This is a genomic window from Natranaerovirga pectinivora, assembly GCF_004342165.1.
Taxonomy (GTDB): Bacteria; Bacillota; Clostridia; order Lachnospirales; family DSM-24629; genus Natranaerovirga; species Natranaerovirga pectinivora.
Genome location: NZ_SMAL01000012.1, coordinates 1 through 57671 on the forward strand (window position 1 = coordinate 1; position 57671 = coordinate 57671).

Consider the following 57671-nt stretch of genomic DNA (forward strand, 5'->3'; position numbering starts at 1 on the left):
TTTGCCTTAGCAATCTAATTTGCTGGCTAAAAGTTTTTTCCGAAGAAAAAATCTTTTAATCTTTATAGTCTTTTGAAACAAGTTCAAGTAAGACTCTTTGGTGTCTAAGACCCAAATCTTTGAAATCGTTTTAAAATAAAATTTAAAGCCGACTTCATTTTTTGAAATCTTAGGGTTGCTTTACTATTTAATTATCAATGTTCTTTTTTTCGACAACAGTTGATATTCTATCACACCGTTATTAGCTTGTCAACACTTTTACAAAAAAAAATAAATCTAACGGAGAAGGAGGGATTTGAACCCTCGCGCCGCGTGAACGACCTATACCCTTAGCAGGGGCACCTCTTCAGCCACTTGAGTACTTCTCCAGATATTTAGTTTTTTTGTAGTGCAAGAGTTATTATACTAAAGCTTTTGTCATTTGTCAACGGTTTATACTATATTTTTTTAATTATTTATTTAGTGTTCATTTTAGGAGATTTATAATCTTATTTATATATACTTTTATATTAAATCTTATGTCTCTGACCACTTATAAGACACAAGTTTCATTAAAACCTTATTACAATAATGTTTACTCTTACATCTTATTGATGATTTCTTTTACAAGTTTAATAAATATAGGTTTGGTTTTTTCTGCCACTTTTACAATTTCATCATGGTTCGGTGAATGCATTATATCTGGATTAGCTGAATCTGTAATACAAGATATGCCTAATACGCGTATCCCTGTATGATTTGCTATTATTGTCTCTGGAACAGTAGACATTCCTATTGCATCTCCACCTATTTTTATTAACATCCTTAACTCAGCTTTAGAATAGTAGTAAGGGCCAGCTATACCTGTATATATTCCTTCCTTTAATTCTATACCAAGTGCCTTTGCCACTTTATTTGCTAATTCTATTAGTTCTTTATCATAGGCTGATGACATATCTGGAAATCTTGGTCCAAACTCATCAATATTTTTGCCTATTAAAGGATTATTTCCTGTCATATTGATATGATCTTTTATTAACATTAATTTTCCTGCTGTTAGGTCTTTTCTTAACCCTCCTGCTGCATTGGTTATTATTAATTTTTCCACACCTATTAATTTCATTACTCTAATGGGAAATGTAACTTCTTCTAATTCATACCCTTCATAATAATGAAATCTACCATCCATAGCAATAACCATTTTACCTTCTAATTGTCCAATTACCAATCTTCCTTTATGACCTTCTACTGTAGAAATAGGGAAGTTAGGAATATCTTTATACTCCATATATATTGGGTTTATAATTTCTTCTGTTAATGTACCTAAACCTGATCCTAGAATTAAACCTATAGTAGGTGTTTCATTCTTAATTTGACTTTCAATATATTCTTTAGTTTTTATATATTTATCTATCATTCTATAACACCTCTCCTATAAAACATATTATAATACATTTTACCATAAATAATTAATTCTATTGTATTTTTTTTTATAAAAATAACCTAGTTATTATTCTTATTAAAGTATTGTAATATCCATTAATATCTATACTTTTAAAATAAACAATAACTAGGTCAATCTAATGCAATATCATATCTAATAATTTTTTACTAGGTTGGAATTCAAAAAAAACAAGTTCATCATCTTCTTTGAAAATACAATAAAAATTGTTAGCTGTATCATTTGTATTATAAAGTATTCTTTTCTTTTTGTATTTTTTCTTTTTATCAATATTATAATTTTTACTTTGTACACTTTCTATTTTTTCTATTTGATGTTTGTTTAAATTTATTATAATCTTTTCTTTTCTTCCAATTAGTTCTTGTATTATAAACTCTTCACCTATTACCATATATTTATAAGCTAATATGTATTTCTTAAATATAATATATATAATAATAGATATCAGTGATATTATTATTATATCAATTGTAATGGATCCTATATCTAAATATCTACCAATAAAATTTGTTACATTTGTTATTAATATTATATTAATAAGGTATATTAAAAATTTTAGTATTGTCATGTTTTGTCTCTTAGAAATTTCTTTATACACGATGTACTCTCCTAGTTTTAAATATATCATTTTATATTTCACTTCTATTAATTTATCTTTTCTTATGCTTTTGTTTTGGAAAAACATAAACAAGTTTAAAAATAATACTTTAATTAAATACTTCGGTATTTGTCTTTCTCTAATTTATACAAATTATTGCCTTTATCATCTATTACGACTATGACAGGTAGTTTGTCTACTGTTAATTCCCTAATAGCTTCTGTACCTAAGTCATCATAGGCAATAACTTTAACATTTGTAATATGCTTAGATAATAATGCACCTGCACCACCAATTGCAGCAAAGTAAATTACATTATTCTTCTCCATTGATTCTATTACTTCAGGAGATCTTTCCCCTTTTCCTATCATACCCTTTAATCCTAAATCCATTAAAGTAGGTGCAAAAGAATCCATTCTATTACTCGTTGTTGGACCTGCTGACCCTATTACTTGATTTTCTTTTGCTGGGGTTGGACCCATATAATATATAATATTACCTTCTAGTGGTATTGGAATTGGCTTATTATTCTCTAAATCAGTAATCATTCTTTTATGAGCTGAATCTCTAGCTGTATATATTTTACCCGTTATATTAATAAAGTCTCCTGCTTTAAGATTCTTTATTATATCATATGTAAGTGGTGTTATAATTTCTCTAATCATATTTGTCTCCTTATAATTCTCTTGTAACATGTCTATTAACATGACAACATATATTTACTGCAACAGGTAATCCAGCAATATGAGTTGGAAAGGTTTCTATATTTAAACCTAGTGCTGTAACTATGCCACCTAACCCTTGTGGACCAACACCTAATTTGTTTATCTCATTTAATAATGTTTCTTCTAATTCTTTAATATGATCTATATTAGAGGATTCGTTTATTGGTCTTAACAATGCTTTTTTAGCTAGAAAGGCACATTTTTCAAAGGTTCCACCTAATCCTACTCCAATGACTAGAGGAGGACATGCATTAGCTCCTAATTCATCTACCGTATTAATAATTGCTTTTTTTACGCCATCAACACCATCAGAAGGTTTCAACATAAATATTCTACTCATGTTTTCACTACCAAACCCTTTAGGTGCTATAGTTATTTTAAATGTATCGCCCTTTACTATATTATAATGGATGATTGCAGGCGTATTGTCTTTTGTATTGTTTCTTAATAAAGGATCATCTACAACGGACTTTCTTAAAAATCCTTCTTTATAGCCTCTTCTAACACCTTCATTTATTGCATCTTCTAATAAATCACCTTCAATAGCAATTTCTTGTCCCATTTCAATAAAAACAACAGCCATACCTGTATCTTGACATATTGGTATATTCTTATCTTTTGCAATTAACATATTTTCATCAAGTAATTCTAGTACTTGTTTTCCGATAAGTGACTTTTCTATTTTAACACTTTCTTTAATTGCTTTTTCCATATCACTTGATAAGTATAGATTTGCCTCTATACACATTTCTTTGATATTTTCGATTATGTCATTGGTATTGATTATCCTCATTACTAAACCTCCATGGTAATATTAATAATAATAAGTATACTTTATTTTATTGTATTAATCCATAGTGTTAGTGCAGAAAAATCCACCTTTAAGATATAATTATTTAGTAGCTATTTAATATTTATTTTAATACAAATATCCTCTTATACATTAATGGCATAAAAATAACGCCAATCATATTGACGTTATTAATTTTTTTACTCTTGTCTTATTCTATATTATCTATAACTTCATTTATCTCTTCTAAATCTTCTCTAACTTTTGCGATACTTGCAACCTTTATATCTTCTGAAACATTTATTAATTTTACACCTGATGTTACTCTACCAAATCTAGAGATTTCTTTAACTCTTAATCTAATAACAATGCCACCAATGGTAATAATCATAATTTCTTGCTCTTCAGTAACGCATTTCACGCCAATAACATTCCCTGTCTTCTCTGTTATCTTATAACATTTAACACCTTTTCCGCCTCTTCTTTGTATAGCGAATTCATCTAAAGATGTTTTCTTTCCAATACCTTTTTCAGATACAATTAATAAATCTGTTCCTTGTGAAGCCAGTTGCATACCAACAACTTCATCATCATTATTAATATTCATACCACGAACCCCCATTGAGGTTCTTCCAATGGTCCTTACATCTTCTTCACTAAATCTAATACACTGACCAAACTTGGTTACAAGAAAAACTTCTTGTTTATTGTCTGTATATTTAACTTCTATTAATTCATCGTCTTCTTTTAATCCTATAGCTTGTAAACCACTGTTTCTTATGTTTACATATTCCATTAATCCAGTTTTCTTTATTATACCTTTTCTAGTAGCCATTATTAAATACTTATCATCTTCATATTCTCTAATTGGTATTACTGCAGTTATATATTCTCCTGCTTCAATCTGAAGTAAATTAATAATCGCAGTACCTCTTGCTGTTCTACTAGATTCTGGAATTTCATAGGCTTTTAACCTATAAACCTTACCTTTATTGGTAAAGAATAGTATATAATGATGTGTGGTAGTTACAAAAAGATGTTCAACAAAATCTTCTTCTCTTGTTTGCATTCCTTTTATACCTTTTCCACCTCTATTTTGGCTTTTATAAGTATTAACTGGAAGTCTTTTTATATAACCTAAATTAGTCATAGTAATGATTGTATTTTCTTCTTTTATCATATCTTCGATTCTAATTTCACTATCATCGTATGTAATTTCCGTTCTCCTTGGATCCCCATACTTTTCTTTTATAATCAGAATCTCTTCTTTTATAACTTGATACAATCTTTTTTCATCATCTAAAATAGCTTTCAACTCTTTTATAAGTTCTTGAAGTTCTCTGTATTCATTCTCTATTTTTTCTCGTTCTAAACCAGTTAAACTTCTAAGCCTCATATCAACAATTGCTTGGGCTTGTACTTCAGAAAATTGAAACCTTTCAATTAAATTTTCTTTCGCTTCAGCAGTACTATTAGAATTTCTAATGATATTAATAACTTCATCAATAAAATCAAGGGCTTTTATCAAACCTTCTAAAATATGTGCTCTATCTTCTGCTTTTTTTAGTTCGTACTTTGTTCTACGAGTAACAACATCTTTTTGATGTTCAATGTAAAGGGATAACATTTCCTTTAAGTTTAATAACTTTGGTTCATTATTAACTAAAGCCAACATATTAACACCAAAAGTATCTTGTAATTGGGTATGTTTGTATAATAAATTTATTATGACATTAGGGTTAGCATCTCTCTTTAACTCAATAACAACCCTCATACCAGTTCTATCAGATTCATCACGTAAATCAGAAATACCTTCTATTTTTTTATCTCTTACTAACTCGGCAATTTTTTCAATTAATCTTGCTTTATTAACTTGATAAGGTAATTCTGTAACAATAATTCTTTGTTTTCCATTAGGCATAGGTTCAATATCAACATTCGCTCTTACTTTAACTTTACCTCTACCTGTTCTATAGGCTTCATATATGCCACTTTTCCCTAATATTTTTGCCCCAGTAGGAAAATCAGGGCCTGTTATTATTTCAATTAATTCATCTATATCCGTATCTCTGTCTTCTAATAAATTATTATCTATTATTTTTACAACACCATCTATAACTTCATTCAGATTATGTGGTGGTATATTTGTTGCCATTCCTACAGCAATCCCTGAAGTACCATTTACAAGTAAATTTGGATATCTAGCTGGTAATGTAACAGGTTCTTTTAAAGATTCATCAAAATTTGCTCTAAAATCTACTGTATCCTTTTGAATATCTGCAAGTAATTCCATAGATATTTTACTAAGTTTTGCTTCAGTATACCTCATTGCCGCAGCACTATCACCATCAACAGAACCGTAATTACCATGACCTTGAACCAATAGATATCTTGTAGAAAAGTCTTGTGCCATACGAACCATTGCATCATAAATTGAACTATCACCATGAGGGTGATACTTACCCATTGTATCTCCAACGATACGTGCCGATTTTCTAAATGGTTTATCTGGAGAAAGGTTTAACTCGCTCATAGAATATAATATACGTCTTTGAACTGGCTTAAGACCATCTCTTACATCAGGTAATGCACGAGATGCTATAACACTCATTGCATAATCTATATAAGATTTTTTCATTTCTTCTTGTATATTTACCGATATTACCTTATCCGGCATATTTATTTCATCCATTTACTTTCCTCCACTCAAGCATATTGACTCAACTTATATATCTTACTGACGTAAGAGACACAAGTTTCGTTGAAAACGTAATTTCCAAATCCTTTCAAGCAAGTTTTCAGATTACATTTTTATTTTCACTCTGCCTATGACTCTTACTTCGTAAGAGTGACAAGCTTCGTTGAAAGTTTAAACATCTAAGTTTTTAACGTATTTAGCATGGGATTCTATAAATTCTCTTCTTGGTTCTACTTTATCACCCATTAATGTTGTAAATACTTCGTCTGCTGCTGCTGCATCTTCTAGTTCAACTCTTAGTAATGTTCTTGTTTCTGGATCCATTGTCGTGTCCCATAATTGTGTTGCATCCATTTCACCTAAACCTTTATAACGTTGTAATACAATACCTTCTCTACCAATTTCCTCTAACAATCTATCTAATTGTTTATCTGAGTAAACATAATGAGATTTTTTATTTTTAACAACTTTATATAGTGGTGGTTGAGCAATATAAATCTTCCCTTGTTCTACCAATTGAGGCATGTAACGATATAAAAATGTCAATAAAAGCGTTCGTATATGAGCCCCATCAACATCCGCATCTGTCATTATTATAATTTTATGGTATCTTAATTTTTCTATATCGAAATCATCTGATATACCAGTACCAAAAGCTGTTATCATTGCTTTTATTTCATTATTCCCTAGAATTTTATCTAATCTTGCTTTTTCAACATTTAGTATTTTACCTCTAAGTGGTAATATAGCTTGTGTTTGTCTAGATCTTGCAGATTTGGCAGATCCACCTGCTGAATCTCCCTCTACGATATATATTTCACATAATTTAGGATCTTTTTCTGAACAATCGGCTAATTTACCAGGTAAGCTTGTACTTTCAAGAGCACTTTTTCTTCTTGTTAAATCCCTTGCTTTTCTCGCAGCATCTCTTGCTCTTTGAGATAAAATAGCTTTTTCTAATATTATCTTAGCAACTTGAGGATTTTCCTCTAAGAAATAAGTTAATTGCTCTGATACAATACTATCTACAGCTCCTCTAGCTTCACTATTTCCAAGCTTTTGTTTTGTTTGACCTTCAAATTGAGGTTCTGGTACTTTAATACTTATTACAGCAGTTATACCTTCTCTTATATCTTCACCTGATAAATTTACTTCATTATCTTTTAATAATTTATTTTTTCGTGCATAATCATTAAATGTTTTTGTAAGGGCATTTTTATAACCACTAAGGTGAGTACCACCCTCAGGGGTTGTAATATTATTTACAAAACTAAAACTATTCTCTACGTAGGAGTCATTATGTTGGATCGCTACTTCTACATAAACATCATCTTTTTCACCTTCACAGTAAATAACTTTATCATACAATTTATCTTTATTACGATTCATATAGGTTACAAATTCTTTTATTCCACCTTCATAATGAAAGTCTTTTTCAATAATCTCTTCTTCTCTTGTATCTGTTATTTTTATTCTAAGACCTTTTGTTAAAAAGGCCATTTCTTGTAATCTTTGTCTTAAGGTATCAAAACTATATACAACTTCTTCAAAAATAGTCTCATCAGGCTTAAAGTGAACAAATGTACCATTTCTATCTGTTTCACCTACGATTTTTAAAGGATGTAGTACTTTTCCTCTTTCATAATTTTGTTCATGTATTTTTCCATCACGATGAATTTGAACTTTTAAGTTCTCAGAAAGGGCATTAACTACAGATGCACCTACACCATGTAATCCCCCTGAAACTTTGTATCCGCCTCCGCCAAATTTACCACCTGCATGTAAAATAGTGAAAACAACTTCAACTGCTGGTATTCCTTTTTTCTCGTGTATACCTACAGGTATTCCTCTACCATCATCTAATACTGAGATAGAATTATCCTTATGTATCGTTACCTCAATATTTTTACAAAATCCTGCTAATGCTTCATCAATAGCATTATCAACTATTTCATATACAAGATGATGTAATCCTCTACTTGAAGTACTACCTATATACATCCCCGGTCTTTTTCTAACAGCTTCTAAACCTTCTAATATTTGTATCTGACTTTCATTATATTCAGAACTCATACATAACCTCCACATAATTAAAACTAACAGTCTATATTAATGATATTTTTTATTTCAATACAAGTCACAATGAAAATAAAAATTACCATTCATTTTTTACTTTCATTGGCACTTATAGACCCATAAAATATAATTTGTCCATAACAGAATAATTATAACTTATTAATGCTATTTTTGCAAATTTACTGTTATTTTTAAGTTTTTATTGACTATAGGTTTGCTAATTCTTAACTTCTATTTTTCCATCTATTACCTTGTAAACTTTATTTAACTTTATATTTTTATTGATAAAATCTTCTATTCCTGTACATGTAATAATTGTTTGAATATCTTTAATGTTTTCTAATAAATACTTTTGCCTATTACTATCTAATTCTGATAATACATCATCTAATAATAATATAGGTTGATCATCTATTAACTCATTGACCAATTCTATTTCAGATATTTTTAAAGAAAGTGCTGCTGTTCTTTGCTGCCCTTGAGACCCATATTTTCGTATATCAATACCATCAATATCAAATATTATATCGTCCCTATGGGGTCCATAATTGGTATTTTTTGTTTTTATATCTTTATCATAACTTTTTTCTAATTTATCAAGAAAGTTATCTACAGAAATGTTCATATCATATTTAATATTAATAGATTCTTTTCCGCCTGTCAGATCTTTATGTACTTTATATATTATTTTATTTAATTTAGTAATAAATAAAGCTCTTTCTTCTATTATCTTAGATCCATAATAAACCAATTGCTCATTCCACACACTAACTGTTTCTTTTAAATCATTATTATAATTATGTCTTATACTTTTTAATAAATTATTTCTTTGTTTTAAGACTTTACTGTAATTCTGAAGATTATAATAATATATTGGATTAAGTTGACATAATTCCATGTCTATAAATTGTCTTCTTTGTTTTGGTCCATCTTTTATAAGCCTAAGGTCTTCAGGAGAAAAAATAATAACATTTAATATCCCTAATAGTTGGCTAACTTTATTGATGGGTAGCCCATTAACAGCTACCCCTTTCTTTTTGTTTTTCTTAAGATGTATATCTATTTTATATTCTTTACCATTTTTATCTATTAATATTCTTGCATGGGCTTCTTCTTCTGAAAATAATATCAATTCTTTATCAATACTTGTTCTATGAGATTTTGATGTTGAGCATAAGTAGATGGCTTCTAAAATATTTGTTTTACCTTGAGCATTATCACCGTAGAATATATTTACTTTTTCGTCGAATTCTAAATTCAAATAGTCATAGTTTCTAAAATTCTTTAGAGCAATTGATTTTATGATCATAAAAAAAGCACTCCACTAAATTTCCTTTTTTATTTTAAATTTTGAACCATCATCAAATTCTATAATATCACCATCATAAAGTTTACGGCCTCTTCTGACTTCTATTTCTTCATTAACTTTTACTTGTTCATTGGTTATAAAGAATTTAGCATCTACACCTGAAGATGCTATCCCTGACATTTTAAGAAATTGACCTAATTTTATGAATTCAGTATTTATTATAATATTTTCCATTTTATCATCCTTTATTTACTATAATAACCTTTAAAAATGCCTTTTGCTACACTACAGGCACAAGGTTTCAATGAATATTTAAGAACTAATTCTTATTGGTAGTATTAAGTATTTATAATCATTACCATCTATTTGGTTTATAATACAAGGACTAAGAGGATTGGTAAATTGAATACTAATTTCTTCATCTTCTATTACTCTTAATGCTTCAATTAAAAAACGTGGATTAAAAGCAATGTCTAGACTTTTTCCTTCTTTTATTATATTGACTTCTTCATAAGATGTCCCTAAATCAGTATTAGAAGTAATAATTAAGTTCGTATCTGTAATATTAATTTTTATAGGCGTTTTTTTACCATCTTTAGAAATTAAAGCAGCACGTTCTATACTGTTAAAGAATTCTTTTCTATTGATCGTTACTTTCGTTTCATAATCTTTAGAAAAAATTTGTTCATATTTTGGAAATTCACCTTCTAATAATCTTGATACAACAATACTTTCATTAAGTTCAAATAATATATGTTTATCCGTAAAGTAAATATAAACTTCTTTATCTTCTTCTGATGATAAAATTTTTGATATTTCATTTAAAGTTTTACCAGGAACAACAACATTTATATTATTTGTATTATTTTCTAACTTTGAATATCTTATAGAAACTCTATGTCCATCAACTGAAACAATATTAAAATGATTATCATTAATTTCTATCAATTCTCCAGTTAGCACGGGTCTAACTTCTTCTATAGCAATTGAAAAAATTGTTTGATGGATCATTTCTTTAAAACAAGGTTGTGATAACTTTATATAATTATCTTTTTCAATCTTTGGTAATTTTAAAAACTCTTCACCTGATTGCCCTGAAATATTAAATTTAGATTTTTCACAAATAATTGTGGTTTTAAAATTTTCGTCTACTGATATTTCAACATTACTTGAAGGTAATTTTTTTACGATTTCTGAAAACATTTTTGCATCTAATGCTATTTGTCCTTTTTTTATGATTTCTGCATTTACAGTACTTTCTATACCTAATTCTAAATCATTACTAATAAGTTTAAAACTTTCTGTAGTGGCATCTAATAATATACATTCTAATATTGGTAAAGTTGTTCTAGTTGGTACAGCTTTTAATACAGTATTAACACCATTTAATAAATCTGCTTTTTGACAAATAATTTTCAATTGTGTACAACTCCTTCCATCTTTTTGATACATATATATATAATTAATTTTAGTCGTATTAGTAATAGGGGATGTTAAGATGTTTATAAGTTAGTTTAAGTTATACCTTAACTGCCTTTTCAAGTCTTATAAGTATGTTAATTTTTATATAATAACTTTAAAATTATCAACAATAACTCATGGGTATAAATCATTAACCAACTTGTCCACATGAAATTAACCATATTATATACATACCCATGTGTATTACTTTCCTGTTATTTTTTTAGTAAGTATTTCAATAGTATTTTTTAATGCTAAATCTTTGTTTATCTCAGTTCCTATTTTATCTGATCCGTGCATAATAGTTGTATGATCTCTATTACCCAGTGATTTTCCTATATTTTGAAGGGATGTATCTGTAAGCTTCCTACATAAATACATTACAATCTGTCTCGGATAAGCAATTTCTCTAGTTCTTTTTTTAGAAAAAATATCGTCTGGATTTAGGCCATAATGCTGAGCCACAATATTAGTTATAAAATCAGGTGTAATATCTTTTTGCTCATTAGGTGTAATCAAATCTTTTAGAGCATCTTCAGCAAGTTCCTTAGTTATTTCCTTATGTACTAAAGTTGAATATGCAATGATTTTATTCATAGCACCTTCTAACTCTCTAATATTAGACTTAATATTAGTAGCAACATATTGGACCACTTCATTAGGTATATTAAGATTTTCTAATTCAGCCTTTTTTCTAAGAATAGCCATTCTAGTTTCAAAGTCTGGTGCTTGAATATCTGCAATTAAACCCCATTCAAACCTAGATCTTAGACGCTCCTCTAAAGTTTCTATTTCTTTTGGTGGTCTATCACTAGATATTATAATTTGTTTTTTAGCTTCATATAGTGTATTAAAAGTATGGAAAAATTCTTCTTGAGTTCGTTCTTTTCCAGCAATAAATTGAATATCATCTACTAATAGAACATCTATACTTCTATATTTTTTTCTGAATTCTTCATTTCTATCATCCCTAATTGAGTTTATTAACTCATTAGTGAATTTTTCAGAAGAGACATAAAGTACTTTAGAAGCGTTATTTTCATTTAATATAAAGTGAGCTATTGAATGCATAAGATGGGTTTTACCTAAACCTACACCACCATATATAAATAATGGATTATATGCTTCAGCTGGTGATTCGGCAACGGCTAATGCTGCGGCATGTGCTAATTTATTATTATTTCCAACGACAAATGTGTTAAATGTATATCTAGCATTTAAATTATTGTACACGTGTTGATTTGCCTTTTCTTTTGTAGCATCGCTCTTATTTGTTATAGATTCATTTGGTAAAACAAATTGGAGTTTGTAAGGTTCACCAATGATTTCTCTTATTGCAATTTGTAGAGGTTTACTATACTTTCTTTCAATATATCCTCTACTAATTTCATCATCAGTCTCAAGTACGATGGTGCCGTTATCTACATTAACAATCTTAAGTGATTCAAGCCAAGTCTTATAGGATATTTCTGAAATATCAAGATCTTCACGAAGCACTTTTTGAATTTCGTTCCATTTTTCTTTTATCAACTTCTCCATTTTGCTTTATCCCCCTATAAAAAATCTAGTCTAAACTTATATTAAACCATTATATATCATTTTTCAATTGAATAATGGATGATATAGATGTTAATTTGTGTATAATTCTATTTAGTTAAGGTTGTTGATTAAGTGGATAACCACAATCCACATCATATTATACACATATATGTTAAAAAAACAATCCAAAGTTTAAACAAAGTAAAAGTATAATAAAATCAAACTAAAAAATAATATCTTTAAAAAATTAATCACAAATAAAACTGTTATTATCCACATGTTATACACATGTTGGGGATAAGTCAATAGTAAACAAGTTATACACATGGGTATTTTGTTTTTAGGTTTATTTCTGGGGATAAAGTTTTAAATACTAATTTATAATAAAAATTGTTTGAAATACTATATATAGATGTTTGAACAAATTAGTAACATATATATAGAAGTAATTTAATTAGGACATCAATAATGGTATTAATTTCTTTAAATAATATTAAAAAAAAAATTTTTAAAACTTGACGTAGCAAGGAACATTTAATATAATTGAAATAGTGCTTTTCAGACTATTGTTGTCCTGAATATAATTACTGGCGATAGATTGATGTATAAAATCATCAAAGGAGGTGCTTAAAAATGAAAAGAACATTTCAACCAAAAAAGAGACAAAGACAAAAAGAGCATGGCTTTAGAAAAAGAATGAGTACAAGAAGTGGTAGAAAAGTTTTAGCTAGAAGAAGAGCTAGAGGAAGAAAAAGTTTATCAGCTTAAGGTCGCAGGTTTGTGACCTTTTCTTCCTATTATATAATTCTTTAGGTAAATGAGAGCCTAAATCAGGCTCTCATTAAAAACTTAATAAGTGTAAGAAGGAATAATATTGAAGAACTATGAATCTTTAAAAACAAATAAAGAATTTAAAAGTACTTATTCACTAGGTAAATCATATGCCAATAAATATTTGGTTATGTATGTCCTAAAAAATAATTTAGAGACAAATAGATTAGGGATATCAGTTAGTAAAAAAGTCGGAAATAGTGTAGTAAGACATCGCATTACTAGGCTAATAAGAGAATTTTTTAGATTAAATCAATGTAGGTTAAAAAATGGTTATGATATTATAGTTATTGCTAGAGTTAATTCAAATGGTAAAAATTATAACGAAATTGAAAATGCACTCAATCACTTGTTACTAAAAATGAATTTATTAAAAGATGTCTAAATAATTATTTTTATTATATGGTTGGTATAGTATAATAAATATAATCATTTAGACATAAAAAAATGGGTATATTTAATCTTTGGATTAAGAAATGTTGTGTACTTAATGATTAAAAAACTATTACTTGGTATTATTATTTTATATAGAAAAACTATTTCACCACTTAAGAGACAACCTACTTGCAATTATACGCCTACTTGTTCTATGTATGCATATGAAGCAATAAGCAAATACGGTGTCTTAAAAGGTGGTTATTTAAGTATAAAGCGTATATTACGTTGTCATCCTTTTAGAAAAGGTGGGTACGATCCTGTACCGTAATAGACATTAAGGAGGATAAAGGTGTTTGATTTTAATTTTATATTAACAAAAAGTACTACTCCTATTATTGGGCCTATTTCTAATTTATTTGGTTTAATTTTAGATGCCATATACAATGGTTTATTTACATTATTTAGAATTGAGAATTTAGGTTTAACAATTATAGTATTTACTATAATTACCCGTTTATTATTATTACCACTTGCTATTAAACAACAAAAAACAATGATGGTTACTCAAAAAATGCAACCTGAATTGAAAAAAATACAAGACAAGTATAGAAATAAAAAAGATGCAGAATCACAGAAAAAGATGCAACAAGAGCTTACTGAAGTTTATCAAAAATACAATGCTAGCCCATTAGCTGGTTGTTTAACAACTTTATTACAAATACCAATAATTTTTGCTTTATTTGATGTAATGAGGAATATTCCAGCTCATATTAATAGCATTAAAGTTATTTATACAAATGTAGTAAGTCAAATTACTAATGTTGAAGGATATCAAACAATATTAGAGTCTTTGTCTATTGAGCGCAATATAAATATTAGAGGTTTTGATATTGATAGTATTATTACATTCTTATCAAATCTTAATGATTGGGAGCTTATTACAAGTACTTTCGCAGGAATTAATATGCAAATACAAGGTTTTGTGGATCAAATTAGTCAAATTAATCAATTCCTTGGTGTTAATTTAGCAGATGCACCTGGATTAGCTTTCCCTGGAATATTAATTCCTATATTAGCTGTTGCTTCTCAATTTTTTGCTAGTAGAACAATGCAAATGACTTCAAATAATAAAGATAATCCTGCGGCACAAAGTCAAAAAACAATGATGTACATTCTACCTTTTATTTCAGGTTTCTTTGTAATAGCAATGCCAGCTGGTTTAGGTTTATACTGGATTACTAGTAGTGTTGTTCAAGGTATACAACAAGTATTTATCAATAAAGTTATTATAAAGGAGAAGGAGGTAGGTTAATTAATGGAATTTGTTGAAAAAACGGGTAAGACAGTTGATGAAGCTGTGACAGAAGCTCTTATTGAATTGGGGACTACAAGTGAAAATGTTGAAATTGAGATTGTAGAAAAAGGATCTTCTGGGTTATTTGGATTATTTAATAAACCAGCTGTAGTTAGAGTAAAGAAGAAAATGAATTACGAGGGAATCGTTACTAACTTCCTAGAAAATGTTTTTTCTAAAATGAATTTAGTGGTAGATATAAATATTAAGTATTCTGAGAAAGATGCATTAATGGACATTGACCTAAAAGGACCTAATATGGGGGTTTTAATAGGTAAAAGAGGTCAAACATTAGATTCTATTCAATACTTAACAAGTTTAGTACTTAATAAAGAATCCAATACCTTTATAAAAGTAAAATTAGATACTGAAAATTATAGAGTAAGACGTAAAGAAACATTAGAAAACTTAGCTAAAAATATTGCACTTAAAGTAAAAAAGACAAATCGTAAAGTTTCTTTAGAGCCTATGAATCCTTATGAGAGAAGAATAATACATTCTGCTTTACAAAATGATAAATTTGTAGTGACTCATAGTGAAGGGGAAGAGCCTTACAGAAAAGTAATTGTAGCACCAAAGAAGATATAGTTTAAGACCCAGCGACTCTTTCTCGCTTGGGTTTTTTTAAAAAATAGAATTTTTTTGTATATTTATCTAATTAAGAAATGAATAATACTATTTATATTGCATTAATTACTCATTTCTTAATTAAATAAATGGGTATTCAAAGGAGTAAAAAAATGCTGAATGATACTATAACTGCTATAGCCACATCATTATCACCATCTGGAATAGGTATTATAAGAATAAGTGGTGATGATGCTTTAAACATTATAAAAGAAATTTTTAGGCCTATTAATAATGATAAAGATATTAATGAAGTTAAATCTCACACAATACATTATGGACATATTGTTGAAGATAATAATGTGATAGATGAAGTATTGGTTTCCATTATGAAAGGACCAAATACCTTTACTAGAGAAAATGTGGTAGAAATAAATTGTCACGGTGGCATAATTGTTATGCAAAAAATACTAAAACTTACTTTAAAACAAGGTGCTAGAATTGCTGAACCTGGGGAATTCACTAAAAGGGCTTTTCTAAATGGAAGAATCGACTTATCTCAAGCTGAGGCTGTTATCGATATAATTAATTCAAAAACCGACCTGGCTTTAAGAAGTTCAGTAAGTCAGTTAGAAGGTTCAATAAGAGAAAAAATAATTCCTATTAGAACAGAGTTATTAGAAATTATTGCTCATATTGAAGCTTCAATTGATTACCCTGAGTATGATATAGATGAACTATCCTTTAATCATCTTAAACAAAATATGGAACAAATTATTAAAAGAATTAGAGCATTACTTGATACGGCAGATTATGGTAAAATATTAAGAGATGGTGTTAAGACCGTTATAGTAGGAAAACCTAATGTTGGAAAGTCATCTTTAATGAATACACTTTTAAAAGAAGAAAGAGCTATAGTTACAGATATTCCAGGTACTACAAGAGATACATTAGAAGAGTTGGTAAATATAAATGGCATACCCTTAAAGATTATTGATACTGCTGGTATAAGGGACACCGAAGATATTGTTGAAAAAATTGGTGTTGAAAAATCAAAAAAATATATAGACCAGTCGGATTTAATTATATTCGTAATAGATATTTCTAGAGAGTTAGATGAAGAAGATTATAAAATTATTGAATTAATTAAAGATAGAAAGACTGTAGTTTTACTTAATAAAAGTGATTTATCAACAAAAATAGATGTAAATGAATTAAAAGAAAAAATTAAAAAACCTTTAATAAGTATATCTATAAAAACAAAAGAAGGTATTGTTGAATTTGAAGAAATATTAAAAAATATGTTTTTTAATGGAGATATTGATTTTAGTAATGATACGTATATAACAAATGTAAGGCATAAGGATGCATTAGAAAAAAGTATTAAGTCATTGAATAATGTTATTGAAACAATCAATTTAGGATTACCTGAAGATTGTATATCAATAGACTTACAAAATGGGTATGAAAGTTTAGGTTTAATAATTGGTGAGTCTATGGACGAGAGTATTATAGATCAGATATTTAGTCAGTTTTGTTTAGGAAAATAATAAGAAGGGGCGTTTTTATGACTTATGAAGCAGGTAGTTATGATATAATAGTAGTAGGTGGTGGACATGCAGGCTGTGAGGCAGCATTGGCTGCTGCAAGATTAGGATTAAAAACTATTGTATTTGCGATGAATATTGATACAATAGCAATGATGGCATGTAACCCTAGTATTGGAGGCACATCTAAAGGACATTTGGTTAGAGAAATAGATGCTTTAGGTGGACAAATGGGTAAAGTGATAGATAAATCATTTATACAATCAAGGATGTTGAATACTGGTAAAGGACCTGCCGTTCATTCTTTACGTGCTCAAGCTGATAAATATAAGTATTCAAAGGAAATGAAAAAAGTAATTGAGAACCAAGAAAATTTAACCTTAAGACAGAATGAAATAGTTGAAATACTTGTTGAAGATAATAAAGTTGTAGGTGTTAAGACGGTTTCTAATGCTATTTATAACTGTAAGGCTGTAGTACTTGCTACAGGTACCTATTTAAAATCTAAATGTATCTATGGTGATGTAAGTATATATAGTGGTCCAAGTGGATTACAGACATCAAATGTATTATCTGAAAATCTTAAAACATTAGGGATAGAAATATTAAGGTTTAAAACAGGTACGCCTGCTAGAATAGATAAACGAACGGTAGATTTCTCTAAAATGATAGAGCAACAAGGGGATGATAGAATTATACCTTTCTCTTTTGATAATAATAGTGAAGATATTAAAAGAGTACAAATTCCTTGTTGGTTAACGTATACCAATAAAAACACACATGAAGTGATTAATAATAATTTAGATAGATCACCACTATATTCAGGGGTTATTGAGGGGACAGGTCCTAGATATTGTCCATCAATAGAAGATAAGATAGTGCGTTTTGCGGATAAGGATCGTCACCAAGTTTTTCTAGAGCCTGAAGGTGAAGATACAAATGAAATGTACGTAGGAGGAATGTCTAGTTCACTCCCAGAAGATGTACAAATTCAAATGTATAGAACAGTAGATGGTATGGAAAATGTGGAAATAATGAGAAATGCTTATGCCATTGAGTACGATTGTATTAATCCATTAAATTTAAAATCAACACTAGAATTAAAAAATATTGACGGCCTTTTTAGTGGAGGTCAGTTTAATGGTAGTTCAGGATATGAAGAAGCTGCTGCTCAAGGATTAATTGCTGGTATTAATGCAAGTCTAAAAGTCTTAAATAAAGAACAGTTAATACTAGATAGATCAGAAGCTTATATAGGAGTATTAATAGATGATTTAGTGACTAAAGGGACAAAAGAGCCATATAGAATGATGACTTCTAGAGCAGAGTATAGGTTATTATTAAGACAAGATAATGCAGACTTAAGACTAACTAAAATTGGTTATAATATAGGTTTAATCACTGAGGAAAAGTACAATAGACTGTTAGAAAAAGAAAAAAATATTACTAGTGAGATTTATAGATTAGAAAAAACAATAATTGGTGCTACTAAAGAAGTTCAGAAGTTGTTAGAAGAGCATAATAGTACTTTATTAAAATCAGGAACTACATTAGCTGAATTGATTAAAAGACCTGAATTAAGTTATGAAATATTAAAACCTATAGATTCAAATAGACCTGATTTAACCAGTGATGTAATAGAACAAATTAATATACAGATCAAATATGAAGGGTATATTAAGAGGCAGTTGAAGCAAGTTGAACAGTTCAAGAAACTCGAAAATAAGAAGTTGCCTGAAGACATGGATTATACTAGTATTAAAGGATTAAGAACTGAGGCAAAACAAAAACTGTCTCAAGTTAAGCCTTTGTCTATAGGACAAGCGTCTAGAATTTCAGGGGTTTCACCTGCGGACATTTCTGTTTTATTAGTATTCTTAGAGCAGATTAGAAGGTCTAATAAGGAGAGAGTTAATGACAACGAATAATATTGATATATTAGATAAATATTTTAATTGGTTAGAAATAGATGTTAAAGACGAATATAAAAATAAATTTTTTGCCTTCTACGAAATGTTAATTGAATGGAATAAGAATATTAATTTAACTGCAATAACAGATTTTAATGATGTTATACTAAAACATTTTGTAGATAGTTTATTAATTACTAAAGTTGTTCAATTAGATAATAAAAAAATTATCGATATAGGAACAGGAGCGGGATTTCCTGGTATTCCAATTAAAATCATTAATCCTAAAGCTGAGATTGTTTTAGTAGATTCTTTAAATAAAAGAGTGAACTTTTTAAATGAAGTTATAAATAAATTAGAATTAGATAAAATAAGAGCTGTCCATAGTAGAGCTGAAGATATTGGTCAAAACCGCATTTATAGAGAAAAATACGATTTTTGTGTATCAAGAGCAGTGGCTAATTTGGCTACGCTTTCTGAATACTGTTTGCCATTGGTTAAGAAAGATGGTTATTTTATTCCATATAAATCTGGTGAGATAAATGATGAGATTAATAATGCAACAAAGGCTGTTAAAATATTAGGAGGGAAGATAGAAAAAGTACCTCATTTTACTTTATTGGATACTGATATTAATAGAAGTTTTGTAGTAATTAAGAAGGAGAAAAAGACACCTTCTATATATCCTAGAAAAGCAGGAAAACCAAGTAAAGAGCCATTATCATAATTTATATTAGTAGATGCAATAAATTATTATTTCCGGGGAAATAGAGTTAATTTTTAACTACTGGAGGAAAATATGTTTAAGAATTATAATATAAAAGAAATAGATATTAATTTAATAAGCACTAACCCAAACCAACCAAGACAAATATTTAATGACGAAATGATAGATGATTTAATGAATTCTATCAAAGAATATGGTATCATGCAGCCTTTAACAGTTAGAAAAATAGATAATAAAAAATTTGAATTAATTGCTGGTGAAAGAAGATTAAGAGCTTCAAAAAAATTAGGTTTAAAAAAAGTACCTGTTATAATAAACCAAGTAGATAATAAAGATTCTGCAGTTTTAGCTTTAGTTGAAAATATTCAAAGAGAAAATTTGAATTTTATTGAGGAAGCCTATGCTTATAAGAGATTAATCGAAGAGTTTAATTATACTCAACAAGAATTGGCTATAAGTATGGGAAAAAGTCAATCAACTATTGCAAATAAATTAAGAATATTAAAACTTGATAAAGGTATTATTCAAGAAATTAATAATAATAATTTAACTGAAAGACATGCAAGAGCATTACTTAAGTTAAAAGATGAAAGTAATCAAGTAATTGCAATTAAAGAGATTTTAGAGAATGATTTAAATGTAAAAAGTACTGAAGAATTTATTAGCAATTTATTAGAAGGTCATAATAATACTAAAAGCGATGACAGTCAGATTAATAATACTGAAATAAATAATAAAACAAAAGATAAGAAAGTAACTGTAAAGAACTCATTAAAAGATCTTCGAGTTATTAATAATACAATTTCTCAAACAGTGGATGTTCTTAAAAGTTTGGGTCTAGATGTTACTTATAATACTAAAGAAACAGATAATACATATCAAATTAATATTGTTATACCTATAAAGAATTAAGAAGGTGTTATTAATGCTAAAAGGTGAATATAGATATGGAACAGATAATCTATCAGAGGCATTTAATATTAGAAAAACTGTTTTTGGTAAGGAATTTAATTTCCTTGAAGAAGAATTATTTGATGACTTTGAATTAGATTCAATTCATGTCTTAATTTATTATAAAGATATAGCAATAGGAACAGGAAGATTATATTATAGTGGTGAATCCTATAAAATTGGTAGAATTGCAGTTTTAAAAGAATATAGAAAAAATGGTATAGGTGAATTCCTTGTTAATATGCTTATTGATAAAGCCCTTTTATTAGGTGCTGATGAAGTAATAGTACATTCACAAGAAAGAGCTGTGGATTTTTATAAAAAGTTAGGATTTCATACAATAGATAATATCCCTTTTAAAGAGTTTAATATACCTCATATAAAAATGATATATTATAAAAAAAATAATAATAAATGTAAAAGTTAAAAAATTGAAGTAGAATAATCTACTTCAATTTTTTAGTTAGTTAAAATAAATATCAAATACATCCTGTACTTGATTAGGCAATTCCATATGTGGGTAAATACCTGAATTACTAATATTAGATGTCTCAATAGATGAATTAATAGATATATATTCATCTACAACATCAACTTTTGAATCTGTTGAGATAATATATATTGAATTATTTATCTGTTTTAAAGCATTAACCATATTAATATTTGTATATAAATTCTTTATTGATGCAAAGAGATATTTACTTCCATCTATATTAAGATGAGATGATTCATGTAAAATATCTAAGAATTTTTGTTTACTAGCTGTTTTTTTAATAAAAGATTTATTAAACCTCTTTAAAATGGCAAACTTTGAATGAATAATATTATATAATAATGTACCAATAATAGGTGACTCTAATAATACTTTATTAATTTGATTTCTTTTACGAGGACATCTATTAAGTGTTTTTATACTTTCTGGATTTATATATAAAAGTTTGTTAAATAGTTCAGGATTTTGGTAACAAGCCATTGTTATAAATGATGAGGAATGTCCTGTAGTTACCACATTAGTAGGTTCTTTTATAATATTTTTAATAAAATCAGTGATGAGTTGTACATATAAATACGAGGTATAAGTTAATTTTGGCTTATCAGATCTACCACACCCCAATAAGTCAATTGTATATACTGTATGTTTGCTTTGAAGCTTTTTTATTATCTGAGACCATTCAGTATCTGAGTATAATGTATTTAAGTTATGAACTAATAAAATAGGGCTACCCTTACCTTGTTTGGTATAATATATTTTTCCAAATCTCCATTGAAAATATTGTGCATTATAAGAATATAATTTATTCTTCATAGTTGATAAAATAGATATAGATTTATTAATGATACATATGGTAAGTATACTTACTAAAGTAATTAGTAGAAATTTATTTTTTCTTTTCACTATAATTTAACTCCTCTCATTATTAGGTGTTCTTACTATGTTAGTATATTTATAGTATTTATTGTTACTATATAATGATAATCCCTTATTGTTATTATGAATGAAAGTTTGAATTATTTCAACTCTGTTTTTAAATATTTAATATAAATTTATTATAATATAAATGCGTATAATTATAGATATATTTATATAGATGCTTAAAGAGCAGCCAAAGAATGTTAGAAGGTTAATATGAAAGTCTAATCTGTAAACTTGCTTGCAAGGATTTGGAGATTAGACTTTCAACAAAGCTTGTGACTCATCCGAAGGAAGAATCATAGGCTGAGTTAATATAAAAAATAATTAATAAGTACTGCTTTTATTGCATTATTACTAATTATATTATATTATTATACTAGATGTCGTTATTAATCGTAATATAGGAGAAAAAGATGAAAGACAACGAGTTACATAGACTTGATGATATTATAAAAAACATATCTAAATCTATAAAAACCAGCATATCAGAAGTTTCCGATATGTATTCTTCTTCAAAAAGAGAATATATTGATCTAGAAAAAGAATTTCGCAATTTAAAAATAGAAGCTACTAACTCTATTATAAAGGTAAATGAGATTGAAAATAGATTGCAAATATGTCTAGATAATATTAAAGAAAAAAACTCTTATAGTGAATTCGAGAATGAACTTGATGAACTCCGTGTCCAATTAGCTTTAGAGAAGGAAAGAGAATGCAATTTGATACAAAGGAGAAATGTTATAGAAAACCATTTAAGAACTATGTTATACATTAACAGTAAAGCAGAAAAACTAGGAAAAAATTTTGAACTAGCTGAAAACTTTTTAACAGGAAATCTTAATATTATGTCTCAGACATTAGATAAAATACATAATAATGAAATATTTGGTATAAAAATATTAGAAGCTCAAGAAAATGAAAGACAAAGAATTGCTAGAGAAATGCATGATGGGCCAGCACAAAGTTTAACTAATTTGGTTCATAAAACTGAATTATGTATAAAATTAATTGACAAAGATCCTATAAGAACAAGTTTAGAATTGCAAAGTCTAAAGAGTGTTATTAGAAGTACCATTGATGATATAAGAAGAATTATATATAATTTAAGACCTATGTCTATAGATGATTTGGGATTAATTCCAACGATAGAAAGGTATATTGATAAAATTCAAGAAGAAACAACATTTACTATTGAATTAAAGGTGAATAACAATGAATATAATATAAATTCTATTATCAATTTAACATTATTTAGAATTATACAAGAGTCATTAAATAATATAATAAAATATGCTAAAGCTACAAATGTTACTATAATGATTACTTATAATAAAGAATCTATTGAATTAGAGATAGTTGATAATGGCGTAGGATTTAATATTAATGATTATAAAAATAATAAAGAAATAAATAAAGGATTTGGATTATCTATGATGAAAGAAAGAGTTTACTTATTGTCTGGTCATATAGATATTCAATCTACAATTAATAAAGGAACTAAGTATTATGTAATGGTACCTACCAACAAGGAGGATTTTTAAGTGGAAAAAAATATCATAAATATTTTAATTGCAGATGATCATTCAATGATTAGAGAAGGACTTAAGCAGTTAATTGAATTAGAGGACGATATTAGAGTAATAGCACAGGCTGGGGATGGAAAAGAAACTATAGAAAAAATAGTTAAATGTAATCCTGATGTAATTTTGTTAGATATAAATATGCCTATTATGAATGGTTTACAGGTTTTAAAGGAGTTAAAAAAAGAAAAAATTGATGCAAAAGTATTGGTATTAACAATACACAATGAAGTAGAATATCTTTATAAAGCAGTTGAAATAGGTGTACAAGGATATGTTTTAAAAGATTCTGAATCCGATGTACTTATATCAGCTATTAGATCCATAAATCAAGGGGATACTTATATACAACCTAATATGGCATCTTTATTATTTAAGCGTATGAATGTAAAAGAAAGCGAAAAAAAATATAATTTTAATAATGATTTAACCAGAAGAGAAATAGAAGTACTTAAGCTTATAACTGAAGGGTTGTTAAATAAGGAAATTGCACATAATTTAAATATAAGTGAAAAGACAGTTAAAAACCACGTTTCTAATATCTTTAAAAAAATTGATGTTTCTGATCGCACACAAGCAGCTGTATATGCAATTAAGAAAAATATAGTAGATATTTTTTAAAGAAATAAAGTTATAAAAAATTATTATATACTCAAAATAAATAATTAAACATACTTGTCTTTTTAAAATCATATAATTAAACAAGTAAAAGAGGTGTTTGTGATTATGTATAAACTTCTTTCTAATTTGATAATTATATGGATTATATATATTATTTGTGATTATATATTAGTTGATAAATCCTCTTTTAAAAAAATAGTTAATATAATGTTTTACTTAATAGGTTTAGTAATGATACTTGAATATGTTGTAATAATTATTATAGGAATACTTAATTATTATTATAGGATTTAATTGTAGGTAGATGTTTCACGTGAAACATCTACTTCTTTTCTTTATTTGAAAGTTCTATTTCAAAAAAAGAAAAAAGCCATTAAAAGTTTGATGAGCAAGAACAAAGGTAACTTCAGATAAAAAAATTAACAAACAACTATTTAAGTTTAATTAAATGTAAGCAGGGTATCAACTATTTATTCTTTCATTATGTTTTAAAGGAGTCTATTTGAGAGGGAAGATGTCCATGTATATTAGAGTATTAAACGATGAATTTTATATTTTTCTATTATTTATATTTTTAGTTTTGGCTATAAAATATGTAACTAGAAATAAGAAGTATGGGGATATAGGTGAAAAATTAACTGCAAAATCTATTAAAAGAATATGTAAAAAAAAGAAATGTATATTGTTGAAAAATGTTAGGTTGCCCTTATATGATACAATAACGGAAATAGATTTAATAATTATTTGTAAAGGTGGTGTAATATGTGTAGAAAATAAACATCTATCTGGAATAATTAATGGACAAACTAATGAAAAATATTGGTATCAAAATAAAAGAGGTATAGTAAAAAAAATATACAATCCTATTTATCAGAATGAAGGTCATATAAAATGTTTAACACACCACTTTAATAAAAAAGGATTGAAGGATGTAAAGATATATAGCTATATTGTTTTTTCTAATAAGAATGTGGTTTTAAATATTGTGGATAGCAGACTAGTAACCATAAGAGATTTAAAAAATATCATTAAAAAGAAGTATAATGATAAATGTAAATTAACTACAAAAGAAATATTTAATGTAATAAATCAAATTAAAACTTAATTTTATAAAATGTTTCACGTGAAACATTTTATAAAATGACATTATTTTTAAGACGGTATAGAAATAATATAGAGTATTATGATATAATATATAAGACTTAATTTTAGGGGGTATATTTTATGAGTCGAATTATTGCTGTTGCAAATCAAAAAGGTGGCGTAGGGAAAACGACTACTGCTATTAATTTAGCTGCATGTTTAGCGGAAAAAGGCAAGAAAGTATTAACAATAGATATAGATCCACAAGGAAATACAACCAGTGGATTAGGTATAGACAAAACAGAACTTGAGCATACCATATATCATTTAATGCTAGGTGAAAGTGACATAGAAGAATGTATATTAGAAAACATTTTTGAAAACTTATCATTATTACCTGCCAATGTAGACCTAGCTGGAGCTGAAATTGAACTAATAAGTGTAGAGTCGAGAGAATTTTTATTAAAGAAGTATATAGAAAAAATAAAAGATCAATATGAGTATATTATTATTGATTGTCCCCCATCCCTAAGTATTCTTACTCTAAATGCATTAACAACAGCAAATACAGTATTAGTGCCTATACAGTGTGAATTTTATGCCTTGGAAGGATTGACTCAGTTAATTAATACAATTAATTTAGTTAAGAGTAGATTAAATTCTAATTTAGAATTAGAAGGGGTTGTATTTACAATGTATGATGCAAGGACAAACCTATCATTACAAGTTGTTGAAGAAGTAAAGAAAAATTTACATACAAATATTTATAAAACAATAATACCAAGAAATGTAAGATTAGGCGAAGCACCAAGTCACGGGTTGCCAATTAATATATATGATTCAAACTCTAAGGGAGCTGAAAGTTATAGATTATTAGCAGATGAGGTAATAGATAGATAGAGAGGAAGGAAGTAATGGCTTCTAAAAAAGGTTTAGGAAAAGGATTGTCAGCACTTATAACTGAAAATATAAAGGATGTTAAAGAAGAAACCAACTCATTGAAAGAAGGCGTTGTGGTTTTAAATATTAATAATATTGAACCTAATAAAGAACAGCCAAGAAAACACTTTAATGAGGATGCTTTAAGTGAATTATCGGATTCTATTAAGCAGTATGGCGTTATTCAGCCCATAATTGTTCAAAAGAAAAATGATTATTATGCTATTATTGCAGGAGAAAGAAGATGGAGAGCATCTAAATTAGCTGGCTTAAAAGAAGTTCCAGTTATTATTAAGGATTTTTCATCTCAAAAAATTTTAGAAATATCATTAATTGAGAATATACAAAGAGAAGACCTTAATCCTATTGAGGAAGCGAAAGCTTTTCAAAGATTAATTAAGGAATTTAATCTTAAGCAAGATGATGTGGCAGAAAAAGTATCAAAAAGCAGATCGGCTATTGCTAATTCTTTGCGTTTGCTTAATTTAGATCATAGAGTGCAAGAGATGGTTATTGATGAAATGATATCAAGTGGACATTCTAGAGCATTGCTTTCATTAGAGGATAAAGATGCTCAGTATAGAATTGCTAATAAGATATTTGATGAAAAATTAAGCGTTAGAGAAACAGAAAAACTTATTAAAGAATTGCTAACACCTAAAAAGGAAAAAAACACTAAAACAAAAACAAATCCTATTTATACTGATATAGAAGAAAGACTTAAGGAAATATTAGGGACTAAAGTTAAAATCAATAATAAAAACAATAAAAAAGGTAAAATTGAGATTGAGTATTACTCACAAGAAGAACTTGAAAACATAATTGATATATTAGAAAGCAATGGATAAGGTGAAATATATGGATCAATTAGAATATTACATTGAATATTACAATATATATATTGTTTGTGGAATGATAATTGCAGTAATATTGCTTTTTATAATTGCACTTATTCAACAAATTAAAATAAGTAACTTTAGAAAAAAATACAACTTATTTATGAAAAGTGGCGAAGTAGATATAGAAAAATTATTAATTAGCCAAATAAATAAAATTGAAGGCGTAGAAAATCATCTTACAAAAATCGACAAAAATCAAATTTTATTAGATAAAAGAATTGATAGTACATACCAAAAAATAGGTATTGTGAAGTATAATGCATTTAAAGAAATGGGTGGCAATCTAAGTTTTGCAATTGTGCTACTTAATTATTATAATAATGGTGTATTGATAAATGGCATACATAGTAGAGATGGAAGTTATACTTACGTAAAGACTATTGAAAATGGAAAAACAAGTGTACAACTATCCCCAGAAGAAAATGAAGCATTAGATAAAGCAATAAGACAATAGAAAATGCAACTTATAAGTTGAAAAAACCACCTCTTGGCAATACTTTTATTAGGAGGTGATTTTTTTGAAAATTGGTATTCAAGAAAATTTAGAAGAAGTATATAAAGCATTAAAAAACAAAGGTTATAATGTTACAAATAATAAAGAATCAGTGGATATGTATATTTATGATGGAAAAGACTTTGGAGGGGTATTTAATTCTGTTCATAATGATGATCAAGGGGTATTAATGATAAACTGTAACAATAAAAATATTTCAGATATCGAATTTATGATAAATCAAAAAAAATATTCTAATTTATTCTAAAGTTATAATTATTCCCCACAAAAGTGGGGAATAGAATTAAGAGAGGTTTTATTATGTATAAAATTTTAGCCTTAGATATGGATGATACATTACTAAGAAAAGATTTAACAATATCTGAAAAAAACAAAGACGCCATAAAAAAAGCTGCAGAAAAAGGTGTTAAAATTGTATTTTGTTCAGGAAGATCATCAAAATCTATGATTAATTATATTAATAATTTGAATGGATATAATTGTAATGAATATCTAATCTCTTATAATGGTGCCATGGTTTTGAACTTAAAAGATAAAGCAACTCTATTTAATAAGTATGTAGAGAAAGAGTATGTACTTAAATTAGTTGATTATGGAAGAACAAATAATCTTAATATACAATTGTATATAGATGATAATGTAGTTGTAGAAAAATTTGATGAGAGAACAAAACAATATGAAGTACTTTCAGGATTACCTGTAAAACAAGTAAAAGATTTAAAAGAAGTTTCTGACAAGGGTTCTCTAAAAGTACTAATTAACAATGATGAAAATATACTTAATGAATTAAAGACTGAATTAGATGAGTTATTAGGTAATGACCTTAATATATTTTTCTCTAAGCCTTATTATCTAGAATTTCTTAATAAGAAAGCTAATAAAGGGATTGGATTATTAGAGTTAGCAAAATTAATAGATATTCCGTTAAAAGATATAATAGCCATTGGTGACTCCTTTAATGATATTTCAATGATAGAAATAGCAGGATTAGGTGTTGCTATTGGTAATGCCCATGAAAAAGTAAAAAAAATCGCTAATTATGTAACAAAAAACGATCATAATAATGATGGTGTTGCAGAAGTAATAGAAAAGTTTATTTTAGACTAGGTTAATCTATTTTTTAAAATGCCATTTTAAAATAGTGTTTATAGAATAGAGAAACAGTCCTTTGTGAGTATATAAAAAGTACCTGCGCTTCAGGGGGGGAAGAAGTCGCAGGTTGAGGGGGGTATTAGATGATGTACCATATGAGAGGCTATTCCGAACAAGTTCCTCAAATGTATGTTTAATACAAATGGTACATTATAATAATAACCAATTTAAAAATCTTTATACAATATTTTTAAAAAAAATAATATATTACTGAAATTAAGGGAGGGTTGTAATTGTGAGACGCCTTAACATAGAGTTAGTAAAGGGAGATGAAATTCTAGCAAGGTCAATATATACTAGTACCAATAATATTTTGCTTAATAAAGGAGTTCAGATTAAGAAAGCATATATTAGCAAATTAAAAGAATTGGGAATTGAATATATTTATGTTGATGATGAGCTTTCTAAAGGAGTAGAATTACAAGATTTTATAGAAGAAGAAACAAGAGAAAAAAGTAAATCAGAAGTAAAAAACGTTTTGGAAAAATTTAGTGCTCAAAACAAACTTGAATTATCAACTCTTGTAAATTCGGCAGATGAAATTATAGAAGATATCTTATATCAAAAAGAAATATTAATTAATATTACTGATATAAGAAGAAAAGATGAGTATATCTATGGTCATTCAGTAAATGTATGTGCGCTTTCTGTTTTAGTAGCATTAAAATTAGGTTATAATAGAAAAAGGGTTAAAGATATTGCCATTGGTGCATTATTACATGATTTAGGAAAAGTACTAATACCTAATGAGATTATAAATAAAGACGTTTTAAGTGAAAAAGATAAGGAAGAAATTAAAAAACACGTTATTTATGGATATGAAGCTGTAAAAGACGAAAGTTGGCTAAGTCCTGTTTCAAAAGTGGTGATATTAACTCATCACGAAAGGGTTAATGGGTCAGGATATCCTTTTGGTTGGGAAGGAGAAAAAGTTCACGATGCAAGTAAGATCGTTGCTATATGTGATACTTTTGACGCACTCACAACAAGAAGAATATTAAATAAGCCAAGTAAAGTGTACGAAGTAATAGAGTATTTTATAAGTCAATCAGGTATTTTATTTGATGAAAAAATCTTAAAATGTTTTATTAACAATATTGCCGTATATCCATCAGGTATTGGTGTATTAACAAATGAAAATGAAAAAGGAATAGTTTTAAAACAAAACAAAGATTTTCCTTCAAGACCTATCATAAGAATAATTGAAGATTCATCGGGTAATAAAGTTGATGATTGGAGAGAAGTGGATTTAACAAAAGCATTAACAACTTTTATAACAGATACTATCGAAATATAACTTGAAAAAAACTAACTAATTATATATAATAATATTGAATTGAACATTAAATTGGTATACAATAATAAAATAATTTAAAATAATGATGATGGAAGCTAAGATTAAATAAAACATTTTCCAGAGAGACGGTGTCTGGTGAAAACCGTTATGTTTTGTTAATCCCTCCACTTCCGGAATTGCTGGTGATAAGTCAGAAGGGTAGTATCCTTTATCATACTAATGAGTGGTCGTTTACGACAATTTGGGTGGCAACGCGGAAATCTTCGTCCCATTTAAACTTTTCTTATGTCTAAAGTATAGTTGACATAAAAAAGTGATGGGGATGTAAGATTTTTTTTATTGTATAGGAAAAACCTAGCCATATAAAAAAAGTAACAAAATTAGAAAAACTTGTGAGCAGGAACAAAGGTGACTTCAGATAGAAATTAACAAATGTTTTTGAGAGTGATGAAGTCACTTTGTCTGTATATAAAATATTAGGAGGATTAAAATGTTAGATATTAAACTTTTAAGAAATAATTTTGATGATGTAAAAAAAGCTTTAGAAAATCGTAAAGAAAATATTAATTTAGAAATATTTAAAGACTTAGATGAAAAAAGACGTATTTTATTGCAAGAGGTAGAGCAGTATAAAAGTCATCAAAATACTGTATCAAAACAAATCCCAGAGTTTAAAAAGCAAGGTAAAGATGTTTCTTCTGTAATGGAAGAAATGAAGAACTTATCAAATAAAATAAAAGATATGGATATAGAAATAAAAAAAATAGAAGAAGAATTAAATGATTTTTTACTTACCATTCCTAATATACCTAATCCATCAGTTCCTATGGGAAATTCAGATGATGATAATGTTGAAATAAGAAAATGGGGAGATCCTACGGAGTTTGCTTTTGAGCCAAAACCTCATTGGGAGATAGGTTCAGACTTAAATATTATTGATGCTGAAACAGCAGCAAAAACTACGGGTGCAAGATTCACTATATATAAGGGTTTAGGAGCAAGACTTGAAAGAGCATTAATTAATTTTATGTTAGATTTACATGTTGATAATCATGGATATACAGAAGTACTACCTCCTTTCTTAGTTCATAGGAGAAGTATGATAGGTACAGGACAATTACCAAAATTTGAGGAAGATGCATTTAAAGTAGAGGGATCAGATTATTTCTTAGTTCCAACAGCAGAAGTACCTGTTACAAATATGTATAGAGAACAAATATTAGATGGAAAAGAACTTCCTATAAAGCATTGTGCCTATACGGCTTGTTTTAGAGCAGAAGCTGGTTCAGCAGGAAGGGATACAAGAGGTTTAATAAGACAACATCAATTTAATAAAGTAGAATTAGTAAAATTTGTAAAACCTGAAGATTCATATGAGGAGTTAGAAAAACTTACGAAAGATGCAGAAGAAGTATTGAAATTATTAAAAATACCATATAGAGTGGTAAAAATTTGTATAGGTGACTTAGGGTTTACTGCTGCAATGAAATACGATATAGAAGTATGGATGCCAAGTTATAATAGATATGTAGAAATAAGTAGTTGTAGTAATTTCGAGGAATTTCAGGCTAGAAGAGCTAATATTAGATATAAAGATAATGTCAAAGATAAAGCACAATTCATTCATACTTTAAATGGAAGTGGTGTTGCTATAGGAAGAACTACAGCAGCTATATTAGAGAATTTTCAACAAGAGGATGGTAGTGTCATTATTCCTGAAATACTAAGAACGTATATGAATGGAAAAGATATTATAAAATAATTAGAGGTAAAATTGAGAGATTCCTTCTAAGGACCTGAATTTTTTCCTTTCAATGAAGCGCGTGACTCTTGTGGGAATAAGAGTCAGAATTTGAGTAATAATAGTTTGTCTAGATTTAGGGGTAAACATATATATGTTCACCCCTAAATTTATGCTACAATCATTACTCACACCCTGGGTATAAAGATTCAATGATTTTAAAAGCCTCATCATCTACAACTTTGTAAACAATTTCTAATCCATTTCTTGTTCCTTCTATTATACCTGCTGATTTCAATTTTCCAATATGCTGTGATACGGTTGATTGAGGTATACTTAGACAACTTTGTATATTTGAAACTTTACAAGTTTCTTGTTTTACTAATCCATGCACAATACACAATCTTACCGGATGGCCAAGAACTTTTAAAATATCTGCTGTTCGATTATATTTTGATACATCCACAAAAATCACCTCATATTCTTCAAGTAAGTTTAATATATATAAATATTATAATACACACTAATAGTATACTCAATAATAATATAAAAATTTATAAAACAAAAGCACTTATAGATTTTATTTTTGCTAGACAACTGGTTCAATAAATGATATAAAGATAATTAATGATTTTATTATAAAGGAGGTAGGAAAATGTTTAAATATCTTTCCTCTATAGGTTTTAAGAGTTTAAAAAACAAGAAGTCCTATAGTAAACTTGTAGATTTAGCAATACTAGAACCAACAGAAAAATACATTTCTAATTTTGGAAAAGATACAATAAAAATGGAAGTTATAAAAAAAGTTGGCAATAGAATTAATATTATGATTCGTGGTGAAATAGATGAATCAGAAGACAATATAATTGATTTAGTGATTCCCTATTATATAAGTAAATATATGATAGATACAAGCGAAATAGATATAGAAAAATTAAATGATAAAGAGGAATACTATGTTACATGTGAAGAAACAAATACGGGGATTCCAATTACTTTTTATCTCCAAAATGTTGTTGATTATTTAGATGTAGAAAACAAAAAAAATATTTATATTGAAGGAATAAATTTAAGTGGTTTTTGCGAAGATGGTTATATACTTCTGCCAATTGAAAAGGATGAAATTGAAGAATTATTAGATGAAGAAGAAGAAGAGTTTAGAATGGAATTATTGAAGGCTGCAAGAGACGGCGATGAAGAAGCTATAGAATTACTAGCTTTAGAAGAAGAAGAAACAAACGAAATTATCGAAGATAGAATAAAAAATGAAGATCTATTAAGTATAATTGATGGGTATTTTATGCCTTATGGAATAAAAGGGGATGAATACTCTATACTTGCTACCATAAAAGAAATTGAAATAGTAAAAAACGATGTAACAGGAGAAGAAGTGTATTTATTAGGAATAAAATGTATAGGGTTAAAAATGGAAGTTTGTATTAATAAAGAGCAACTAGTAGGTGAACCGGCAATTGGAAGAAGATTTAAAGGTATTGTATGGTTACAAGGTATCGTTAATTTTAGTGAATAAGAACAAAGTGGCTTCATCCATTCTAAATTACAGAACATTTAAGGGAAGTTACTTTGTTCTTTACATATAAAATTTTTTAAACCAATTTTTCTTTCTTAAAAAAGTACTTACTTACTATAGAACAAAGTAGATAATATTATTGGATAATAATATTATCTATTTCATTCCAAAAATCAGAGATTTTAGGGGATGATAAATCTTCTCTAATGGGAACTTCAATGAAGGGTATTTCTATATTAATTTTTTCTAGTTCTTCAGCTAATATCTCAGATAAAATGCCAAGTTGCTTAGGGTAGTTTAAAGGGGTATTGTCTGATTCAATTATGGATTCTGTGTGATATTTATTTTCTTTGTGCTTACCCCAATATACACTACAGGTAGGGCTTCCTTGAACGCCCAGAAAAGCCAACAAATCGTGTTTGTTTTCAACCAGTTCTTTAACCATAAGTAAATCTTTATTTATTAGATTGACACAATTTGTTTTAAACATAACATTATTATACTGTTCTCTTCCTTGAGGATTTCTTATATAACCCATAACCATAAACTCAGGACAAGGTAATTGGATAATGGCTATGTTTTTTTCTAGAAAGTAAGAGCATATTTTTTTTGGTAAATAGAAATTCTTACCTAAAATATGAACACGACAATGTGGATTCAATAAGCAATGGCTAAGAAGAACAAATCGTCTTTGTTTTTTTGACATAGAATCACCTCTAATCTAGTATAACCTTAAAATAACTACATAAACATAAAAAAAGTTGGCTTAAAAAACTTTTTAAATCATAATAAATAAAAAAAGAATAATTGATAAAAACTATTCTCTAGCTAATTTTTTAGAAAGAGGTGCTTTTATGCGAATTAGAATAGGGTACGTTGCAATATCATTAAATCTACCAAAAGTAACATCTTCTAGCACAGTTACCTTTAGTCATTATAGTAAATTACCTATAGAAGATAGATTAAACAAATTAAAAAAGGTAACAGCGTCTAACTTAGATGATTTAAAAACAATTATAGAATATAATATAAAGAAAAACTTTCACTTTTATAGAATGACCTCAAAGGTAGTTCCACTGGCAACTCATCCAGAAGTAAATGACTGGCATTATCTAAAATACTTTGCTCCAGATTTTAAAATAATTGGAGATTTAATTAAAAAATCTGATATGCGTGTAGATACTCATCCAGATCAGTTTGATGTTATTAATTCTCATAGAGAGGAAGTGTTTAAAAGTACAGTCGTTGATTTAATGTATCATAATGATATTTTTGAAGCTATGGGTATTAATCATCCCAAAATGATCATTCATGTTGGAGGAAGCCATGGGGGTAAGGAACTAGGAAAAGAACGATTTATAAAGAATTTCAGAAGAATGCCACAGGAAATTCAAAGTAAAATCATACTAGAAAATGATGATAAAATATATAATATTATAGATGTATTAGATATTTGTAAGGCATTAAAAATACCTATGGTATTAGATGTCCATCATCATTTATGTAATGGTAGTAAAGAAATAAAATTAGAAGAGTATATAGAAGAAATATTATATACTTGGCAGAATGAAAGTCTTGTTCCTAAAATCCATATATCTTCTCCTAGAGAACACGAATTAGACAGGAAGCATTCAGATTTTATAAATATTGATGATTTTATTAAAGTAATTGAAGTTTTTAAACCTTATAATAGGGATTTCGATATAATGTTAGAAGCTAAGAAAAAAGACTTAGCACTTATTAAGTTAGTAGAAGATATAAAAACAAGTCAACCACAATGGATATGGGAAGATGAATCAACATTAATTTTTTAAATATTTCTAGATTTAAGCTTTACAGCACTATAGTATATAATTATAATTAAATTTGAAAAGTCAATAGTTAAGGAGTAAAAAATGAGACTGAGAAATGTAAAAGGCGCAAAAGAAATATTAGAAAATCATACTAGAATTTTCGAAGAACCTTGGTTAAACAAAGGTCAATGGGCTAAAGTATTTGATAATAAGAATCCTATACATATTGAAATTGGTATGGGAAAGGGACAATTTATTAGTACGTTAGCTAATAATAATCCTAATGTCAATTATATTGGTTTTGAAAAATATTCTAGTATTGTTGCAAAAGCAATTGAAAACTTAAATAATGTTAAGAATAATAATCTTGTTTTGGTAAGAACAGATGCTCAGAAAATAGATGAAATATTTTCTTTAGGCGAAATTGAGAGAGTTTACCTGAATTTCTCTGATCCTTGGCCAAAAGATAGACACTATAAAAGACGATTAACTTATAAAGATTTTTTAAATAAATACAGTAAGATATTAACAAGGGATGGAGAAATTCATTTTAAAACAGATAATAAAGATCTTTTCAATTTTTCATTAGAACAACTAGAAGAATGTAAATGGCAATTAAAAAATGTTACATATGATTTGCATAATACAAATATTAAAAATAATGTAATGACAGAGTATGAAGAAAAATTTTCAAAAATGGGCATTCCCATCTGTAGGTTAGAAGCTAATAAATAAATAGGTCCCTGAAACAATTATATTTTATTGGAATATAATAATATAAGAAATGGTTAAGAGGCTTAATTATGAAAATGAGGAACAAAATTTCACATAAGATAGCTCATATGACTTATGGTAAAAAAGGTTTTAATAAAACACCAGCTAGTATATCTAAAATCCTTGAAGATGTAGATGAAGTTATAGAAGATGTCTTCAAGACTTTAAAAAAAGACAAAAAAAAGTAAAGGAAATTTTTCCTTTACTTTTTTTATAAAAATTCTATTAAAATACTCAGGGATGCAAAAATAAAAATACAAATGTATATATGTATTGTAACAATTTTATTTTTTTCCTTTGAAAAAGTAGTAATTTCAGGAGCATCAACTTCAGATTTAATTTTAGGATTAAAAATAGATTTAATATGATTAAGTCTATCATTATATTTAGCTAACCCATAAAAAATAAATAAGGCAATAGGTGCTGTAAATAGTAATAAAATAAAAGTAATTATAATTCCAGAGATTACTTCAACATTACCAGTTAACTCCGTTGTCTCAGCTAATTCTGTTAATTCAATGTTAGACAATGCTCTTAATAGTAAAACAGGAATAGTATTAATTACAAAATGAGCAAGTATTGATGAAAAAATGGAATCAGTTACTTCAACCAATAGAACAAAAATAAATCCTAAAACAATGGCATATAGAAATTGATTAATATTCATATGAATCATTCCAAAAATTAAACTGCTAAGTAATGTTGCTTTTAATATTCCAAATTTACGATAACTATTATATAAAATGCCTCTACATAAGATTTCTTCTGTAATTGAAGGTAATACAGCAATTAATAATATAGCAATAAAAAAAGGTATCTCCGTAAGGTTAACTAGCGTACCTTCAATATGATTTGTAGCAAATAATTGAGAGAGTAAATTAATAAACCAACCTACAGGAAGAATAAATAAACTAAAACCAATAATAGATATTATTTCGTATAAAGTAATGGGTTTAATTCTTAGTAAGGCCTTCAAATTTTTGTTATTAATAATTAAAAAAATTAAAATAGGCAATAATAAAAATCCTAATTGAGGTATTAGTATTCTATAATAAATATCATCATTTAGATTAAATAATCTTAAAATATCAGAATAAAAAAATGAACCGATAATACTTATTAAAAAAATGGTTAATGTAAATCTATTAACTTTAATAATTTCTTTCATGTAACAACCTCCTTATTCTAGTTTATGATAAATAGTATAGCAGAAAGACTAATAATTTAAAATAGTTTCTATATAATAGATGATGGGTTTAAAAATATTTTAAGGTTTACCACTATGTAGTATTAAAAAATAAAAAAAGTTTATAATAAATAGTAGAAAAAACAAAAAAACGTTGACCATATTGATATATTGTAATATAATAATATTAAGAAGAGTAATTTTTTTATTTTAAGGGAGGAATTTATTATGTCATTAGCATTTACAGATTCTAATTTTGAAAATGAAGTTTTACAATCCAATGTTCCTGTTTTAGTTGACTTTTACGCAGATTGGTGTGGACCTTGTAAGATGATGTCTCCAGTTATCGATGAATTAGCTAAAGAATTTGAAGGCAAAGCTAAAATTGGCAAGTTAAATGTAGATCAAAATGGTGTTATCGCACAAAAATATAAAGTTATGAGTATTCCAACAATGCTTGTAATTAAAGATGGTCAAGTAGTAGACACAATTGTTGGCGCTGTACCTAAACAACAAATAGAAGCAAAAATTAATGCACATGTGTAATCTTAAAAAAGAAACTTCATTCTAAAGAGAATGAAGTTTTTTTAGCTATTGTTTCAGAGTATATCGGGGCTTTTGTTTTCTAACTTTTTATTTATTAATTTATTGAATAAGTAATTTAGAACTGCAAAAATAGGAACCCCTAAGAACATGCCAACTACACCAAATAAAGCACCACCTATAATGATAGAGAAAATAACCCAAAAGGGTGTAAGGCCAGTAGAGTCCCCTAAAATTTTTGGACCGAGGTAAAGGCCATCAAATTGTTGTAATGCAAATATTATGATTGCAAACCAAAAAGCTTGCATTGGATTTATTAATATAAGTATTAAGATTCCAGGGATTGCACCAATAAATGGACCGAAATACGGAATCATATTGGTTATTCCAATTATTATGCTTAACAATAGGGAATATTCAATTCTAAAAATAATTAATATAATAAAACATAAAATACCAATAATTAAAGAATCCAAAGCCTTACCAATTACAAAATTAGAAAAAATTCTATGAGACTCTTTAAAAATTATAATTAAATTTGACGCTTTTTCTTCAGGAAAAAAGGCATAAATAATCTTTTTGCTTTTTACTAAAAATAATTCTTTTTCATTCATTAAATAAAAAGCAATAACAAAAGCCAGTATTAAGTTTATTAATCCGGTAACAATAGAAATTGAGAATCCATATAAAAAGGGTAAAAATTTTGTTAATGCTTTTCTAGATTCTTCTACTATATTTGGCAGGTAGCTATTAATTGTATTTTTAATTATTTCTACGTCAACGGTTGGATAATGTTCAAATATATGTTCAATAGTTGATTCAAAAAGTAAAGATGTATCATTAAATATTCTAGGTAGATTATTAACATTATCAATCATATCGTCTATACTTTTTGCAATCTGTGGAATAACATAGACTAGAGTTAAACCTAAAAATCCAATGACTATAATATATACGATTAAAATAGAAAGAATTCTTTTTAATTTTAAATTGTTTATTCTATACTTTTTTATGCCAAGGTTGGAAACAAAATTCTTTTCTACCCAAGTTATTAAAGGTAATAATAAATATGCAATTAAGAAAGCAATCAAAAATGGAGAAAGTACATTAATGATAGATCTAAAAACCCCTCTTGTTGCAGTCCAATTTCCAATGAATAAATAAAAAAGCATAGAAAAGATAATAACAAAAAAAGCATAGACACTAATAGTAAAATACTTTTTATTTGATTCAAATTTATTATTATTTTTATTCATAGTACTATCCTCCCGAAAAGCTTATAATAGTATTATAATGGTAAATTCTCAGAACATCAATGAAATATATGTAAAAAAAATCTAGTAATTATACTAGATTTTTCTCTTTCTCTAATGACGTGCTTTTTCAGTTATATCATTTAAAACTTCCCCAGCTTCATCTTCTAATATATATGTTTGTGACATGTCACCAAGAGAAATAATGCCTTTTATCTTATCATTATCTACTATAGGAATTCTCTTGATCTGATAATCTGACATTAAATCAATAACATGATCAATATCATCTGTTGGTGTTGCTGTAATTACCTTTGTTGTCATTACATCCGATGATTTTAGAGTGTTTATATCTTTGTCAGAGGCAATACCTCTTATTACAATATCTCTATCCGTAATAATGCCTTTAAGGGTGTTGTTATCAATAACTAAAATGGAACCTACGCCAGTTGACTCCATCATTTTACATATTTCTTTTACACTTGTATCAGTACAACAACTTATTATTTCAGTAGTCATTATCTCTTTTGCTAACATAGTTGTCCTCCTATAATAAAAAAATAAGGTTTATAAGATACTTATTTAGTATTAGAAAAGATACTATTTTTATTCAGATAAATCCATTCTAATATGATGGAGTGCAAATCTCAAATTAAAATATAGCATAAAAAATTTGACAATGTCTATAAAGAATAGTTAAATAGTATATATCAAAAATAAGGAGGTATTTTTTTGACAAAAATATCATGGAAACCTGGAAATATGATTTATCCATTACCAGCAGTTCTAGTTACCTGTGGAGATACTATGGATAATTATAATATAATAACAATTGCTTGGACAGGAACCATTTGTACTAATCCCCCAATGGTTTATATATCTGTTAAGCCAAATAGACATTCTTATGATTTAATAAAAAGAACCAATGATTTTGTCATTAATCTTACTACTGAAAGCTTAGTAAAGGAAGTAGATTATTGTGGCGTTAGATCAGGTAAGAATATTAATAAATTTGAAGCAACTAAATTAACCCCTGAAAAGGGAACAAAGGTAAAATCGCCATTAATTAAAGAAAGTCCTGTTAATATTGAATGTGTTGTAAAAGATATTATTAAATTAGGGTCACATGATATGTTTACAGCAGAGGTTGTAGCTGTTAATATAGATGAGAATTTTTTAGATGAAAATGGAAAATTCCACTTAGATAAAACCAAACCAATTTGTTATTCTCATGGAACGTATTTTGGGTTAAGCAAAGAGTTAGGTACATTTGGATATTCTGTGAAAAAGAAAAAGAAATCAAAGAACAAAGTGACTTAGTCTTACTTAATAGAATTTTTTACTTAATAGAAAAGAGAACTTTTCTATAAGTAAAAAATAGGTGTGCATAAGCACACCTATTTTATTTTTGATCAAACATGGATTGCATATTATTGAACTTTTTTTTCATACCTCTAACTGTTTTTTTATCCATATTGTCCATAAGCATTGCAGCTGAAGCACCAATTAAACTACCAAGAACAACACCTGTTGTAAATCTACCTTTCATATATAACTCTCCTTTATAATAATTGATACCATTAGTATTAAAAAATTAGTAGAAATTATACATTAAAAATGAACAAAGTGACTTATTTTTATTTAAACCAATTAAAGTAACCTTTAGTGAAGTCTCTTTATTTTTTTACTACAATTTATCCACACGAATAATAGGTTATCCCCAAAAAAACGGTGGATAAGTGACGAAAAATGGTGGATATATTAGTAAAACCTCTTTAAAATAAAAGGAATTTTTATCCACAAAATACAGGATAATTCGACAGCATTTTTAAAATATTAAACAAACATATCTAAATTTTAAATAAAAACCATTTACAAGAGTTAAGTTCATACTTTATTTCACAGGGTTTTTCTAAGGTGTCTTGGGCGATTGTACAGGCATATGTCCTAATAAGATTGCCTGCTATTTTCTCTTCTTTATGGTACAATATAGTTAAAACTTTAATTGTTTTAAGATATTTATCTTCTGTTTCAAGACGAAATTTTAAAGGCATTATGACGCCTTCAACATTAAAATAAGCAATCATATCAACGGGTTGCTTAACTACCTTCATGTGTATCACCTTTCCTAAAGTAAACTAGACATGATGGGATAATCTTTTATAGGCATACCACCTACGAAAGGTTCAATAGGTGCATTTAAAAAACTACCTCTAATAATTGATTGATTACCATATTTGTTCCTAATTAAATCAATAGAAGAATCTAAGCGTTGTAATTTTTCCCTTTTATCAATATCAAAAAAATTAAGCTGGACTTCTTTATTGGAAGTAATATTAGAGGCTCTAACACCTAGTTGCCTTATTGGTTGACCATCCCATAGTTCATTAAATAGATTACAAACGACCTTATAAATGTCATTGGTTATATTGGTAGAAAAAGTTAGCTTTTTTTGATGTGATGAGGATATAAAATCATTTGTTTTAATACTTATACTAATTAAATTGGTTAAATAATTGGCTTCTCTAATTCGCATACAAACAGATTCTGTTAAAGATAGAAGAATTGTTTTTGCAGTCTTACCATCTTCTACATCAAAAGAAATCGTTGTTGAATTACCGATTCCTTTAACATCTTCAGTAATATTAAAAACAGAAGAGTCTTCCTTTCCATTAGCATAATGCCATATTAATAGGCCATGGCTTTTAAAATGGGTATAAAGCAGGTCAGGATCAGACTTTGCTAGATCACCTATTGTATAAATACCGAATTTGAATAGTTTTGGAGCCGTTGCTTTTCCTACCATAAATAAATCTTTTACAGATAATGGCCACATTTTTGAAGGTATTTCATCCGGGAAAAGGGTGTGAACCAAATTAGGTTTTTGAAAATCAGAAGCCATTTTAGCTAATAGTTTATTAGTAGAAATGCCGATATTAACCGTAAAACCCAATTCATTTTTTATTCTGTTTTTTATATGATTTGCAGCTAGTAAGGGAGAGCCAAAGTGTTGTTTCATATTGGTATAATCAAGAAAACATTCATCTACGCTATATCTTTGTATAAAAGGAGAATAATCTTTTAAAAGCTCTATCATAGCATTACTACATTGTAAATATAGAGCATAATTAGGAGGAATAATTTTCAAATCAGGACATTTTTTTAAAGCTTCTGTTAAAGGTTCTCCAGTTTTAATATTATATTTTTTTGCAGGTATAGATTTTGCCAAGATAATACCACGCCTTTTATCTATGTCTCCACCTACAGCAGAAGGGATAGAGCGCAAATCAATATCCATACCTTTTTGAAGAGCATAAGCAGCTTCCCAACTTAAATAAGCAGAATTAACATCAATGTGAAAAATAAATCTTGTATGCATTAGACCACCTCTAAATGTATTATATACGAACATATGTTCTAAGTAAAGAATAAAAAATTGGAAAGGAGAAGATTTACTTATGAATAACATCATATTAATTGGAATGCCTGGAGCAGGAAAAAGTACAATTGGCGTTATATTAGCAAAAACTTTAGGATATGGATTTTCGGACACAGATTTAATAATACAAAAAGAAGAAAATGAGTTATTACAAAATATAATTAACACTAAAGGACTAGAAACATTTTTAAAAATAGAAGAGGATGTAGTTAGTAAGATTCATTATGAGAACACAGTAGTTGCAACTGGAGGTAGTGTTGTTTATAGTGAAAAAGCTATGAGGCATCTTAAAGAAATAGGAAAAATAGTATATCTAGAGGTACCTTTACCAATAATAGAAGAGCGATTAAAAAACATTAAAACTCGAGGCATTGCTATGAAAATGGGTCAAGATATAAAAACGCTATACGAAGAAAGAATACCTCTATATGAGAAATATAGGGACATAAAAGTCAATGCTGGAAAAATGTTAATAGAACAAACCATAGAAGAAATCGTTAAAGAAATTAGTAACAATTAGTTACATAAAAAAAAATCTCTTGAATATAAAAATTATATACAAGTTTTTTACAAAGGTTGTATATTTGGATATAGCTGTACAAGATTTAGATAAATATAGCCGATATCTAGGGAGGGATTTTTTAATGATTAAAAACTATATTATTGATACAAATGTAATGATTCATGATCCGCACTTTATTTATAACTTTTCAGATAATAATATTATAATTCCTTTGCTTTGTATTGAAGAACTAGATTCTTTGAAAAGAAGAGAAGGAATTGTTGGCTTTCATGCAAGAAATGTGGCAAAGGAATTAAATAGAGTTATGGCTATGGGAGACATATCAAAAGGGATAACATTACCTAATGGAGGAACTATTAGAGTAGAACTAGATCAAATGCATACAGAAGTACTACCAAATGGAGTAGATTTCAATAAAAATGATTCCAAGATTATAGCAGTTGCTTTAAATTTAAGAAATCAAAATAAAACAATACCTACCATATTGATTACAAAAGATTTATATATGACCATAAAAGCAAGATCTGTAGGTTTAAAAGTAGAAGATTATAAAAGTGATAAGATAGAGACAGATAAGGTGTATAAAGGGTATATAGAGGTTACATTATCATCAGATGAAATAAATAAAATATACAATGGTGGATTAGATATAGAAAGCATAGAGGAGAATTTATATCCCAATGAATTTTTGCATATAAAAAGCTTGGATAAAGAGGGGCATGAAGTAATTGCAAAATTTGATGGGGGCAAAATAGTTCCATTAAAATATGCTCAAGATACTGCTTGGGGGTTAAAACCTATAAACAGAGAACAGAAAATGGCATTTGAATTACTGATGGATCCAAAGGTCCATTTTGTATCCATCACTGGTGGAGCAGGATCAGGGAAAACCATACTATCAACAGCTACAGCATTACAAAATGTAATAGAAACAAATCAGTATAGAAAAATTATATTTGTAAGACCTGTTATTGCAGCAGGAAATGATATAGGCTATCTGCCAGGAAATGAAAGAGATAAATTAAAACCTTGGATGGGAAGCTTTTATGATGCTATTGAAAATCTATCAGATATAAAGCATACCAAAAAAGGGCAAGAGAATGAAAAACCACAATTTACAGTAGAAGACTTTATAGAGCAATTTAGACAACAAGGGGTTATAGAAACCAAAACATTTACCTATATGAGAGGAAGAACCTTCAGTAACTCTTTAATTATTGTTGATGAAGCTCAAGAAATGACGCCGCATTTAGCAAAGTTAATGCTAACAAGAGCAGGACAAAATTCAAAATTTGTTTTAATTGGAGATCCAAGTGACAATCAAATAGACAATCATTATATAGATGCTAAGTCTAATGGGTTAGTATATACCATTGAAAAAATGAAACCATTTGATATAACAGGACATGTGACTTTGAATAGAGTAGAAAGAAGTCCATTAGCAAAAATAGCGGAAAGAGAAATGTAAGTTTTAAAACAAAAAGTAGAGATTTAAAGTGAATGAAGGGCTTTGAATCTTTACTTTTTTTATTGCTATAGGGAAATGAAATAATTTAAAATTAGGATAAGCTTTTTAGAACAAGTAAACCTTTAAAAATAAGTTTTAGAATATGTCAATATTTGATATAATATAACCAATGAAAAAAATTATATAAGACATGTTAACTCAGCTTATGTATCTTCTTCGTAAGAGAAAAAAGCTTTGTTGAAAAATTAGGAGGCACATATGAAAAGATTAGGCATTATAGGGGCAATGGAAGAAGAAATTGCTTTATTAAAAGAAAAAATAGACATAAGTAAAACAGAAGAAATGGCAGGTATGGTTTTCTATACAGGTACTATGAGAGACAATGAAATTATATTGGTTAAAAGTGGTATTGGAAAAGTAAATGCTGCCGTATGTACCCAAATATTAATTGATAAATATAATGTAGAAGCTATTATTAACACTGGAGTAGCAGGAGGAATAGCAGCTGATGTAAACATTGGAGATATTGTTATATCTTCAGATACAATGCAACATGATGTGGATGCTACAGGATTTGGTTATAAACTAGGAGAAATACCAAGAATGGAAACCTCTACTTTTAAAGCAGATGAAAAACTAATAGATCTTGCAAAAAAAGCAAGTGAAAAGGTGAATAAAAATCTAAAAGTATTTGTAGAAAGAATTGTTAGTGGGGATCAATTTATATCAAATGTAGAAAAGAAAAATATGATTTTAGAAGTATTTAATGGGTACTGTACAGAAATGGAAGGCGCAGCTATTGCTCAAGTAAGTTATCTTAATCAAGTGCCATTTGTAGTCATTAGGGCTATATCAGATAAAGCAGATGACAGTGCAGAGATTAACTTTAATGAGTTTGTATTAAAAGCTGCAGAGCATTCAAGTAATATGATTGAACTAATAGTAGATGAGATTTAAATAAAAATTTCCCTTTCCAAAGAAAATAGAATAGGTTATAATTAAAATGTAAAAATTTGGAAGGGGCGGAAATATGTTAGATGGGCTAATAAAAGGACAAGTTATAAATATAATAATTATTTTAGTGGGAATAGTAGGAATAATTGCGCTATTGATTTCCAATACTGTATATAGCACTTTACTTAAAGAAAGTAAAGATGTGGGATTTTCTGAAAGCAAATTATTGAAAAATATAAAGTTAAAATATGAAAATTGTTACAAACTAGAATTATATATTCACGAAGTAGAAGCATTTATTGATAAAAATTTATATGGAAAAAAAATATTCAAAATACCTATTTATTTTTGGGAAAATATTGCGTTAGAAACAATGTATATTTGTATGATATTAGGATTCTTAGGTAGCCTTATTAATGTAACTTATTATATACAAAATAATATACTGCCAATTATTAACGGGCTTATACCAGGAATAGTTGGTTTTACTATGGCGACTGTATTACTCATCATAAAAACTTTTGTTGCTGTAGAAACTAAGAAGAACGTATTTTATTCTAATGTAAAGGATTACTTACAAAACATATTAAAGAATAAATTAGATCAGCAAAGTAAAAAAGAGGGTATTTATGAAGATTATAAGAAAATGGAAGAAATGGCAATTGAGAGTAGTAAAAATAAAAAAGATATCAGCAATAATAAGAAAGATAATAAGTCTTTTGATAACAATACTAGGCATATATCAAACTATGACAAGAAAAGTAAGTACAAATCAAAGGATATTATCGAAGAAGATTTTATAGATGATATCATAAATGAAATAATTGGATAGAAAAAAATACTAATAAAACCACTGTAAAAGTGGTTTTTACTAACTCACCTTAAGATTCGTTGAAAACATAATTTCCAAATCCTTGCAAGCAAGTTTGCAAATTACGCACCTTAAGCCTTTTACTTCGTAAAGAGCCTTAAGATTCGTTGAAAATATAATTTCCAAATCCTTGCAAGCAAGTTTGCAAATTACGCACCTTAAGCCTTTTACTTCGTAAAGAGCCTTAAAATTCGTTGAAAACATAATTTCCAAATCCTTGCAAGCAAATTTGCAAATTATATTTTCATATTAATCAAAATAATAGTTAATAATAAAAAAGGAATTATAGAGAAAAAAAAGAATAAGATAAATAGATATACTATTTATTTAAAAAACAAAGCAGTTGATAATAATTATTGTTATGTTATAATAGTTATTAGGAAGAATTTGTCATGACATAAATAATTTTAGCTAATAAAGAAGTACAAGATTCCATGGGACTTACTTACCCATTAAATAAAGGAAATAAAAAGGAGGATGACTTGATGAGCGTTAAATTACCAATTACTAACAAATATGGATTTTATGAAATTCGCTTAGAGAGTATTGGAGGTCTTGGAGCTAATATAAGTGGTAAGATTTTAGGTGAATTAGGTGTCTTAAAACTTGGATTAAATGCTTCAAACTTTGCTAGTTATGGTTCTGAAAAAAGAGGAACACCAGTAAAATCTTTTGTTAGATACTGTGCGGCAGATCAAGAAATCAAAATTAGTAGTCCAGTAGAGCAACCTCATATTCTTGGGCTTTTTCATAATCGTTTAGCAGGTAAAATACCTGTTATGGCAGGGATTAATGAAAACAGTATTGTTATAGTGAATACATCAGAGGATCCTGATACAGTGAGAGATCAACTTAAAATGCATGCAGGAAGATTAGTATGTGTTGATGCTTTACAAATTTCTATTGAAGAAAAAACAAGAATTAATATGGTTATGTTAGGTGCTATTGCAAAAGTATCCGGCTTTATCTCCTTAGAAGCAATGGAAGAAGTCGTTAAAGATACTATTGGTAAAAAATATCCTGCAGCATTACCAGGGAATTTAGCTGGTGTTAGAAGAGGATATGAAGAAATAAATGAAAAATTCTATGAGGCAGATGGCAAATATGACTATCAAGAGTATGCTGAAGTAAAACGTGACTGGGGATGGGACAATATGCCTATTGGTGGCCTTAACTATCTTCATGGAAGTACAGTAGATAATGATTTAACAGCTAGTAGGGAAGGTTTTGTACCTATTTTCCATAAAGATAAATGTATTAACTGTGGGTTATGCGATTCAACGTGCCCAGATATGGTTTACCAATTTGCTGAAGGGGAATTTAGAGGAAAACCAGCAATGGTTAATCTAGGACCAGATTATCATCACTGTAAAGGTTGTTTACGCTGTGTAGAAGTCTGTCCAACAGCAGCATTAACTGAAGGAAGAGAAAGAGAAGTGGATATATGGAAAGACCATATAAGAAACCAAGACTTAATTGTAGATAAAATGGAATTTGAGGATTCAGGTGCATATTCTATGCAAACAACAGAAAGCGAAGAAAGTTTAGATATATAATTAAACAAAAAAAACGTAAGGAGGCTATTGTTTATGGTAAAGAAACAAACAGTCGTTTTTGATAGTGGGAATGAGTTAGCAGCATATGCAGCAAAACAAATAAATTATCACGTAATGGGCTACTTTCCAATAACACCATCTACCCAAGTAGCAGAGCATTTAGATGCACTAAAGGCAGATGGAGAACATAATGTGGCATTAGTTCCAGCAGATGGAGAACATGGTGCAGCTGGGATTTGTTATGGTGCATCAGTTGGTGGAGGTCGTGTATTTAATGCAACATCAGCCAATGGTTTGCTGTATGCCTTAGAGCAATTACCTGTTCAATCAGGAACGCGTATGCCTATGGTAATGAATGTAGCATGTAGAACAGTATCAGGTCCTCTTTCTATAAAGGGAGATCACAGTGATATTATGTATACATTAAACACAGGATGGGTTATTTTATTTGCATATACCCCTCAAGGTGTTTATGATATGAACATATGTGCACTTAAAATAGCTGAAAAATTAAGTTTACCAGTTATTGTTGCTTATGATGGTTTCTTTACAAGTCATCAAAAAAGAAGAGCGGAAGTATTTGCAGAAGATAAAGATGTGTTAGATTTCTTAGGAGAATACAAGCCAGAGCACCATGCACTAGATCCTAATAAACCATTAACATTTGGTTCTTATATGAATGAGCCAGACCTTATCAATAATAAATTCCAATTGCATTTAGCAATGGAAGAAGCTAGAACAGTTGTGCCTGAAGTATTAAATGAATATGCCGCATTATCAGGTAGAAGTTACAATGTGGTTGAAGGATATAATATGGAAGATGCAGAAGCTGCTATATTTGTACTTGGGTCAAGTTATGATACAGCAAAACAAGCAGTTGATGAGTTAAGAAAAGATGGTAAAAAGGTAGGGGTATTTACAAGCAATGTATTAAGACCTTGGCCAAAAGAAGATTTATACAATATGTGTAAAAATGTAAAAGCGATTCTAGTTGCAGACCGTCAAGATAGTTATGGTGCTGAAGGCGGTAATATGACATTAGAATTGAAAGCAACTTTACAAGATTATAAAGCAAATATAGATGTTGTTTCACGAGTATATGGATTAAGTGGGAAAGACTTCTATGTAGAAGATGCAATAGCTATGTTTGAACAAGTATTAGAAATAGCAAATAGTCAAAAAGTAGAAAGTCGTTTTGATTATTATGGACACTACAAAGGAACTGAAGGCTATAATCCTGAGCAATTCTTTAATCCAATAACGAAAGAAGAATCATCACCAGGTCTTACTTCAGTTGAATTAGATCCAGAAACTGGACGCTATAAAGTAAAAGGTGGATTACCAAAAGATGCAACAAAAATGCCAAAAAGATGGGCACCTGGTCATGGAGCTTGTCCTGGTTGTGGTATTCCAGTTAATATCAATCACTTATTAAAAGGAATAGAAGGCAATGTGGTTCTATTATTCCATACAGGTTGTGGAATGGTTGTAACAACAGCTTATCCAAAATCATCATTTAGAGTAACTTATATTCATAACTTATTCCAAAATGGTGCAGCTACTTTATCAGGAGTAGTAGAAGTATTTGAAGAAAAACAACGTCGTGGTGAAATTCCATCAGGAGATGACTTTACATTTGTAATGGTTAGTGGTGATGGTGGACTTGATATAGGTATGGGACCAGCCATTGGTGCAGCCCTTAGAAATCATAAAATGATTATTATGGAATACGATAATGGTGGTTATATGAACACAGGATACCAATTATCCTATACAACACCAAGGGGTGCAAAAACATCAACATCTCATGTTGGTCCAGCACAACAAGGTAAATTAAATTTCCATAAAGATACACCAATGATTATGGCAGCTACCCATATTCCATATGTAGCAACAGTGTCTGAAAGCCAACCAGCTGACTTTATTAAAAAAGCAGCTAAAGCACAAAAATATGCTAAAGAACATGGTTTAGCATTTATTAAAGCATTATCTGCATGCCCACTTAACTGGGGAGATAATCCAAGATATGAACGTAATGTTATAGATGCAGGTGTTAACTCTTGTTATCATCCATTGTTTGAAATAGAGCAAGGTGTAACAACATTAACTTATAATCCTGAAGATCGTAATAAAAAAATATCAGTAGAAGAATTCTTTAAAATGATGGGAAGAACAAAACATCTTCTAAAACCAGAGAACAAAGAAGTATTAGACGCAATTCAAGTAGAAGTAGATAGAAGATGGGAAAGACTAAAAGCAATGAGTGAGAATCCAGTATTATAATATAATAAAAAAACTGTCTTAGAAGTCTGAGACAGTTTTTTTAACAAACAATAAAAACCTTAAAATAAGTCCCATTCATTTAAAGAGTACTGTATATAAGGTACATAGGTATAAATAAATTCTAGAAAAATCAAAATTATTCACAGGTAGATCAAAAAATATAATATTAAAAATTCTAAAGTGAAGATAGGAGCATTTTAATATGGAAATAAAACATTTTTTTATGAGCGATGAAACAGAATGGGAAGATTTAGGAAGCGGTATAAAAAGAAGAATTGCTGCATATCACGAGAATCTTATGGCAGTAGAGATGACCTTTGAAGAGAATTCTGTAGGCCCAATCCACTCTCATCCACATGAACAAATCTCCTATATATTAGAAGGTGAATTTGAATTTACAGTTGGAGATGAAAAAAAAGTAGTAAAAGCAGGAGATTGTACTTTTAAAGAGCCAAATATTCCTCATGGAGCAGTTTGTCTTAAAAAGGGGCGATTAATAGATGTTTTCACGCCACACCGCCAAGACTTCTTAAAATAATAAGAAATAAAATTAATTAATAAGAGGGCTATTTTCGGAGATTAAACGGAAATAGCTCTCTTGACATTGTTATAAAGGTTATGTACCCTAAAAGAAATAAAAAGGGAGGGGATGTATTGGATCATAGAAAATTGTTTCTTATAATAAGATATATTGCTATATTCTTTATGATTTTAAGTATAACGCTGAATGAACAGAATACTATAGGTTACGGCGCTGTTATATTTATTTTAGTTTTTATAATAAATGGACAAGTAAGATTTAATTACTTATCAAAAAGGGTATTCATATTAGGCTCTTTTTTTATTGAGTTACTTATATTGTATTATTGCTATAAAGAGTATGGTGGTATCATAATATATTATTATTTACCTACAGTTATAGATACAGCGTATTTGCTTTGTAAACCCTTAAATTATAGTGTGTACTTCTTAGGAAGTGTAAGCATTGTTTTACAGGGACTCAGATCTTCTAGGCCCTTAAATCACGAAACTTTTCTTATAGGTGGTGTTTTAGTACTTATTCTTTTATTAAGTGAATTTATAAAGGGAGAGTATCAAGAAAAAGTAAAAGCTCAAACGGTTTATGATCAATTGCGAATTTCCGAAGATAAGCTTAAAAAAGCTTATTTGGATTTAGAAGAGTACGCCAGTTCAATAGAAGAATTAACACTTCTAAAAGAGCGAAATAGAATTTCAAGAGATATTCACGATAGTGTAGGTCATAGCTTATCAACTATTATTATTCAATTAGGTGCCATTGAAAAACTGGCCAACGAAAGCCAAACAAGTATTAAAAATATGTCGGAGAATTTAAGGGAGTTTGCTAAGAAGAGTTTAGAAGAAGTTAGGGTAGCTGTAAGAGAACTTAAACCTAAGGATTATGATCAATACGAAGGCATATTAGGTGTGGAAGAATTAATAAAGAATTTTAAAAAACTTTCAGGTGTAGATGTTAGACTAAAGGTATCCAAAAATACTTGGAAGCTTTCTTCTGATCAGTTTGGTGTAGTGTATAGAATCGTTCAAGAGTTCCTATCTAATTCTATTAGACATGGCAAGGCAAAGGTTATTGATGTATTTATGAACTTTAGAGAAGATAAGTTGATTATGGTATTAAAAGATAATGGTATAGGAACGGATACAGTAAAGGCTGGAATGGGGTTAAAGGGCATTCAAGAAAGACTTATGGAGATTGGGGGGGATGTGGAATACAGTTCCCAGACAGGTAAGGGCTTTTATATGAAAATTGATATTGATAGGGCTGGGGGTAATACATATGAACAAAATAAAGGTATTGCTAGTAGATGATGAAAAATTGATAAGAGATGGACTAAAAATTATATTAGATACCTATGAACAGATTAATATAGTTGGTTTATGTGAAAATGGAGAAGATGCCTATAGTTTTTGTGTTGAGACAGAAGTAGATGTGGTATTAATGGATATTAGAATGCCCATATTAAATGGTGTAGATGCAACAAAAAAAATAAAGGAAACAATGCCGCAAATTAAGGTATTAATTCTTACAACATTTAATGATACAGAGTATATTTATGAAGGCTTAAAATATGGTGCATCTGGCTATATGCTAAAAGATAGTGCCTATGATCTTATTGTGGATAGTATCGTTGCCGCGCATAAAGGAAATGTGGTTGTTCATCCTGATGTAGCAAGTAAAATAATTGAAAACAATGGCTTTGTAAAGCAAGAAGCAGTTGACTTGGAATGTAATTTAACAGAAAAAGAAGTATTAATCATTAAAGCAATTGCAGAAGGGCTTACAAATAAAGAAATTGGTGAAAAGTTATTTTTATCGGAAGGTACCATTAAAAATAATGTTAGTACCATATTAGAAAAGTTAGAGTTAAGAGATAGGACACAAATTGCTATTTTTGCTTTTAAAAGTCATATGGTTTAATGAGGGAAAACAAGGCTATATTTAAGGTCTTGTTTTTTTACTTTATAGGAAATTTCTATTTCCTATAAAGTAAAAAAATTGATTAAATGCGCTGCATTTTTCTAACACAGTTAGAAAAAGCTTGATGCGCAGGAACAATATGACTTCGAATAAGCGATTAATAAATGTTTTTGAGAGTGACGAAGTCACTTTGTTCTACAAAAAATTGGATAAAAAAGTGACTTAAGTCATGGTGTATCATTACTTCTAGCAATGGGAATTTGGAATTATTTAGTAGTATAATAATAAAAACAACTTAAAAAAGGGGCGGTTGGCATGGCAATAATAGAGGTTAAAAATATTACAAAAAGATTTGGAAATAAAATTGTTTTAGACAATGTTTCATTCAATATTCATAAAGGAGATATTTATGGTTTGATTGGACCTAATGGAGCAGGCAAATCTACATTAATTAATATTATGACAGGGGTTTTAGAAAGCCAAGGTGGAGATATCATCATTGATGGTTTTTCTATAAAAGAAAACCCATTAGAAGCTAAAAGAAGAATTGGCTTGGTACCACAAGAAATTGCCTTAATGGAAACAGTATCCGCATATGAAAATTTAGAGTTCTTTGGTGCTTTATATCATTTAAAAGGACCATTACTAAAAAAAAGAATTACAGAGGTATTAGAACTTACTGGATTAGAGGAAAAAAGAAAAGAAAAAGTTAAAAAGTTTTCAGGAGGTATGAAAAGACGACTCAATCTTGCAGTTGCCTTATTACATTACCCAGAGATTCTTATTATGGATGAGCCTACAGTAGGGATTGATCCACAATCTCGAAATCATATATTTGAATTTGTTAAAAATATCAACAAAGAAAAAGGAACAACTATTTTATACACATCTCATTATATGGAAGAAGTAGAGCTATTGTGTAATGAATTGTTTATAATGGACTTAGGAAAAGAAGTTGCTAGTGGAGAAAAGCAAATGGTGAAATCTTTAGCTGGAGGCAATAGTAGGATTCAACTAAAAACCTTTGGTGCTACAAGGGAAACAGAAAAATCACTAAGAGAGTTAAAAGGTGTTAAAGCTTGTCAAATAGAAGAAGACAGTATTGTTCTAATGATAGAGGATAAAGAGTTTCAATTAGAAGTTCTTTTAAAGATTTTAGAGCAAAAGCAGATTAAAATAAAGGGGATTAATTTTCAAGAACCTTCATTAGAAGAAGTATTTTTATCATTAACAGGAAAAAGTCTTAGAGAGTAGGTGGGGGAATGAGAGCATTAGCATATATAAAATTAACTTTGCGAGACATATTTAAAAATTTTCCATTGCTGTTTTTAAGTTTAAGTGTTTTACCTCTTGGATTAGCAATTGCACTAGGGTTTTTCATGGACAGTACATCAACAATGCCTGAAATACCTAATATAAAAGTTGTTTTTATCGATGAAGATGAATCTATATTATCTAACGAACTAATTGAAATATTAACAAATGGAGAGAGTGACACTTTTATTCATATAGATGAAGATAGGTATAATTATGAAATCATTATACCAAGTGGGTATGAAGTTGCTATGGTAAACCACAAACCATTAAATATAGAAGTAAAGCTAGGGGAGAACGCTTCTAGTAATAATGCGGATATATTAATGAATGTAATTGATATATACAATGGAGAAATTCATAAGGGAATTATTATAAATAAGAGGCTGGAAGAACAGAATATTTCTGTAGAAACTAAGAATGATAAATTAATGGAGATCCAATTACAATTACAACAAATAAATGAACAAGAACTATTTACAACTAATTTGGTAGAAAGCAAAAAAATTTTTACAAGTTTTGAAAACTATTCTATTGCTAGTTATAGCTTTTCTTTTATGTTTTTGGTAATAATTTTCCTTGCAAGTAATTTTATGGAGAAGGACCTTGGCTTGTATAAAAGAATTAATGCAACGCCAATGACAAGAACCCAGTACTATAATTATTCTTTAATTAGTGGTGCTATTGGTATATTTATATTTAATATGGTATATGTATTGATTTTAAGAGTGTTAGGACTTTCTTTTCAAGGTAGATTTTTAGATTTGCTTATTATTCAAGTGGTAATGACTTTAGTAGCATCTGGACTAGTTGGGTTGTTATGGGCTTTTATGAACAAAAACAGTTCACTCATATTATTAAATACCATTATATTGGTACAAATGCTTTTTGGATATTTTCCTAAAGATTTACTAGGAGAGGGCTCCGTATTTTCTAGACTTTCATCATTCACTCCGGATATTCTAATTACAAGAACCATTAGTGGGTATATATTGCATGGGACTATTGAAAGGGTTATGCATTATCTAGTTATTTTATTAGGGATAGCCTTAATCTGTTATCTTATTGGACTAGTAAAAGCAAATATAAGATGGAGGAATGAATAATGAGCATAATAAGATTAGCATGGATTAATTATAAAAGAATGATAAAATCATCAGAAAATTGGTTAATGATGTTTTTATTACCAGTAGGTATTATTTTAATAACACTATTTACACAAACAAATGAAAAAGCAATAGATGCTACAGAAGCGGCTTTTAATATTGAAGATAATGGGTATTACGGGGAAGTATTGATTAATGAAATTGGCGTTTCCAGAAACATTTTTATTAATGATTATGAAGGAGCTATTTCATTACTGGAGAATAAAGATGTTAGTACTGTTTATATTATTCCAGAAAATTTTACACAAAGCTTGCAAAATGGGATCCTACCTACAATAGAACAGGTGAAAGATCAAGAGGGAAGGGGACCAATTGTTACAGAAGCTCTTATACAAGAATGGATTCATACAAAACTATACGAAGAAATATTAATTAATGAAGGGTTGATAACTAGTGCTAATGATATATCAGGCCTCGAGGTAACAGCTGTACCAATAGTGGAGAATAATTATGTTAATCCCAAATTAAGGGTAACAATGATTTTGATAATCTTTTATATTATATATGCATCTGCAGAAGTTTGTGGCCAGATGGGTAAATTAAAAAGTGATAATATACTATTAAGAGCAGCAACTACTTCTAACCCGTGGAAAAAAATTACAGGAAGCATATATATTGCACTATTTTTTATTGAAGTAAGTATATTTTTCTTAGTATTTATGGCAGCTAAGACATTTGGAAAGTTTCAAGTTGAAGCACCTTTTTATATGATATTAAGCATTATTTTAGCTGTATGTATTTCAATAAGTTTAGGATTTTTGTTATTAAGATTCGTAAAAAAAGCAGAAATAATAACCATGATATCTATTATTATAAGTATTGGAATGTTTTTTATAAGCTTAATGGGAAGTGGAAACGACACAAGTCAAGCATCTTGGATTATTAATAATTTGGCCAAATTTATGCCAATCTACTGGCTTATGGATATTGTAAACCATCTAAGACTATTTCCGGCGGTACCTATATTAATATTAATGGCTGTGGCAATGTTTACAGCAGGGAATATAAAAGGATCTAAAAAAGAATTAATAGAGAGATAAACGGGTAAGGAGATGCAAGTGACAAGGCATCTCTTTACCCGTACTTAATGTTGAATTGTATTTATTAGGACCAGTAGTTCTTTAAATTTATTAAATTAAATATAAAGTAATTAGGCAAATAATCGACACTTGTACTTATTAAAAGGCTAGATTATACGATAGAATATGTTAGAGATAGATGAATTAGAATAAGACGATATATGAATAAAAATTATATATAAGTGAATGATATAATAGGATAAATAAATGAAAAACATGGCAAATAACATGCATAATATTTCTTGACAAAAATATAATTACACTATATACTTTGATTATCAAACTATTTGGCAAACAAATAATAAAGGTGATGTAATGAATCATGTAAAAATAGTAGGCACAGGCAGTTGTGTGCCTGATAATATTGTAACGAATCACCAGTTATCACAATGGGTAGAAACAAGTGACGAATGGATTCAGTCAAGAACAGGCATACAAGAAAGAAGAATATCTAATGGCATTACTGCAACGGAGATGGGGGCACAAGCAAGTTTAAAGGCTATTGAAATGGCAGGGATTACCCCATCAGAGATCGAGCTTATTATTGTAGCAACCATGACACCAGATAATTACCTTCCTAATGCTGCTTGTGATATACAAAAATTATTAAAAGCAGAGAAAGCAGTATGTTTTGATTTAAATGCAGCTTGTTCCGGCTTTGTTTATGCTTATAATGTTGCAACACAATTTATAAAAACAGGAACCTATAAAACTGCCTTAATAGTTGGTACAGAAATCATGTCCAAATTGGTTGATTGGCAAGACAGAGGTACTTGCGTTTTATTTGGAGATGGTGCTGGAGCAGCAGTGCTTCAAAAATCAGATACAGAAGGGTTTGTAAAAATGGAAATGGGATCAGACGGTACTATGTCTGATGCATTAAAGTGTAAAACAAAATCACTAAATAATCCTTTTGTAAATAAAAACAACGAATCAGAGTATATTAGTATGGATGGGCAAGATGTATTTAAATTTGTATGTTCTACAATACCAAATAATATACTAAGTTTATTCGAAAATACCAATTACTCAATAAATGATGTATCCCACTTTGTTTTGCATCAAGCCAATAAAAGAATTATTCAAGCTGTTGCAAAAAGATTAGATGTGGGTATAGAAAAATTCTTTATGAACTTAGAGTATTATGGGAATACCTCAGCAGCTAGCGTACCAATAGCATTAGATGAGATCAACAGACAAAAGAAGCTTAAAGAGGGTGACTTAATTGTAATCTCAGGCTTTGGTGGCGGTTTAACTTGGGGTTCAGCCCTTATCAAAATATAAAACTAAAATTTAGGAGGAAATAAAAATGATATTTGAAAAAGTAAAAGAAATTAT

At 28.4% G+C, this 57671-nt stretch carries 59 protein-coding genes, 1 tRNA gene and 1 other annotated feature (1 of these 61 running past the window's edge); of the genes, 40 read left to right on the plus strand and 20 right to left on the minus strand.

Annotated elements, in window-relative coordinates:
* Positions 1–280: 280 nt before the first annotated feature.
* From EDC18_RS12745 to dnaA, 11 genes are all read right to left on the minus strand, one after another.
* A tRNA-Ser gene (locus EDC18_RS12745) sits at positions 281–368 on the minus strand.
* A gap of 212 nt (positions 369–580) precedes the next feature.
* Entirely contained in the window at positions 581–1396 is an 816-nt protein-coding gene (locus EDC18_RS12750; RefSeq protein WP_132253743.1) for a purine-nucleoside phosphorylase, read from the minus strand.
* Positions 1397–1559: 163 nt separating this feature from the next.
* On the minus strand, positions 1560–2039 hold the full coding sequence (locus EDC18_RS12755; protein WP_132253745.1) for a DUF6106 family protein: 480 nt from the start codon (positions 2037–2039) through the stop codon (positions 1560–1562).
* A 113-nt stretch (positions 2040–2152) separates the two neighbouring features.
* Positions 2153–2704, minus strand: coding sequence for a Fe-S-containing hydro-lyase (locus EDC18_RS12760; RefSeq protein WP_132253746.1), 552 nt, complete (start codon positions 2702–2704; stop codon positions 2153–2155).
* Positions 2705–2714: 10 nt separating this feature from the next.
* Positions 2715–3557, minus strand: a complete 843-nt coding sequence (locus EDC18_RS12765; RefSeq protein WP_132253748.1) for a fumarate hydratase — start codon at positions 3555–3557, stop codon at positions 2715–2717.
* A gap of 208 nt (positions 3558–3765) precedes the next feature.
* Positions 3766–6246: a DNA gyrase subunit A gene (gyrA, locus tag EDC18_RS12770; protein WP_132253750.1), complete on the minus strand. Its 2481-nt coding sequence runs from the start codon at positions 6244–6246 to the stop codon at positions 3766–3768.
* A 177-nt stretch (positions 6247–6423) separates the two neighbouring features.
* On the minus strand, positions 6424–8325 hold the full coding sequence (gene gyrB / locus EDC18_RS12775; RefSeq protein ID WP_132253752.1) for a DNA topoisomerase (ATP-hydrolyzing) subunit B: 1902 nt from the start codon (positions 8323–8325) through the stop codon (positions 6424–6426).
* 220 nt (positions 8326–8545) lie between these two features.
* Entirely contained in the window at positions 8546–9637 is a 1092-nt protein-coding gene (gene recF / locus EDC18_RS12780) for a DNA replication/repair protein RecF (protein WP_132253754.1), read from the minus strand.
* 15 nt (positions 9638–9652) lie between these two features.
* A complete protein-coding gene (gene yaaA, locus EDC18_RS12785) occupies positions 9653–9871 on the minus strand; it encodes a S4 domain-containing protein YaaA (protein WP_132253755.1) in 219 nt (72 codons plus the stop codon).
* A gap of 78 nt (positions 9872–9949) precedes the next feature.
* Positions 9950–11056 (minus strand): DNA polymerase III subunit beta, encoded by a 1107-nt coding sequence (dnaN, locus tag EDC18_RS12790; RefSeq protein WP_132253757.1) that lies wholly within the window; start codon positions 11054–11056, stop codon positions 9950–9952.
* A gap of 246 nt (positions 11057–11302) precedes the next feature.
* On the minus strand, positions 11303–12637 hold the full coding sequence (gene dnaA / locus EDC18_RS12795; protein WP_132253759.1) for a chromosomal replication initiator protein DnaA: 1335 nt from the start codon (positions 12635–12637) through the stop codon (positions 11303–11305).
* Positions 12638–13270: 633 nt separating this feature from the next.
* Between dnaA and rpmH the strand changes: the two genes are divergently transcribed.
* From rpmH to EDC18_RS12845, 10 genes are all read left to right on the plus strand, one after another.
* Complete coding sequence (gene rpmH / locus EDC18_RS12800) at positions 13271–13405, plus strand: 50S ribosomal protein L34 (protein ID WP_132253760.1); 135 nt, start codon at positions 13271–13273, stop codon at positions 13403–13405.
* Between the two features lie 106 nt (positions 13406–13511).
* On the plus strand, positions 13512–13853 hold the full coding sequence (rnpA, locus tag EDC18_RS12805) for a ribonuclease P protein component (RefSeq protein WP_132253762.1): 342 nt from the start codon (positions 13512–13514) through the stop codon (positions 13851–13853).
* A gap of 105 nt (positions 13854–13958) precedes the next feature.
* Complete coding sequence (gene yidD / locus EDC18_RS12810) at positions 13959–14174, plus strand: membrane protein insertion efficiency factor YidD (protein WP_371829321.1); 216 nt, start codon at positions 13959–13961, stop codon at positions 14172–14174.
* A 21-nt stretch (positions 14175–14195) separates the two neighbouring features.
* Positions 14196–15158: a YidC/Oxa1 family membrane protein insertase gene (locus EDC18_RS12815; protein WP_165878584.1), complete on the plus strand. Its 963-nt coding sequence runs from the start codon at positions 14196–14198 to the stop codon at positions 15156–15158.
* Positions 15159–15161: 3 nt separating this feature from the next.
* The gene (gene jag / locus EDC18_RS12820) at positions 15162–15788 is read left to right on the plus strand and encodes an RNA-binding cell elongation regulator Jag/EloR (RefSeq protein WP_132253766.1); all 627 of its coding nucleotides are present in this window, start codon (positions 15162–15164) and stop codon (positions 15786–15788) included.
* Between the two features lie 152 nt (positions 15789–15940).
* Complete coding sequence (gene mnmE / locus EDC18_RS12825; RefSeq protein WP_132253768.1) at positions 15941–17317, plus strand: tRNA uridine-5-carboxymethylaminomethyl(34) synthesis GTPase MnmE; 1377 nt, start codon at positions 15941–15943, stop codon at positions 17315–17317.
* A gap of 17 nt (positions 17318–17334) precedes the next feature.
* A complete protein-coding gene (mnmG, locus tag EDC18_RS12830; RefSeq protein WP_132253770.1) occupies positions 17335–19242 on the plus strand; it encodes a tRNA uridine-5-carboxymethylaminomethyl(34) synthesis enzyme MnmG in 1908 nt (635 codons plus the stop codon).
* A complete protein-coding gene (gene rsmG / locus EDC18_RS12835) occupies positions 19229–19951 on the plus strand; it encodes a 16S rRNA (guanine(527)-N(7))-methyltransferase RsmG (RefSeq protein ID WP_132253772.1) in 723 nt (240 codons plus the stop codon). The genes mnmG and rsmG overlap by 14 nt, the downstream gene beginning before the upstream one ends.
* A gap of 72 nt (positions 19952–20023) precedes the next feature.
* Positions 20024–20863, plus strand: a complete 840-nt coding sequence (locus EDC18_RS12840; protein WP_132253774.1) for a ParB/RepB/Spo0J family partition protein — start codon at positions 20024–20026, stop codon at positions 20861–20863.
* Positions 20864–20876: 13 nt separating this feature from the next.
* Complete coding sequence (locus EDC18_RS12845; RefSeq protein ID WP_132253776.1) at positions 20877–21329, plus strand: GNAT family N-acetyltransferase; 453 nt, start codon at positions 20877–20879, stop codon at positions 21327–21329.
* 36 nt (positions 21330–21365) lie between these two features.
* Here the strand turns inward: EDC18_RS12845 and EDC18_RS12850 are convergent, their stop codons facing one another.
* Positions 21366–22298: an alpha/beta fold hydrolase gene (locus tag EDC18_RS12850; protein ID WP_132253778.1), complete on the minus strand. Its 933-nt coding sequence runs from the start codon at positions 22296–22298 to the stop codon at positions 21366–21368.
* A 431-nt stretch (positions 22299–22729) separates the two neighbouring features.
* On the opposite strand from EDC18_RS12850, the gene EDC18_RS12855 reads away from it, so the two are divergent.
* From EDC18_RS12855 to serS, 10 genes are all read left to right on the plus strand, one after another.
* Positions 22730–23857: a sensor histidine kinase gene (locus tag EDC18_RS12855; RefSeq protein ID WP_132253780.1), complete on the plus strand. Its 1128-nt coding sequence runs from the start codon at positions 22730–22732 to the stop codon at positions 23855–23857.
* Positions 23858–24517 (plus strand): response regulator, encoded by a 660-nt coding sequence (locus tag EDC18_RS12860; RefSeq protein ID WP_132253782.1) that lies wholly within the window; start codon positions 23858–23860, stop codon positions 24515–24517.
* Positions 24518–25019: 502 nt separating this feature from the next.
* The gene (locus EDC18_RS12865) at positions 25020–25622 is read left to right on the plus strand and encodes a nuclease-related domain-containing protein (RefSeq protein ID WP_132253784.1); all 603 of its coding nucleotides are present in this window, start codon (positions 25020–25022) and stop codon (positions 25620–25622) included.
* Positions 25623–25741: 119 nt separating this feature from the next.
* On the plus strand, positions 25742–26500 hold the full coding sequence (locus EDC18_RS12870; RefSeq protein WP_132253786.1) for a ParA family protein: 759 nt from the start codon (positions 25742–25744) through the stop codon (positions 26498–26500).
* A gap of 14 nt (positions 26501–26514) precedes the next feature.
* Positions 26515–27387, plus strand: a complete 873-nt coding sequence (locus tag EDC18_RS12875) for a ParB/RepB/Spo0J family partition protein (RefSeq protein WP_132253788.1) — start codon at positions 26515–26517, stop codon at positions 27385–27387.
* Positions 27388–27397: 10 nt separating this feature from the next.
* Entirely contained in the window at positions 27398–27892 is a 495-nt protein-coding gene (locus tag EDC18_RS12880) for a DUF4446 family protein (protein WP_165878585.1), read from the plus strand.
* Positions 27893–27956: 64 nt separating this feature from the next.
* Positions 27957–28199: a YkuS family protein gene (locus tag EDC18_RS12885; protein WP_165878586.1), complete on the plus strand. Its 243-nt coding sequence runs from the start codon at positions 27957–27959 to the stop codon at positions 28197–28199.
* Positions 28200–28252: 53 nt separating this feature from the next.
* A complete protein-coding gene (locus EDC18_RS12890; RefSeq protein ID WP_132253793.1) occupies positions 28253–29059 on the plus strand; it encodes a Cof-type HAD-IIB family hydrolase in 807 nt (268 codons plus the stop codon).
* Between the two features lie 280 nt (positions 29060–29339).
* Positions 29340–30401 carry an HD-GYP domain-containing protein gene (locus EDC18_RS12895; protein WP_165878587.1) on the plus strand — a complete coding sequence of 354 codons (1062 nt, stop codon included), beginning with the start codon at positions 29340–29342 and terminating at the stop codon, positions 30399–30401.
* Positions 30402–30477: 76 nt separating this feature from the next.
* Positions 30478–30675 (plus strand) — a binding site (T-box leader).
* 216 nt (positions 30676–30891) lie between these two features.
* Positions 30892–32163 carry a serine--tRNA ligase gene (gene serS / locus EDC18_RS12900; protein ID WP_132253797.1) on the plus strand — a complete coding sequence of 424 codons (1272 nt, stop codon included), beginning with the start codon at positions 30892–30894 and terminating at the stop codon, positions 32161–32163.
* Positions 32164–32326: 163 nt separating this feature from the next.
* Here serS and EDC18_RS12905 read toward each other — a convergent pair whose 3' ends face one another.
* On the minus strand, positions 32327–32608 hold the full coding sequence (locus EDC18_RS12905) for an ArsR/SmtB family transcription factor (protein ID WP_371829322.1): 282 nt from the start codon (positions 32606–32608) through the stop codon (positions 32327–32329).
* A 189-nt stretch (positions 32609–32797) separates the two neighbouring features.
* Between EDC18_RS12905 and EDC18_RS12910 the strand changes: the two genes are divergently transcribed.
* Complete coding sequence (locus EDC18_RS12910) at positions 32798–33673, plus strand: DUF3881 family protein (protein ID WP_132253798.1); 876 nt, start codon at positions 32798–32800, stop codon at positions 33671–33673.
* 136 nt (positions 33674–33809) lie between these two features.
* Here the strand turns inward: EDC18_RS12910 and EDC18_RS12915 are convergent, their stop codons facing one another.
* Entirely contained in the window at positions 33810–34379 is a 570-nt protein-coding gene (locus EDC18_RS12915; RefSeq protein WP_132253800.1) for a DUF523 domain-containing protein, read from the minus strand.
* A 148-nt stretch (positions 34380–34527) separates the two neighbouring features.
* Between EDC18_RS12915 and uvsE the strand changes: the two genes are divergently transcribed.
* The 3 genes from uvsE (at position 34528) to EDC18_RS14610 (ending at position 36428) form a co-directional block, all read left to right on the plus strand.
* On the plus strand, positions 34528–35487 hold the full coding sequence (gene uvsE / locus EDC18_RS12920) for a UV DNA damage repair endonuclease UvsE (RefSeq protein WP_132253801.1): 960 nt from the start codon (positions 34528–34530) through the stop codon (positions 35485–35487).
* 81 nt (positions 35488–35568) lie between these two features.
* Positions 35569–36201 (plus strand): tRNA (guanosine(46)-N7)-methyltransferase TrmB, encoded by a 633-nt coding sequence (gene trmB, locus EDC18_RS12925; protein ID WP_132253803.1) that lies wholly within the window; start codon positions 35569–35571, stop codon positions 36199–36201.
* Positions 36202–36269: 68 nt separating this feature from the next.
* On the plus strand, positions 36270–36428 hold the full coding sequence (locus tag EDC18_RS14610; RefSeq protein ID WP_165878588.1) for a hypothetical protein: 159 nt from the start codon (positions 36270–36272) through the stop codon (positions 36426–36428).
* Between the two features lie 23 nt (positions 36429–36451).
* Here the strand turns inward: EDC18_RS14610 and EDC18_RS12930 are convergent, their stop codons facing one another.
* Positions 36452–37408: a CPBP family intramembrane glutamic endopeptidase gene (locus EDC18_RS12930; protein ID WP_132253805.1), complete on the minus strand. Its 957-nt coding sequence runs from the start codon at positions 37406–37408 to the stop codon at positions 36452–36454.
* A 246-nt stretch (positions 37409–37654) separates the two neighbouring features.
* On the opposite strand from EDC18_RS12930, the gene trxA reads away from it, so the two are divergent.
* Positions 37655–37972, plus strand: a complete 318-nt coding sequence (trxA, locus tag EDC18_RS12935; protein WP_132253807.1) for a thioredoxin — start codon at positions 37655–37657, stop codon at positions 37970–37972.
* 53 nt (positions 37973–38025) lie between these two features.
* Here the strand turns inward: trxA and EDC18_RS12940 are convergent, their stop codons facing one another.
* Together EDC18_RS12940 and EDC18_RS12945 are read right to left on the minus strand one after the other, a co-directional pair.
* On the minus strand, positions 38026–39225 hold the full coding sequence (locus EDC18_RS12940) for an AI-2E family transporter (RefSeq protein ID WP_132253809.1): 1200 nt from the start codon (positions 39223–39225) through the stop codon (positions 38026–38028).
* A gap of 111 nt (positions 39226–39336) precedes the next feature.
* Positions 39337–39759: a CBS domain-containing protein gene (locus EDC18_RS12945; RefSeq protein WP_132253810.1), complete on the minus strand. Its 423-nt coding sequence runs from the start codon at positions 39757–39759 to the stop codon at positions 39337–39339.
* A 195-nt stretch (positions 39760–39954) separates the two neighbouring features.
* On the opposite strand from EDC18_RS12945, the gene EDC18_RS12950 reads away from it, so the two are divergent.
* A complete protein-coding gene (locus tag EDC18_RS12950) occupies positions 39955–40542 on the plus strand; it encodes a flavin reductase family protein (RefSeq protein ID WP_132253812.1) in 588 nt (195 codons plus the stop codon).
* An 82-nt stretch (positions 40543–40624) separates the two neighbouring features.
* Here the strand turns inward: EDC18_RS12950 and EDC18_RS14615 are convergent, their stop codons facing one another.
* From EDC18_RS14615 to EDC18_RS12960, 3 genes are all read right to left on the minus strand, one after another.
* A complete protein-coding gene (locus tag EDC18_RS14615; RefSeq protein WP_165878589.1) occupies positions 40625–40771 on the minus strand; it encodes a hypothetical protein in 147 nt (48 codons plus the stop codon).
* Between the two features lie 301 nt (positions 40772–41072).
* Positions 41073–41336 carry a hypothetical protein gene (locus tag EDC18_RS12955; RefSeq protein ID WP_132253813.1) on the minus strand — a complete coding sequence of 88 codons (264 nt, stop codon included), beginning with the start codon at positions 41334–41336 and terminating at the stop codon, positions 41073–41075.
* 14 nt (positions 41337–41350) lie between these two features.
* Entirely contained in the window at positions 41351–42601 is a 1251-nt protein-coding gene (locus EDC18_RS12960) for a Y-family DNA polymerase (RefSeq protein ID WP_132253815.1), read from the minus strand.
* Positions 42602–42680: 79 nt separating this feature from the next.
* Here EDC18_RS12960 and EDC18_RS12965 point away from each other — a divergent pair, with 79 nt between their 5' ends.
* The 14 genes from EDC18_RS12965 to EDC18_RS13030 form a co-directional block, all read left to right on the plus strand.
* The gene (locus EDC18_RS12965; protein ID WP_132253816.1) at positions 42681–43181 is read left to right on the plus strand and encodes a shikimate kinase; all 501 of its coding nucleotides are present in this window, start codon (positions 42681–42683) and stop codon (positions 43179–43181) included.
* A 124-nt stretch (positions 43182–43305) separates the two neighbouring features.
* Entirely contained in the window at positions 43306–44652 is a 1347-nt protein-coding gene (locus EDC18_RS12970; RefSeq protein ID WP_132253818.1) for a PhoH family protein, read from the plus strand.
* A 258-nt stretch (positions 44653–44910) separates the two neighbouring features.
* Positions 44911–45609, plus strand: a complete 699-nt coding sequence (locus tag EDC18_RS12975) for a 5'-methylthioadenosine/adenosylhomocysteine nucleosidase (protein WP_132253819.1) — start codon at positions 44911–44913, stop codon at positions 45607–45609.
* A gap of 73 nt (positions 45610–45682) precedes the next feature.
* Complete coding sequence (locus tag EDC18_RS12980; RefSeq protein ID WP_132253821.1) at positions 45683–46438, plus strand: hypothetical protein; 756 nt, start codon at positions 45683–45685, stop codon at positions 46436–46438.
* A 524-nt stretch (positions 46439–46962) separates the two neighbouring features.
* The gene (locus EDC18_RS12985) at positions 46963–48033 is read left to right on the plus strand and encodes a 2-oxoacid:acceptor oxidoreductase family protein (RefSeq protein WP_132253823.1); all 1071 of its coding nucleotides are present in this window, start codon (positions 46963–46965) and stop codon (positions 48031–48033) included.
* A gap of 33 nt (positions 48034–48066) precedes the next feature.
* Positions 48067–50316 carry a thiamine pyrophosphate-dependent enzyme gene (locus tag EDC18_RS12990; RefSeq protein ID WP_132253825.1) on the plus strand — a complete coding sequence of 750 codons (2250 nt, stop codon included), beginning with the start codon at positions 48067–48069 and terminating at the stop codon, positions 50314–50316.
* Between the two features lie 202 nt (positions 50317–50518).
* Positions 50519–50854, plus strand: a complete 336-nt coding sequence (locus tag EDC18_RS12995) for a cupin domain-containing protein (protein WP_207669217.1) — start codon at positions 50519–50521, stop codon at positions 50852–50854.
* 116 nt (positions 50855–50970) lie between these two features.
* Complete coding sequence (locus EDC18_RS13000; RefSeq protein WP_132253827.1) at positions 50971–52164, plus strand: sensor histidine kinase; 1194 nt, start codon at positions 50971–50973, stop codon at positions 52162–52164.
* The gene (locus EDC18_RS13005; protein WP_132253828.1) at positions 52133–52774 is read left to right on the plus strand and encodes a response regulator transcription factor; all 642 of its coding nucleotides are present in this window, start codon (positions 52133–52135) and stop codon (positions 52772–52774) included. Before EDC18_RS13000 ends, EDC18_RS13005 begins: the two co-directional genes overlap by 32 nt.
* A gap of 315 nt (positions 52775–53089) precedes the next feature.
* Positions 53090–54028, plus strand: a complete 939-nt coding sequence (locus EDC18_RS13010; RefSeq protein ID WP_132253830.1) for an ABC transporter ATP-binding protein — start codon at positions 53090–53092, stop codon at positions 54026–54028.
* A gap of 8 nt (positions 54029–54036) precedes the next feature.
* Positions 54037–55194, plus strand: a complete 1158-nt coding sequence (locus tag EDC18_RS13015) for an ABC transporter permease (protein ID WP_132253832.1) — start codon at positions 54037–54039, stop codon at positions 55192–55194.
* Complete coding sequence (locus EDC18_RS13020; protein ID WP_132253834.1) at positions 55194–56294, plus strand: ABC transporter permease; 1101 nt, start codon at positions 55194–55196, stop codon at positions 56292–56294. The genes EDC18_RS13015 and EDC18_RS13020 overlap by 1 nt, the downstream gene beginning before the upstream one ends.
* Before the next feature lie 354 nt (positions 56295–56648).
* Positions 56649–57617 (plus strand): beta-ketoacyl-ACP synthase III, encoded by a 969-nt coding sequence (locus EDC18_RS13025; protein WP_132253836.1) that lies wholly within the window; start codon positions 56649–56651, stop codon positions 57615–57617.
* 28 nt (positions 57618–57645) lie between these two features.
* Positions 57646–57671, plus strand: the 5' portion of a protein-coding gene (locus EDC18_RS13030) for an acyl carrier protein (protein WP_442929369.1). 199 nt of this gene lie beyond the right edge of the window; 26 of the gene's 225 nt are visible here — the first part of the coding sequence; it begins with the start codon at positions 57646–57648; the stop codon falls past the right edge of the window.

Bases quoted from the DNA above. Each gene is read 5' to 3' on its own strand.
- EDC18_RS12750 (WP_132253743.1), bottom strand. From the start codon at position 1,396: ATGATAGATAAATATATAAAAACTAAAGAATATATTGAAAGTCAAATT.
- EDC18_RS12760 (WP_132253746.1), bottom strand. From the start codon at position 2,704: ATGATTAGAGAAATTATAACACCACTTACATATGATATAATAAAGAAT.
- EDC18_RS12765 (WP_132253748.1), bottom strand. From the start codon at position 3,557: ATGAGGATAATCAATACCAATGACATAATCGAAAATATCAAAGAAATG.
- gyrA (WP_132253750.1), bottom strand. From the start codon at position 6,246: ATGGATGAAATAAATATGCCGGATAAGGTAATATCGGTAAATATACAA.
- gyrB (WP_132253752.1), bottom strand. From the start codon at position 8,325: ATGAGTTCTGAATATAATGAAAGTCAGATACAAATATTAGAAGGTTTA.
- recF (WP_132253754.1), bottom strand. From the start codon at position 9,637: ATGATCATAAAATCAATTGCTCTAAAGAATTTTAGAAACTATGACTAT.
- yaaA (WP_132253755.1), bottom strand. From the start codon at position 9,871: ATGGAAAATATTATAATAAATACTGAATTCATAAAATTAGGTCAATTT.
- dnaA (WP_132253759.1), bottom strand. From the start codon at position 12,637: ATGGAGAAGTTGATAAAAGAAAAATGGAACGAAATTCAAAAAGTGCTT.
- rpmH (WP_132253760.1), top strand. From the start codon at position 13,271: ATGAAAAGAACATTTCAACCAAAAAAGAGACAAAGACAAAAAGAGCAT.
- yidD (WP_371829321.1), top strand. From the start codon at position 13,959: ATGATTAAAAAACTATTACTTGGTATTATTATTTTATATAGAAAAACT.
- jag (WP_132253766.1), top strand. From the start codon at position 15,162: ATGGAATTTGTTGAAAAAACGGGTAAGACAGTTGATGAAGCTGTGACA.
- mnmE (WP_132253768.1), top strand. From the start codon at position 15,941: ATGCTGAATGATACTATAACTGCTATAGCCACATCATTATCACCATCT.
- mnmG (WP_132253770.1), top strand. From the start codon at position 17,335: ATGACTTATGAAGCAGGTAGTTATGATATAATAGTAGTAGGTGGTGGA.
- rsmG (WP_132253772.1), top strand. From the start codon at position 19,229: ATGACAACGAATAATATTGATATATTAGATAAATATTTTAATTGGTTA.
- EDC18_RS12840 (WP_132253774.1), top strand. From the start codon at position 20,024: ATGTTTAAGAATTATAATATAAAAGAAATAGATATTAATTTAATAAGC.
- EDC18_RS12845 (WP_132253776.1), top strand. From the start codon at position 20,877: ATGCTAAAAGGTGAATATAGATATGGAACAGATAATCTATCAGAGGCA.
- EDC18_RS12855 (WP_132253780.1), top strand. From the start codon at position 22,730: ATGAAAGACAACGAGTTACATAGACTTGATGATATTATAAAAAACATA.
- EDC18_RS12870 (WP_132253786.1), top strand. From the start codon at position 25,742: ATGAGTCGAATTATTGCTGTTGCAAATCAAAAAGGTGGCGTAGGGAAA.
- EDC18_RS12875 (WP_132253788.1), top strand. From the start codon at position 26,515: ATGGCTTCTAAAAAAGGTTTAGGAAAAGGATTGTCAGCACTTATAACT.
- EDC18_RS12880 (WP_165878585.1), top strand. From the start codon at position 27,398: ATGGATCAATTAGAATATTACATTGAATATTACAATATATATATTGTT.
- EDC18_RS12890 (WP_132253793.1), top strand. From the start codon at position 28,253: ATGTATAAAATTTTAGCCTTAGATATGGATGATACATTACTAAGAAAA.
- serS (WP_132253797.1), top strand. From the start codon at position 30,892: ATGTTAGATATTAAACTTTTAAGAAATAATTTTGATGATGTAAAAAAA.
- EDC18_RS12910 (WP_132253798.1), top strand. From the start codon at position 32,798: ATGTTTAAATATCTTTCCTCTATAGGTTTTAAGAGTTTAAAAAACAAG.
- EDC18_RS12915 (WP_132253800.1), bottom strand. From the start codon at position 34,379: ATGTCAAAAAAACAAAGACGATTTGTTCTTCTTAGCCATTGCTTATTG.
- uvsE (WP_132253801.1), top strand. From the start codon at position 34,528: ATGCGAATTAGAATAGGGTACGTTGCAATATCATTAAATCTACCAAAA.
- trmB (WP_132253803.1), top strand. From the start codon at position 35,569: ATGAGACTGAGAAATGTAAAAGGCGCAAAAGAAATATTAGAAAATCAT.
- EDC18_RS14610 (WP_165878588.1), top strand. From the start codon at position 36,270: ATGAAAATGAGGAACAAAATTTCACATAAGATAGCTCATATGACTTAT.
- EDC18_RS12930 (WP_132253805.1), bottom strand. From the start codon at position 37,408: ATGAAAGAAATTATTAAAGTTAATAGATTTACATTAACCATTTTTTTA.
- trxA (WP_132253807.1), top strand. From the start codon at position 37,655: ATGTCATTAGCATTTACAGATTCTAATTTTGAAAATGAAGTTTTACAA.
- EDC18_RS12940 (WP_132253809.1), bottom strand. From the start codon at position 39,225: ATGAATAAAAATAATAATAAATTTGAATCAAATAAAAAGTATTTTACT.
- EDC18_RS12945 (WP_132253810.1), bottom strand. From the start codon at position 39,759: ATGTTAGCAAAAGAGATAATGACTACTGAAATAATAAGTTGTTGTACT.
- EDC18_RS14615 (WP_165878589.1), bottom strand. From the start codon at position 40,771: ATGAAAGGTAGATTTACAACAGGTGTTGTTCTTGGTAGTTTAATTGGT.
- EDC18_RS12955 (WP_132253813.1), bottom strand. From the start codon at position 41,336: ATGAAGGTAGTTAAGCAACCCGTTGATATGATTGCTTATTTTAATGTT.
- EDC18_RS12960 (WP_132253815.1), bottom strand. From the start codon at position 42,601: ATGCATACAAGATTTATTTTTCACATTGATGTTAATTCTGCTTATTTA.
- EDC18_RS12965 (WP_132253816.1), top strand. From the start codon at position 42,681: ATGAATAACATCATATTAATTGGAATGCCTGGAGCAGGAAAAAGTACA.
- EDC18_RS12970 (WP_132253818.1), top strand. From the start codon at position 43,306: ATGATTAAAAACTATATTATTGATACAAATGTAATGATTCATGATCCG.
- EDC18_RS12975 (WP_132253819.1), top strand. From the start codon at position 44,911: ATGAAAAGATTAGGCATTATAGGGGCAATGGAAGAAGAAATTGCTTTA.
- EDC18_RS12980 (WP_132253821.1), top strand. From the start codon at position 45,683: ATGTTAGATGGGCTAATAAAAGGACAAGTTATAAATATAATAATTATT.
- EDC18_RS12985 (WP_132253823.1), top strand. From the start codon at position 46,963: ATGAGCGTTAAATTACCAATTACTAACAAATATGGATTTTATGAAATT.
- EDC18_RS12990 (WP_132253825.1), top strand. From the start codon at position 48,067: ATGGTAAAGAAACAAACAGTCGTTTTTGATAGTGGGAATGAGTTAGCA.
- EDC18_RS12995 (WP_207669217.1), top strand. From the start codon at position 50,519: ATGGAAATAAAACATTTTTTTATGAGCGATGAAACAGAATGGGAAGAT.
- EDC18_RS13005 (WP_132253828.1), top strand. From the start codon at position 52,133: ATGAACAAAATAAAGGTATTGCTAGTAGATGATGAAAAATTGATAAGA.
- EDC18_RS13010 (WP_132253830.1), top strand. From the start codon at position 53,090: ATGGCAATAATAGAGGTTAAAAATATTACAAAAAGATTTGGAAATAAA.
- EDC18_RS13015 (WP_132253832.1), top strand. From the start codon at position 54,037: ATGAGAGCATTAGCATATATAAAATTAACTTTGCGAGACATATTTAAA.
- EDC18_RS13020 (WP_132253834.1), top strand. From the start codon at position 55,194: ATGAGCATAATAAGATTAGCATGGATTAATTATAAAAGAATGATAAAA.
- EDC18_RS13025 (WP_132253836.1), top strand. From the start codon at position 56,649: ATGAATCATGTAAAAATAGTAGGCACAGGCAGTTGTGTGCCTGATAAT.